Source organism: Streptomyces sp. NPDC030183 (assembly GCF_055573455.1).
Map to the genome: position 1 here is coordinate 1 of NZ_JBVIBK010000038.1, position 56707 is coordinate 56707.

The 56707-nt window shown below is 72.1% G+C and carries 51 protein-coding genes and 5 tRNA genes (1 of these 56 cut by a window edge); 24 read left to right on the top strand and 32 right to left on the bottom strand.

All coding sequences use genetic code 11. The features are described from left to right. Positions 1-332: 332 nt before the first annotated feature. On the bottom strand, positions 333-2210 hold the full coding sequence (locus ACZ4Z2_RS33665; protein ID WP_468081252.1) for a DAK2 domain-containing protein: 1878 nt from the start codon (positions 2208-2210) through the stop codon (positions 333-335). Positions 2211-2509: 299 nt separating this feature from the next. On the opposite strand from ACZ4Z2_RS33665, the gene rpmB reads away from it, so the two are divergent. From rpmB to ACZ4Z2_RS33680, 3 genes are all read left to right on the top strand, one after another. Next, positions 2510-2695 carry a 50S ribosomal protein L28 gene (gene rpmB / locus ACZ4Z2_RS33670; protein ID WP_003993230.1) on the top strand — a complete coding sequence of 62 codons (186 nt, stop codon included), beginning with the start codon at positions 2510-2512 and terminating at the stop codon, positions 2693-2695. A gap of 161 nt (positions 2696-2856) precedes the next feature. Next, on the top strand, positions 2857-6117 hold the full coding sequence (locus ACZ4Z2_RS33675; protein ID WP_468081254.1) for an AfsR/SARP family transcriptional regulator: 3261 nt from the start codon (positions 2857-2859) through the stop codon (positions 6115-6117). A 35-nt stretch (positions 6118-6152) separates the two neighbouring features. Beyond that, a complete protein-coding gene (locus ACZ4Z2_RS33680; protein ID WP_468081255.1) occupies positions 6153-7358 on the top strand; it encodes an FAD-dependent monooxygenase in 1206 nt (401 codons plus the stop codon). On the opposite strand, the gene thiD is transcribed toward ACZ4Z2_RS33680, so the two are convergent. Both thiD and ACZ4Z2_RS33690 read right to left on the bottom strand, forming a co-directional pair. Next, entirely contained in the window at positions 7333-8151 is an 819-nt protein-coding gene (gene thiD / locus ACZ4Z2_RS33685) for a bifunctional hydroxymethylpyrimidine kinase/phosphomethylpyrimidine kinase (protein WP_468081256.1), read from the bottom strand. The two genes, ACZ4Z2_RS33680 and thiD, sit on opposite strands and share 26 nt — an antisense overlap. Continuing rightward, positions 8148-9113, bottom strand: coding sequence for a thiamine-phosphate kinase (locus ACZ4Z2_RS33690; RefSeq protein ID WP_468081258.1), 966 nt, complete (start codon positions 9111-9113; stop codon positions 8148-8150). The genes thiD and ACZ4Z2_RS33690 overlap by 4 nt, the downstream gene beginning before the upstream one ends. A gap of 218 nt (positions 9114-9331) precedes the next feature. On the opposite strand from ACZ4Z2_RS33690, the gene ACZ4Z2_RS33695 reads away from it, so the two are divergent. Continuing rightward, complete coding sequence (locus ACZ4Z2_RS33695) at positions 9332-9565, top strand: Lrp/AsnC family transcriptional regulator (protein WP_055512560.1); 234 nt, start codon at positions 9332-9334, stop codon at positions 9563-9565. A gap of 365 nt (positions 9566-9930) precedes the next feature. Here the strand turns inward: ACZ4Z2_RS33695 and ACZ4Z2_RS33700 are convergent, their stop codons facing one another. The 3 genes from ACZ4Z2_RS33700 to ACZ4Z2_RS33710 are packed head-to-tail and all read right to left on the bottom strand — an operon-like array spanning position 9931 to position 12967. Beyond that, positions 9931-11088: a D-alanine--D-alanine ligase family protein gene (locus ACZ4Z2_RS33700; RefSeq protein ID WP_468081260.1), complete on the bottom strand. Its 1158-nt coding sequence runs from the start codon at positions 11086-11088 to the stop codon at positions 9931-9933. Between the two features lie 59 nt (positions 11089-11147). Beyond that, on the bottom strand, positions 11148-12158 hold the full coding sequence (locus ACZ4Z2_RS33705; RefSeq protein ID WP_468081261.1) for an NAD(P)H-dependent glycerol-3-phosphate dehydrogenase: 1011 nt from the start codon (positions 12156-12158) through the stop codon (positions 11148-11150). After that, on the bottom strand, positions 12155-12967 hold the full coding sequence (locus ACZ4Z2_RS33710) for a lysophospholipid acyltransferase family protein (RefSeq protein ID WP_468081262.1): 813 nt from the start codon (positions 12965-12967) through the stop codon (positions 12155-12157). Before ACZ4Z2_RS33710 ends, ACZ4Z2_RS33705 begins: the two co-directional genes overlap by 4 nt. A gap of 169 nt (positions 12968-13136) precedes the next feature. Here ACZ4Z2_RS33710 and cofC point away from each other — a divergent pair, with 169 nt between their 5' ends. Both cofC and ACZ4Z2_RS33720 read left to right on the top strand, forming a co-directional pair. Beyond that, on the top strand, positions 13137-13799 hold the full coding sequence (gene cofC, locus ACZ4Z2_RS33715; RefSeq protein WP_468081264.1) for a 2-phospho-L-lactate guanylyltransferase: 663 nt from the start codon (positions 13137-13139) through the stop codon (positions 13797-13799). A 9-nt stretch (positions 13800-13808) separates the two neighbouring features. Next, positions 13809-14012 carry a hypothetical protein gene (locus ACZ4Z2_RS33720; protein WP_468081265.1) on the top strand — a complete coding sequence of 68 codons (204 nt, stop codon included), beginning with the start codon at positions 13809-13811 and terminating at the stop codon, positions 14010-14012. Positions 14013-14113: 101 nt separating this feature from the next. Here ACZ4Z2_RS33720 and ACZ4Z2_RS33725 read toward each other — a convergent pair whose 3' ends face one another. The 4 genes from ACZ4Z2_RS33725 to leuC all read right to left on the bottom strand — a co-directional run bounded on the left by ACZ4Z2_RS33725 (position 14114) and on the right by leuC (position 17441). Further along, entirely contained in the window at positions 14114-14764 is a 651-nt protein-coding gene (locus ACZ4Z2_RS33725) for an HU family DNA-binding protein (protein WP_468081267.1), read from the bottom strand. A 124-nt stretch (positions 14765-14888) separates the two neighbouring features. After that, positions 14889-15131 carry an SCO5555 family protein gene (locus ACZ4Z2_RS33730; protein WP_468081269.1) on the bottom strand — a complete coding sequence of 81 codons (243 nt, stop codon included), beginning with the start codon at positions 15129-15131 and terminating at the stop codon, positions 14889-14891. Positions 15132-15417: 286 nt separating this feature from the next. Further along, positions 15418-16011 (bottom strand): 3-isopropylmalate dehydratase small subunit, encoded by a 594-nt coding sequence (gene leuD, locus ACZ4Z2_RS33735; RefSeq protein WP_468081271.1) that lies wholly within the window; start codon positions 16009-16011, stop codon positions 15418-15420. A gap of 5 nt (positions 16012-16016) precedes the next feature. Beyond that, positions 16017-17441 (bottom strand): 3-isopropylmalate dehydratase large subunit, encoded by a 1425-nt coding sequence (leuC, locus tag ACZ4Z2_RS33740; protein WP_468081272.1) that lies wholly within the window; start codon positions 17439-17441, stop codon positions 16017-16019. 197 nt (positions 17442-17638) lie between these two features. Here leuC and ndgR point away from each other — a divergent pair, with 197 nt between their 5' ends. Next, on the top strand, positions 17639-18355 hold the full coding sequence (gene ndgR / locus ACZ4Z2_RS33745) for an IclR family transcriptional regulator NdgR (RefSeq protein WP_009320373.1): 717 nt from the start codon (positions 17639-17641) through the stop codon (positions 18353-18355). A gap of 102 nt (positions 18356-18457) precedes the next feature. Here ndgR and ACZ4Z2_RS33750 read toward each other — a convergent pair whose 3' ends face one another. Further along, entirely contained in the window at positions 18458-18964 is a 507-nt protein-coding gene (locus ACZ4Z2_RS33750) for a DUF4188 domain-containing protein (protein WP_468081274.1), read from the bottom strand. 81 nt (positions 18965-19045) lie between these two features. On the opposite strand from ACZ4Z2_RS33750, the gene ACZ4Z2_RS33755 reads away from it, so the two are divergent. Then, positions 19046-19690 carry a MerR family transcriptional regulator gene (locus ACZ4Z2_RS33755; RefSeq protein ID WP_468081276.1) on the top strand — a complete coding sequence of 215 codons (645 nt, stop codon included), beginning with the start codon at positions 19046-19048 and terminating at the stop codon, positions 19688-19690. 52 nt (positions 19691-19742) lie between these two features. Here ACZ4Z2_RS33755 and ACZ4Z2_RS33760 read toward each other — a convergent pair. From ACZ4Z2_RS33760 to ACZ4Z2_RS33800, 9 genes are all read right to left on the bottom strand, one after another. Next, positions 19743-19815 (bottom strand) — tRNA-Glu (locus ACZ4Z2_RS33760). 44 nt (positions 19816-19859) lie between these two features. Then, positions 19860-19931 (bottom strand) — tRNA-Gln (locus ACZ4Z2_RS33765). Between the two features lie 20 nt (positions 19932-19951). Further along, positions 19952-20024, bottom strand: a tRNA-Glu gene (locus ACZ4Z2_RS33770). A gap of 62 nt (positions 20025-20086) precedes the next feature. Next, positions 20087-20159: transfer RNA gene (locus ACZ4Z2_RS33775), tRNA-Glu, on the bottom strand. A 39-nt stretch (positions 20160-20198) separates the two neighbouring features. Further along, positions 20199-20270, bottom strand: a tRNA-Gln gene (locus ACZ4Z2_RS33780). 90 nt (positions 20271-20360) lie between these two features. After that, positions 20361-21089: an HAD family hydrolase gene (locus tag ACZ4Z2_RS33785; protein WP_468081277.1), complete on the bottom strand. Its 729-nt coding sequence runs from the start codon at positions 21087-21089 to the stop codon at positions 20361-20363. A 93-nt stretch (positions 21090-21182) separates the two neighbouring features. Continuing rightward, on the bottom strand, positions 21183-22658 hold the full coding sequence (gene gltX, locus ACZ4Z2_RS33790) for a glutamate--tRNA ligase (RefSeq protein ID WP_468081278.1): 1476 nt from the start codon (positions 22656-22658) through the stop codon (positions 21183-21185). Continuing rightward, on the bottom strand, positions 22651-23445 hold the full coding sequence (locus ACZ4Z2_RS33795; RefSeq protein ID WP_468081280.1) for a fumarylacetoacetate hydrolase family protein: 795 nt from the start codon (positions 23443-23445) through the stop codon (positions 22651-22653). The genes gltX and ACZ4Z2_RS33795 overlap by 8 nt, the downstream gene beginning before the upstream one ends. A 254-nt stretch (positions 23446-23699) precedes the next feature. Next, positions 23700-23879, bottom strand: coding sequence for a hypothetical protein (locus ACZ4Z2_RS33800; protein ID WP_468081281.1), 180 nt, complete (start codon positions 23877-23879; stop codon positions 23700-23702). Positions 23880-24481: 602 nt separating this feature from the next. On the opposite strand from ACZ4Z2_RS33800, the gene ACZ4Z2_RS33805 reads away from it, so the two are divergent. The 10 genes from ACZ4Z2_RS33805 (at position 24482) to ACZ4Z2_RS33850 (ending at position 36809) form a co-directional block, all read left to right on the top strand. Beyond that, positions 24482-28390, top strand: a complete 3909-nt coding sequence (locus ACZ4Z2_RS33805; protein ID WP_468081282.1) for a sensor histidine kinase — start codon at positions 24482-24484, stop codon at positions 28388-28390. A gap of 9 nt (positions 28391-28399) precedes the next feature. After that, positions 28400-28813: a roadblock/LC7 domain-containing protein gene (locus ACZ4Z2_RS33810; protein ID WP_003973453.1), complete on the top strand. Its 414-nt coding sequence runs from the start codon at positions 28400-28402 to the stop codon at positions 28811-28813. Between the two features lie 111 nt (positions 28814-28924). Continuing rightward, on the top strand, positions 28925-29323 hold the full coding sequence (locus ACZ4Z2_RS33815) for a DUF742 domain-containing protein (RefSeq protein ID WP_009314205.1): 399 nt from the start codon (positions 28925-28927) through the stop codon (positions 29321-29323). Next, on the top strand, positions 29304-29879 hold the full coding sequence (locus ACZ4Z2_RS33820) for a GTP-binding protein (RefSeq protein ID WP_123541182.1): 576 nt from the start codon (positions 29304-29306) through the stop codon (positions 29877-29879). The genes ACZ4Z2_RS33815 and ACZ4Z2_RS33820 overlap by 20 nt, the downstream gene beginning before the upstream one ends. Positions 29880-30277: 398 nt before the next feature. Next, positions 30278-33493: a sensor histidine kinase gene (locus ACZ4Z2_RS33825; RefSeq protein WP_468081284.1), complete on the top strand. Its 3216-nt coding sequence runs from the start codon at positions 30278-30280 to the stop codon at positions 33491-33493. A gap of 10 nt (positions 33494-33503) precedes the next feature. Next, positions 33504-33917, top strand: coding sequence for a roadblock/LC7 domain-containing protein (locus ACZ4Z2_RS33830; protein ID WP_004983065.1), 414 nt, complete (start codon positions 33504-33506; stop codon positions 33915-33917). Between the two features lie 98 nt (positions 33918-34015). Beyond that, positions 34016-34585 carry a DUF742 domain-containing protein gene (locus tag ACZ4Z2_RS33835; RefSeq protein ID WP_055515379.1) on the top strand — a complete coding sequence of 190 codons (570 nt, stop codon included), beginning with the start codon at positions 34016-34018 and terminating at the stop codon, positions 34583-34585. Then, entirely contained in the window at positions 34566-35147 is a 582-nt protein-coding gene (locus ACZ4Z2_RS33840; RefSeq protein ID WP_009314218.1) for a GTP-binding protein, read from the top strand. The genes ACZ4Z2_RS33835 and ACZ4Z2_RS33840 overlap by 20 nt, the downstream gene beginning before the upstream one ends. A 182-nt stretch (positions 35148-35329) precedes the next feature. Further along, positions 35330-36343, top strand: a complete 1014-nt coding sequence (locus tag ACZ4Z2_RS33845; protein WP_468081285.1) for a serine/threonine-protein kinase — start codon at positions 35330-35332, stop codon at positions 36341-36343. Continuing rightward, complete coding sequence (locus ACZ4Z2_RS33850; RefSeq protein ID WP_468081287.1) at positions 36333-36809, top strand: YbjN domain-containing protein; 477 nt, start codon at positions 36333-36335, stop codon at positions 36807-36809. Before ACZ4Z2_RS33845 ends, ACZ4Z2_RS33850 begins: the two co-directional genes overlap by 11 nt. A 978-nt stretch (positions 36810-37787) precedes the next feature. On the opposite strand, the gene ACZ4Z2_RS33855 is transcribed toward ACZ4Z2_RS33850, so the two are convergent. Then, positions 37788-38009, bottom strand: coding sequence for a hypothetical protein (locus tag ACZ4Z2_RS33855; RefSeq protein WP_468081288.1), 222 nt, complete (start codon positions 38007-38009; stop codon positions 37788-37790). A gap of 280 nt (positions 38010-38289) precedes the next feature. On the opposite strand from ACZ4Z2_RS33855, the gene ACZ4Z2_RS33860 reads away from it, so the two are divergent. The 4 genes from ACZ4Z2_RS33860 to ACZ4Z2_RS33875 all read left to right on the top strand — a co-directional run bounded on the left by ACZ4Z2_RS33860 (position 38290) and on the right by ACZ4Z2_RS33875 (position 41869). Further along, a complete protein-coding gene (locus ACZ4Z2_RS33860) occupies positions 38290-38604 on the top strand; it encodes a hypothetical protein (RefSeq protein ID WP_468081289.1) in 315 nt (104 codons plus the stop codon). A gap of 87 nt (positions 38605-38691) precedes the next feature. Next, positions 38692-39480: a vWA domain-containing protein gene (locus ACZ4Z2_RS33865; protein ID WP_468081291.1), complete on the top strand. Its 789-nt coding sequence runs from the start codon at positions 38692-38694 to the stop codon at positions 39478-39480. Further along, positions 39477-40262, top strand: a complete 786-nt coding sequence (locus ACZ4Z2_RS33870) for a PP2C family serine/threonine-protein phosphatase (RefSeq protein ID WP_468081292.1) — start codon at positions 39477-39479, stop codon at positions 40260-40262. Before ACZ4Z2_RS33865 ends, ACZ4Z2_RS33870 begins: the two co-directional genes overlap by 4 nt. Beyond that, positions 40259-41869 (top strand): hypothetical protein, encoded by a 1611-nt coding sequence (locus ACZ4Z2_RS33875; RefSeq protein WP_468081293.1) that lies wholly within the window; start codon positions 40259-40261, stop codon positions 41867-41869. The genes ACZ4Z2_RS33870 and ACZ4Z2_RS33875 overlap by 4 nt, the downstream gene beginning before the upstream one ends. A gap of 93 nt (positions 41870-41962) precedes the next feature. On the opposite strand, the gene ACZ4Z2_RS33880 is transcribed toward ACZ4Z2_RS33875, so the two are convergent. The 3 genes from ACZ4Z2_RS33880 to ACZ4Z2_RS33890 all read right to left on the bottom strand — a co-directional run bounded on the left by ACZ4Z2_RS33880 (position 41963) and on the right by ACZ4Z2_RS33890 (position 46292). Continuing rightward, positions 41963-42154 (bottom strand): acyl-CoA carboxylase epsilon subunit, encoded by a 192-nt coding sequence (locus tag ACZ4Z2_RS33880; protein WP_468081295.1) that lies wholly within the window; start codon positions 42152-42154, stop codon positions 41963-41965. A 57-nt stretch (positions 42155-42211) separates the two neighbouring features. Beyond that, positions 42212-43795 (bottom strand): acyl-CoA carboxylase subunit beta, encoded by a 1584-nt coding sequence (locus ACZ4Z2_RS33885; RefSeq protein WP_468081296.1) that lies wholly within the window; start codon positions 43793-43795, stop codon positions 42212-42214. Between the two features lie 160 nt (positions 43796-43955). Next, positions 43956-46292 (bottom strand): polysaccharide lyase 8 family protein, encoded by a 2337-nt coding sequence (locus ACZ4Z2_RS33890; protein WP_468081298.1) that lies wholly within the window; start codon positions 46290-46292, stop codon positions 43956-43958. A 142-nt stretch (positions 46293-46434) separates the two neighbouring features. On the opposite strand from ACZ4Z2_RS33890, the gene ACZ4Z2_RS33895 reads away from it, so the two are divergent. Both ACZ4Z2_RS33895 and ACZ4Z2_RS33900 read left to right on the top strand, forming a co-directional pair. Further along, positions 46435-47055, top strand: a complete 621-nt coding sequence (locus ACZ4Z2_RS33895) for a YceI family protein (protein ID WP_468081300.1) — start codon at positions 46435-46437, stop codon at positions 47053-47055. Positions 47056-47312: 257 nt separating this feature from the next. Then, positions 47313-48098 (top strand): S1 family peptidase, encoded by a 786-nt coding sequence (locus ACZ4Z2_RS33900; RefSeq protein ID WP_468081302.1) that lies wholly within the window; start codon positions 47313-47315, stop codon positions 48096-48098. A 96-nt stretch (positions 48099-48194) separates the two neighbouring features. Here ACZ4Z2_RS33900 and ACZ4Z2_RS33905 read toward each other — a convergent pair whose 3' ends face one another. From ACZ4Z2_RS33905 to ACZ4Z2_RS33940, 8 genes are all read right to left on the bottom strand, one after another. After that, the gene (locus ACZ4Z2_RS33905) at positions 48195-49610 is read right to left on the bottom strand and encodes a hypothetical protein (protein ID WP_468081303.1); all 1416 of its coding nucleotides are present in this window, start codon (positions 49608-49610) and stop codon (positions 48195-48197) included. Positions 49611-49892: 282 nt separating this feature from the next. After that, entirely contained in the window at positions 49893-51497 is a 1605-nt protein-coding gene (gene cimA, locus ACZ4Z2_RS33910) for a citramalate synthase (RefSeq protein WP_468081305.1), read from the bottom strand. A 330-nt stretch (positions 51498-51827) separates the two neighbouring features. Beyond that, a complete protein-coding gene (locus ACZ4Z2_RS33915; RefSeq protein ID WP_468081321.1) occupies positions 51828-52364 on the bottom strand; it encodes a TetR/AcrR family transcriptional regulator in 537 nt (178 codons plus the stop codon). Positions 52365-52414: 50 nt separating this feature from the next. Then, the gene (locus ACZ4Z2_RS33920; RefSeq protein WP_468081306.1) at positions 52415-52933 is read right to left on the bottom strand and encodes a hypothetical protein; all 519 of its coding nucleotides are present in this window, start codon (positions 52931-52933) and stop codon (positions 52415-52417) included. 10 nt (positions 52934-52943) lie between these two features. Continuing rightward, a complete protein-coding gene (locus tag ACZ4Z2_RS33925) occupies positions 52944-53990 on the bottom strand; it encodes an agmatine deiminase family protein (RefSeq protein WP_468081307.1) in 1047 nt (348 codons plus the stop codon). Between the two features lie 12 nt (positions 53991-54002). Next, positions 54003-55721: an urease subunit alpha gene (locus ACZ4Z2_RS33930; RefSeq protein ID WP_468081308.1), complete on the bottom strand. Its 1719-nt coding sequence runs from the start codon at positions 55719-55721 to the stop codon at positions 54003-54005. Then, the gene (ureA, locus tag ACZ4Z2_RS33935) at positions 55718-56398 is read right to left on the bottom strand and encodes an urease subunit gamma (protein ID WP_468081309.1); all 681 of its coding nucleotides are present in this window, start codon (positions 56396-56398) and stop codon (positions 55718-55720) included. The genes ACZ4Z2_RS33930 and ureA overlap by 4 nt, the downstream gene beginning before the upstream one ends. A gap of 188 nt (positions 56399-56586) precedes the next feature. Continuing rightward, on the bottom strand, positions 56587-56707 hold the end of the coding sequence (locus tag ACZ4Z2_RS33940) for a branched-chain amino acid aminotransferase (RefSeq protein WP_468081311.1). 968 nt of this gene lie beyond the right edge of the window; only the last 121 of its 1089 coding nucleotides appear in the window; its start codon lies off the right edge, out of view; its stop codon occupies positions 56587-56589.

Genomic DNA, 56707 nt, shown 5'->3' on the forward strand with positions numbered 1-56707 from the left:
ACCAGTCCCCGCGTCATCAAACGCAAGATGTCCAACTGGCCCCTCAAACGAGCCGAACACCGCAACCTGCCGCCACCAGCCACGGCAGTCCTCACGATCTCCAGACCACACACCATCTAAGTCACCGGCATTGGGGCTAGGCGGGGTGGGCCGGGCCCACGGGTCTCGCCCCCGCCGCTCCTGCCCTCCCCGTCCCGAAGGGCTGCCGCCCCTTCGACCCCGCTTGGGCGCCCAGGAGGCGGGGGCATGTGTGGTCCGGGCTGGTGCGGGCGGTGGGTGGCTAGTCGCGCGATTCCCGCACCCCTCAAACCGCGCAGGGCCGGCCGGCCTGGCTACTCGACTCCGATCAGGAGGAGTGCTCCCTGGTGGCCGCCTCGGTAGACGACCGTGTCCACGCCCAGGTGGGACTCGCGCAGTTTGGTTTCCACGTGGTCGGCGATGCCCTCGGGGGCGTCGTCGCCCAGGACCAGGGTGACCATTTCGCCGCCGGCGGCGAGCATGCGGTCGACGACCGTGGCGGCGGCCGTGGTGACGTCGTCGCCGATCACCGCGACATCCCCGTCGATGAGGCCGAGGACGTCACCGGCCTGGCAGATCCCGGCCATCGTCCAGGACTGGCGCTCGGCGATGACGACCTCGGCGTAGCGGGTGGCGCCGGCCGCGGAGGTCATGGAGACGACGTCCTCGTCGAAGCGGCGGCCGGGCTCGTGCACGGCGAGCGCGGCGATGCCCTGGACCGCCGAGCGGGTCGGGATCAGGGCCACCCGTACCCCCTCGGCGCGGGCCTGTTCCGCCGCCGCGGCCGCCGTGTGTCGCAGATCCGCGTCGTTGGGCAGCAGCACCACCTCGCGCGCGTGGGCACGCCGTACGGCCTCCACGAGCTCCCCGCTGGCCGGCGGCTCCCCGGGGCGCGCCAGCACCGTGGTCGCGCCGGCCTCGCCGTACAGCCCGGCCAGGCCCTCCCCCGGTACGACGGCCACGACGGCGCGCTGGGCCCGCTCACGCGGCTGCCGCCCGGCCGCACCGGCCATGTGCGCGTCCTCCGCCCCGAAGTGCGTGATCCGGATCCGGTACGGCCGCCCCGCCTCGACTCCCGCCTCCACGGCCGCGCCGGCGTCGTCGACGTGCACATGGACGTTCCACAGGCCGTCCCCGCCGACCACGACGAGCGAGTCGCCCAGCCCGTCCAGACGGCGGCGCAGCCGGGCGACGGCCGCGTCGTCCGCCTCCAGGAGATAGATCACCTCGAACGCGGGACCGCCCAACCCGGGCCGGTCGTCCGCGCACCTCTCGGTCCCCGCGTCCTCCGCGTCGCCCCCGGCACCAGTACCGGCGCCCCGCACCGCACCGGTGTCAGGACCCGAACCGCGGTCAGGACCAGCTCCGGTGCCAGGGGCCGCTCCGGCACCCTCCGCCTCCCCGCGCGCGTGCGCCGCCGGAAGACCCGGCTGACCCGCGGGCGCCGCCGCGAAGGCATGTGTCCTCGGTGCCTCCCCCGTGAACGTCTCCACCAGCGCCGCCAGAACCGCCACCAGGCCGCGTCCCCCCGCGTCCACGACCCCCGCGCGGGCCAGCGCCGGCAGTTGCCCGGGGGTCGCCAGCAGGGCCGTGCCCGCGCCCTCGTAGGCGGCGCGGGCCACCACGCCGCAGTCGCCCTCGGCGGCCAGCACCGCGTCGGCGGCCGCGGAGGCGACGGTGAGGACGGTGCCCTCCACCGGGTGCGCGACCGCCTCGCGCGCGGAGTCGGCGGCGTGCCGGAGGGCGAGGCGCAGCCCCTGGCCGTCGGTGTGGGCGGCCCCGCTGTCGTCCGCGAGCACCTTGGCCATACCGCGCAGGAGCTGCGCGAGGATCGTCCCCGAGTTCCCCCGGGCGCCTATGAGGGCGCCGTGCGCCATGGCCCGCGCGGCCTCGGCGAGCGTGGGCTGACCGGCGGCGGGCGGACCGGGAGCCGAGCCGCCGGGCGGACCGGGGGTCGGGCCGCCGGTCGGGGCGGGCGCCGAGCCGGTCTCGTGGCCCGCGAACACCGCCTCCACGGCGGCCGCCGCCGACTCCATCGTGAGATAGAGGTTCGTCCCGGTGTCGCCGTCGGCCACCGGATAGACGTTGATCGCGTCGATCTCCTCACGGGCCCGCCCCAGGGCGGCCAGCGCGAGGCCGCACCAGGTGCGCACCGCGAGAGCATCGAAGCATGTCTGCGGCACCTGCGGCACCTGCGCCTCCTTGAGCTGCTTGGCTGCTGGACGTGTGGTGGGGGGAACGCCGCACGCCGCACGCAGCGTAGACCCGCAGCCGTGACCGCCGGTAAGAGGGCCGGGACGAGGCCCGGACCAGCCATGGTAGTTTCGTTGTACGGACGCAGTCGTTGTATGCTGCTCCGGTTGCCCGATCCAGATCACCGATCCAGACCGGGCCTTCCCCCTGGCAACGCCACTCGGATCCCGGTCTCGGGATCATGATCCCGGCATGCCGGGATCAACCGTAAGTGCATCTGAAGTCTTTGGAGTGACCCGTGGCTGCCAACTGCGACGTCTGCGGCAAGGGGCCGGGCTTCGGCAACAACATCTCGCACTCGCACCGCCGTACGTCCCGCCGCTGGAACCCGAACATCCAGCGTGTGCGTACCGTGGTGGGCGGGACGCCGAAGCGCGTGAACGCTTGCACCTCGTGCATCAAGGCCGGCAAGGTCTCGCGCTGACGCTCAGCTAGCGCGCGGCCACTGCTGGTTCGCTGCACAGAGCCGGTCCACCGATGGTGGACCGGCTTTTTGCCGTGCCCCGGCTTTTTGCCGTGCCCGCGTCCCGCGCGGGGCCGTCAAATACGGCTCCACGCGTGCGTGGGCCTGCGAGAATCCCGGGAATGCGGTTCGGCATCCTCGGTCCCCTCGACATACGCGGCGACGACGGCACCCCTGTGGACCCCGGCGGCCCCCGCCCCCGCGCCCTGCTGACGCTGCTGCTCCTCGACGCCGGCCGTACGGTCTCCGTCCGGCGGCTGACCGACGGTCTGTACGGGGCCGAGCCACCCGCCGGCACCGCCAACGCCCTCCAGTCGCAGATCTCCCGGCTGCGCAGACGCCTCGGCCCGCGCACGGAGATCGAGGCCACGGCCGCCGGCTACCGCATCACCGCCCCGCCCGAAGCCGTCGACGCCCACCGCTTCGAGCGGCTCTGCCGGGAGGGGCGCACGGCCCTGGCCGCCGGGGAGCATCCGCAGGCGGCGGCGCTCCTGCGCGAGGCGCTCGCCCTGTGGCGCGGGCCCGCCCTGCCCGACCTCCCGGACGCGCACGCCGAGGTGACGCGTCTCGACGAGCTGCGGCTGGCCGCCGTACAGGATCGCGTCGAGGCGGACCTCGCGCTCGGCGGCGGCCCCGAACTCGTCCCCGAGCTGCGGTCACTGCTCGCCGCACACCCGCTGAGCGAGCGGCTCTACGGTCAGCTGATGCGGGCCCTGCACACCGGCGGCCGGTCCGCCGAGGCGCTCGGCGTCTACGCGGAGGCCCGCAGCGCCCTCGCCGACGCGCTGGGCGCCGATCCGTCGCCGGAGCTGTCCGCGCTCCACCTCGAACTGCTGCGGGGCGGGGCCCCCGCGCCCCGGCGGCATCGCCTCCCGGCCCAGCTCACCCGCTTCATCGGCCGGGACCACGAACTCACCCGCCTCGCGGCGCTCCTGAGCGACCCGACCGGGTCCCGTCTCGTCACGCTCACCGGGCCCGGCGGCGCGGGCAAGACACGGCTCGCCATCGAGGCGGCCCGCGCCGGTGCGGCCGCGGACGTCTGCGTCACGGAACTGGCGCCGCTGACCGACGGCGCCCGGATCCCGTACGCCGTCCTGTCCGCCCTCGGCGTCCGCGAGGGTCTCCGCGGGCCAGGGAGCGTCGCGCCGGACGCGATGGAGCGGCTGCTGGCCGCCCTGGAGGAACGCGAGCTGCTGCTCGTGCTGGACAACTGCGAGCACCTGGTCGAGGACGCGGCCCGTGTCGTCGGGCTCCTCCTCGGCGGCTGCCCGGGCCTGCGGGTCCTCGCCACCAGCCGCGAGTCCCTCGGCATCACCGGCGAGATCCTCGTACCGGTGCCGCCCCTGCCCCCGGAAGCCGCGGGCCGTCTCTTCCTGGACCGGGCCCGGGCCGTACGCCCCGACCTCGCCGTCCCCGACGCGACCGACCCGGACCCCGCGGCCGAGCCCTCGCCTCCCGCGCACCCGACCGCCCCCTCTCCCCCGCCGCACACCCGCGCACCCTCCGCCCACAGCCACGCGCGCCTGGCCGACATCTGTGCCGCCCTGGACGGGCTTCCGCTGGCGATCGAGCTGGCCGCCGCCCGGCTGCGCACCCTGACCGTCGACGAACTCGCCGACCGCCTGGGCGCACGGCTGGGCGACACGCGAGGCCCCGGCCGGCCCGGCGCCGCACGCGGCACCGCCGGCCACCCCGCCGTTCCCGTCCGGGACGACTGTGCGGCACCCCAGTCCGCGGCCCACGCCGACCGCTTCCGGCTCCTGTCGCGGGGCGACCGCACCAAGGCGCCCCGGCACCGCACGCTGAGGGCCGTCGTCGAGTGGAGCTGGGAACTGCTGGACGCGGAGGAGCGGGAGCTGGCGCGACGGCTGGCCGTGTTCTCCGGGGGCGTGACGCGGGAGGCGGTCGAGGAGGTGTGCGGGGTGCCGTACCCGGAGGACCTGCTGGCCTCACTCGTGGAGAAGTCGCTGGTGGAGGTCGCCGACGGGCGGTACCGGATGCTGGAGACCATCCGCGCGTACGCGGCGGAGCGGCTGGCCGCGGAGGACGACCGGGAGGGGCTGCGGACCGCGCACGCGCACTGCTACCTGGCGCTCGCCGAACACGCGGAACCGTTCCTGCGCAGCGGTGGGCAGTTGCCCTGGCTGGAGCGGCTCACGGCCGAGCACGGCAACCTCGACGCAGCCCTGCGCCATCTGACACACACCGACACGGGGGCCGCCCTGCGGCTCATGGCCGCGCTGTCGTGGTTCTGGCGGCTGCGCGGCCCGCAGGGCGAGCAGGTGCCGCTCGCCCGCGCCCTGCTGGCGGCGGTCGGCGACGAGCCGCCGCCCGGGCTGGCCGAGGAGTACGCGCTGTGCGCGATGAACACGGTCACCGGCCGCGGCGACGACCCGGACGAGCCCGCCCTCCTCGCGCGCGTGGCGGCGGTCCTGCGCGGGCTGGAGGGGCCGCTGCGGCTGCCGTCCACCATGATCATCTGGTCACTCGTGGGCGGGCCGTTGCTCTCCGTGGAGCAGGAGATCCGGGCCGTGCAGGTGGGCGACGACCCATGGGGCCGGGCCCTGCTGGACATCGGCCTCGGCTATCAGGCGATGTTCACCGGCCGCCCCGCCGAGGCCGAGGCGGCCTTCACGCGCGCGTGGCACGGCTTCCGCACCACCGGAGACCGCTGGGGCATGGCCAACTGCCTGGATCCGCTGGCCTCCTTCGCCGGGTGGCGGGGCGCGTACGGGCGCGCCCTGGAACTCCTCGACGAGGGTCTGGCGCAGGTCCGCGAACTCCAGGCGCCGGAGGAGACCGCCGATCTGCTCCGCACCCGCGCGACGGTGCTGCTGCACGGGGGCGACCTCGAGGAGGCCGCCGCGCACTACGCCCGCTCGGCCGCGTGCGCCCGTACCGCCGGGGCCTGGGACAAGGTGGCGAGCGCGCGGCGGGGCCTCGGTGACGTGGCCCGGCTGTCCGGGGACACCGCCCACGCGCGCGTGCGCTACGAGAGTGCCCTGGAGGCATGCGCCGCGAACTGGTTCAGCGCCGGCGAGACGGTACGCGTCCTCATCGGGCTCGGCCGCACGGAGGCCGCCGAGGGGGACGTCGGGGCGGCCCGCGACTGGCTCGCCCAGGCCCGCTCGCACGCCCTGGCCTCGCCCGACGTCCTCGCGTCGGCCGACCTCGCCGACGCGCTCGCCGCCGTGGCACCGTCCGCCGAGCGCGCCGCGGAACTCCTGGGCGCCGCGACCGCCCTGCGGGGCGCCCGGGTCGAGGGCGACCCCGATGTCGTACGCGCCGAGCGGGAGGTACGCGCGCGGTTGTCCCCCGAGGCGTACGACGTGGCCTTCGAACGGGGCCGGCGGCTCGGGCCGGCGGCGGTCAGCGGACCGTAAGGGAACGGTCAGCGGGCTCGCCGAGGCTGCCGTGCATGACGAACAAGACGTACGACCTCAGCCACCTCAGCGTCCTGATCTCCGGTGCCAGTGTGGCCGGACCGGCCCTCGCCCTGAACCTCCTCGAGTACGGTGCCCGCGTCACCGTCGTCGAGAAGGCGCCCGCCCTGCGCGAGGGCGGCTTCGCCGTCGACTTCCGGGGACACGTGCACCGCGAAGTGCTCACCCGGATGGGCATCCGGGACGAGATCCACGCCCGCCAGACCCACATGGGACGGCAGATCGTCGTCGCCGCGGACGGCTCCCCCAAGGTGGATCTGCCCGCGGAGATGATGAGCGGCGACGTGGAGATCCTCCGCGGTGATCTCGCGCGCATCATGTACGAACGCACCCGGGACCGCGCCGAGTACGTGTTCGGCGACTCGATCGCCACGCTGACCGACACACCGCACGGCGTCGACGTCACCTTCGAGCGGGGGCCCGCCCGCCGCTTCGACCTGGTGGTCGGCGCGGACGGCCTGCACTCGCGCACCCGCTCCCTCGTCCTGGGCGACGAGTCCCGGTACCTGCGGTTCCTCGACCACTACGTGGCCGGCTTCGAGGTCCCGAACCATCTGGGCCTGGACCGCACCGGCCGCCTCTACAGCGAGCCCGGCCGCGCGATCGCCCTGGGCAACTACGACGGCGACCCGGCCCGCGCCACCGCGCTGCTGGTCTTCCGCTCCGAGCGGCTGACGTACGACCGCCGGGACCCCGCCGCGCCCAAGCGGATCCTGGCCGAGCGGTTCGCGGGCATGGGCTGGGAGGGACCGAACGTGCTGAAGGCGCTGGAGGCGGCCGACGACCTGTACTTCGACGCGATCGCCCAGATCCACGTCGACCGGCTCAGCGCGGGACGCGTGGCGCTGCTCGGCGACGCCGGGTACGGGGCGACGATGGGCGGCATGGGCACCGGGGTGGCGATGGTCGGCGCGTACGTCCTGGCCGGCGAACTCGCCCTGGCGGGCGGGGACCACCGTACGGCGTTCGCCGCGTACGAGAGCCGGATCCAGGGCTTCGCCAAGGGCTGCCAGAAGACCTCGGGCAACGCCGGGCCGTTCTTCGCCCCGCCCACCGAGCGGCGGATCCGCGGCCGGGACCAGATGTACCGGCTGCTCGCGTCCCGGCCGATGGCGGCCTTCTTCAAACGGCTCACCGAGAAGTCGGCGACGAACATCAAACTGCCGCGGTACCCCGGGTGAGCGCCCAGCCGTGGTCCACGGGCCCGATGCCGCCGCCGAGGGCGAACCCGGCGACGATCGCCCCGGTGACGTACTCCTTGGCCGCCGCGACGGCCTCCGGTACGGTCCGGCCCCGCGCGAGGTGCGAGGCGATCGCGGAGGCGAGGGTGCACCCGGTGCCGTGCGTGTGCCGGTTGTCGTACCTGGGCGCCCGCAGCCAGTGCTCCTCGGAGCCGTCGGTGAGCAGGTCGACGGCGTCTCCCGAGAGGTGCCCGCCCTTGATCACCGCCCACCGCGGACCGTACGCCAGCACGGCCTCGGCCGCCTCGCGCATACCGACCTCCGACTCGACGCGCACGCCGGTGAGTTGGGCGACCTCGTCGAGGTTGGGGGTGGCGACGGTCGCCGTGGGCAGCAGCCGCTCGCGGACGGCGTCCAGGGCGGACGCGGCGAGCAGCGGGTCGCCGTGCTTGGAGACACCGACCGGGTCGACGACCACGGGCGCGTCGGTGGCGGCGAGCAACTCGGCGACGGTCTCGACGAGTCCGGCGGAGGCGAGCATGCCGGTCTTGACGGCCTCGACGCCGATGTCGTCGACGACGCTGCGGTACTGGGCGCGGACCGCCTCCACCGGCAGCTCCCAAGCCCCCTGCACCCCGAGGGAGTTCTGCGCGGTGACGGCCGTGACGACGCTCATGCCGTGCACGCCGAGCGCCAGCATGGTCTTGAGGTCGGCCTGGATGCCGGCGCCGCCCCCGGAGTCGGAGCCGGCGACCGTGAGCACCCTGGGCGGCGCGCCCGGTGTCCCGGTCACGACTCCATGTCCGCGAAGTGGTCCCAGCCGCCCTTGCTGGTCCAGGGCGCCCCGTCCACGGTGACCTGCGGCAGCGCCGACGGGTTGAGGACCTCGCCGATCACCTTCCAGCGGGCCGGCAGCTTCACGTCCGGCGGGAAGGTCGCCACGATGGCGTGGTCCTCGCCGCCGGTGAGCACCCACTGGATGGGGTCGACGCCGACGGCCTGCCCGATGTCGTTCATCTGGGACGGGATGTCGATCGCGCCGGAGCGGATGTCGATCCGGCAGCTGCTGGCCTCGGCGATGTGCCCGAGGTCCGCGATCAGCCCGTCGCTCACGTCGCACATCGCGGTGGCGCCCAGGTCGGCGGCGGCGGGGCCCGCGTGGTACGGCGGCTCTGGGCGCCTGTGGGCCTCCACGAAGGCGCGCGGCGAGCGGAAACCGCGGGAGAGGACCGCGTGCCCGGCGGCGGACCAGCCGAGCCAGCCGGTGACGGCCACGACATCGCCGGGCTGGGCCCCGCTCCTGGTCACGGGCTCGTGGTTGCGCAGATCACCGAGCGCGGTGATGGAGATCATGATGGTGTCGCCGCGGACGACGTCACCGCCGACGACGGCAGCCCCGGCGACCTGGCACTCGTCGCGCAGGCCGTCCATCAGCTCGGTCGCCCAGGTCACCGGGAGGTCCACGGGCGCGACCAGACCGAGGAGCAGCGCGGTGGGCACGGCGCCCATGGCGGCGATGTCCGCGAGGTTCTGGGCGGCCGCCTTGCGCCCGACGTCGTACGCCGTGGACCAGTCGCGGCGGAAGTGCCGCCCCTCCAGCAGGAGGTCGGTGCTCGCCACGACCCGGCGGTCCGGCGCGGCCACCACAGCGGCGTCGTCGCCGGGGCCGACCCGGACCGCCGGGGTGGTGGTGAGCCGGGAGGTGAGCTCCCTGATGAGCCCGAACTCCCCCAGCTCGCCCACGGTGCCCTTCATCGTCGTATCGCCCCTTCTTGTGCCGCTTCCAGTGTCACTCGCGCCCGGTCGCGAGCCGTCCTCGCCCTCGGTACGGTCGAGTCGACCGTCGACTTCCGCACTCCCCGCGCCCCGGTGTGCGCGGCGCGGCCTGTGCGGGTCTCCCCGCGGCGCGCGACTACGCGATACCGTGGCGTTCCTTTTCCCCACATGATCCTCGTGGCCGCCCTGGAGGTTCCGTGGTACAGGCGTACATCCTGATCCAGACGGAGGTCGGCAAGGCGTCGACCGTCGCCGACACGATCAGCAAGATCCCTGGGGTCATCCAGGCCGAGGACGTGACGGGTCCCTATGACGTCATCGTCCGTGCCCAGGCCGACACCGTGGACGACCTCGGTCGGCTGGTGGTCGCCAAGGTCCAGCAAGTGGACGGCATCACCCGCACGCTGACCTGCCCGGTCGTGCACCTGTAGCCCCCGTCTGCCCTCGGCCGGTGCGCGTCTCGCGTCACCGGCGGCCCGTTCGTGCCGGGCTGCCCGTCCTGGTCGGTCCGTTGATCGCCGTCGCGGGCTGCTCCTCAGCAGACGACGGCGGGTCGGCGGCGGTTCCCGGCCCGGACGCGACCGTCACGAAGCCGTGCCGGAACCTGGACGGGGCTTGCCGCGGACGGTGGACGGTCTCGGCCGCCTGAACCCGGGCCGCCTCGCCGCTGACAGCGGGTCGGGGCAGCCCGGCGATCATACTGCGCCGCGGTGACCGACCGGCTGACGGACGGGCGCCCGCGCTCGAGGAGGCGGTCCCCCCGGGGGGGACCGCCTCCTCGAGGGTGCCGCATGCCTCAGCGAAGGCCCGTCGGCCGGCGCAGTGCCGCCTGGATCAGGCGGTCCACCAACTCCGGGTATGCGATGCCGCTCGCCTGCCACATCGCCGGGTACATCGAGATCGGCGTGAAGCCGGGGAGCGTGTTGATCTCGTTGATGACGAAGTGGCCGTCCTCCGTGAGGAAGAAGTCCGCGCGGACCAGGCCCTCGCAGGAGGCCGCCTCGAAGGCGTCGACGGCGAGGCGCTGGACCTCGGCGGTCTCCTCGGCGGTCAGCGGCGCCGGGACGATGCCCGGCGTCGAGTCGATGTACTTGGCCTCGAAGTCGTAGTAGGCGTGGGCGTCCGGCGGCGGGATCTCGGCGGGGACGGAGGCGCGCGGCCCGTCCTCGAACTCCAGGACGCCGCACTCGATCTCGCGGCCCCGCAGGGCGGCCTCGACGAGGATCTTCGGGTCGTGGCTCTGGGCCTCGGCGATCGCCTCGTCCAGCCCGGCCAGGTCGTCGACCTTGGTGATGCCGATGGAGGAGCCCGCGCGGGCCGGCTTCACGAAGAGCGGCCAGCCGTGCTCACCGGCGAAGTCGACGATCTTCTTGCGGGCGGCGGACTCGTCGAGCTGCCACTCGCGCGGCCGGATCACCACGTACGGGCCGACCTTCAGCCCGAAGGAGGTGAACACCCGCTTCATGTACTCCTTGTCCTGGCCGACGGCCGAGGCGAGGACGCCCGAGCCGACGTACGGGACGCCGGAGAGCTCCAGCAGACCCTGGAGGGTGCCGTCCTCACCGTACGGGCCGTGCAGGACGGGGAAGACGACGTCGACCTCGCCGAGCGCCTTGGGCACCGAACCGGGCTCGCTGTAGACGACCTCGCGGTTGGCCGGGTCGACGGGGAGCACCACGCCGCCCTCCTGCGACTCGGCGAGCTCCTCGACGCTGGGCGTACGGCGGTCGGTGATCGCCATGCGCTCCGGTTCGTCGGCGGTGAGCGCCCAACGGCCGTCCCGGGTGATGCCGATCGGCAGGACGTCGTACTTCGTCCGGTCGATGGCACGCAGGACGGCGCCGGCCGTGACCACGGAGATCCCGTGTTCCGAGCTGCGGCCGCCGAAGACGACGGCCACGCGCGGCTTGCGGGACGGCTGCTCAGGGCTCTGGGGGAGGTTCTCGGTGCTCATATCGCGATGAGAGTACCCGTTGGTACTGCGGCCGTCAGCGCCCGCAGGGCCGGTATCGCTCAGCGTCGCTCGGGCTTGGCGGAGCGCGACATCAGCTCCTTGAGGGCGACCACGGGCGGCTTGCCCTCGTGCACGATGCCGACGACCGTCTCCGTGATGGGCATGTCGACGCCGTGCCGACGCGCCAAGTCCGCCACCGATTCACAGGACTTGACGCCCTCGGCGGTCTGCCTGGTGACCGCGATGGTCTCCTGGAGGGTCATGCCCTTGCCCAGGTTGGTGCCGAAGGTGTGGTTGCGGGAGAGCGGCGAGGAGCAGGTCGCGACCAGGTCGCCGAGACCGGCGAGCCCGGAGAAGGTCAGCGGATCGGCGCCCATGGCCAGGCCCAGTCGGGTGGTCTCGGCGAGACCGCGGGTGATCAGCGACCCCTTGGCGTTGTCGCCGAGTCCCATGCCGTCCGCGATGCCGACGGCGAGGCCGATGACGTTCTTCACGGCACCGCCCAGTTCGCAGCCGACGACGTCGGTGTTGGTGTACGGGCGGAAGTAGGGGGTGTGGCAGGCGGCCTGGAGCCGCTGGGCGACGGCCTCGTCCGTGCAGGCGACCACGGAGGCGGCCGGCATGCGGGAGGCGATCTCCCGTGCCAGATTGGGGCCGGTGACGACGGCGATACGGTCCTGCCCGACCTTGGCGACGTCCTCGATGACCTCGCTCATCCGCATGGCGGAACCGAGTTCGACGCCCTTCATGAGCGAGACCAGGACGGTGTCGGGGGCCAGCAGCGGCGCCCATTCGGCGAGGTTGGCGCGCAGGGTCTGGGAGGGGACGGAGAGGACGGTGAAGTCGGCGCCGGCGGCGGCCTCGGCCGGGTCCGTGGTGGCGCGCACGTTCCGCGGGAGCTCCAGGCCCGGCAGGTAGTCCGCGTTGATGCGGGTGGAGTTGATGGCGTCCGCGACCTCCGCGCGGCGCGCCCACAGCGTGACCTCGCACCCCGCGTCGGCGAGCACCATGCCGAAGGCCGTGCCCCACGAACCGGCGCTGAACACGGCCGCCTTGACCGGCTTGCTCACTTGCCCTGCCCCTCTTCCTGGTGTTCCTGTTCCCGCAGGGCCCCATTGTGCTGACCGGGCCGCTGGTGCTCGACCGCCGCCGCGGTCCTGCGCCGCTGCTCGATCCGCTCCCGCTTCGGGTCGTAGGGCGTCTCGGGCGCCTTCTCGCCGCGGATCTCCTCCAGCTGGCGGGTGATGGCGGCCATGATGACCTCCGTGGCGTCCTTCAGCAGGTCGGGGGTCATCTCCTTGTCGTAGAAGCGGGAGAGGTCGACGGGCGGGCCCGCGAGCACGTGGTGCGTCTTGCGCGGCAGGATGTGGGGCTTCTTGGCGTACGGCGGGAGCAGCTCGTTGGCGCCCCACTGGGCCACCGGGATCACCGGGCACTTGGTCTGGAGGGCGACCCGCGCGGCCCCGGTCTTGCCGGTCATGGGCCACTGGTCGGGGTCGCGCGTGATGGTGCCCTCCGGGTAGAAGGCGACGCACTCGCCCCGCTCCACGGCGTCGATCGCGGCGCGGAAGGCGCTCAGCGCGTCCGTGGTCTCGCGGTAGACGGGGATCTGTCCGGTGCCGCGCATCGCGGCGCCCACGAATCCCTTCTTGAAAAGACCGCTCTTCGCGAGGAATCGCGGAACGCGGCCGCTGTTGTACTGAAAGTGCGCGTACGCCAAGGGGTCGAGGTGCGAATTGTGGTTCACCGCGGTGATAAATCCGCCGTCGGCCGGAATGTTCTCCATTCCGCGCCAGTCCCGCTTGATCAGAATCACCAGCGGCGGTTTGCACAGGACCGCGGCGAAGCGGTACCAGAAGCCGATTCTGCGGCGGGACACTCGGACACCTTCCTCTAGGGGGCCAGGGGGCCAGGGGGCTCCTCGCCCGGGGAGCCGCACAAGTGTCGCCCCGGACCGCCGGTCTGTCGAGAACACCGTACGCCCCACCCTGCGGGCTTCCGTTGCCCCCAGGTGACAATGGCGGCGACAAGAGAGGGACGGAACACCCGTGCAGTGGACCCTGGCCGTACCCCTGAAGCCCTTGGCACGGGCCAAGAGCAGGCTCTCGGACACCGCCGACGACGGCGTGCGCCCGGGTCTGGCCCTCGCCTTCGCCCAGGACACGGTGGCCGCGGCGCTGGCCTGCGCGGCGGTGCGCGATGTGGTGGTCGTCACGGACGACCCGCTGGCGGGGCGTGAGCTGGCGGCGCTCGGCGCCCGCATCGTCCCCGACGATCCCGCGGCCGATCCCGGCTCCGACCCGGCGGACGGTCTGAACGCCGCGCTGCGGCACGCGGCGGCCCTCGCCCGCGCGGCCCGGCCGAACGCCCCGGTGGCGACCCTGAACGCCGATCTGCCGGCGCTGCGCCCGGCGGAACTCGCCCGCGTCCTGGACGCCGCCGCCGCATTCGGGCGGGCGTTCCTCGCGGACGCCGCCGGCACCGGTACGACCCTGCTGGCGGCCGCCCCCGGCCGGGCGCTCCGCCCGGCGTTCGGCCCGGGCTCCCGGCTGCGCCACCGCCGCTCCGGCGCCGTGGAGCTCGCGCTCGACGGCGTCGACTCCGTGCGCCAGGACGTCGACACCGGCGAGGACCTGCGCGCCGCCCTCACCCTGGGCGTCGGTCCCCGTACGGCCGCCGCGGCCGCGCGCCTGCTGATACCCGGCCAGTAGGCTGCGTCCATGCAGGCCACCGCGTACACCTACGACCCCGCCACCCGCTCGGGCCAGGTCCTCCTCGACGACGGCACCCCGGTCCCCTTCGAGGCGCCGGCCTTCGACGCGGGCGGTCTGCGCCTCCTCCGCCCCGGTCAGCGGGTCCGCATCGAGACGGAGGGCACGGACGAAGCCCTCCGCATCACTTTGATCACTTTGCAGACGTTCTGAGAATCCGCGGACTCACAACCAACCCTTACCCGGAAACGCCGCGGGCCGGGCTCCGACAAGGAGCCCGGCCCGGCGCGTGTGAGTACCCAGCGCCCTTCTGCTTATCGGGCGGCAGTCTTCTTCGCCGTGGTCTTTCGAGCCGACGACTTCTTGGCCGGAGCCTTCTTCGCGGTGGCCTTCTTGGCGGGAGCCTTCGCCGCGGTGGTCTTCTTCGCCGCGGTCGACTTCGCGGGCGTGGTCTTCTTCGCGGCGGTCGACTTCGTCGCCGTGGTCTTCTTGGCGGTGGTCTTCTTCGCCGTCGTCTTCTTGGCGGTCGCCGTGGTCTTCTTGGCGGGCGTGGCCTTGCGGGCCGTGGTCGCCTTCTTCGCGGTCGTCGTCTTCTTCGCGGCCGCCTTCTTGACTGTCGCCGAGGCGCCACCGCTCAGGCTGCCCTTCGGGGCCTTCTTCACGGCGACCTCGCCGCCGCGGGGCAGCTTCTTGGAGCCGCTCACCAGGTCCTTGAAGCCCTGGCCTGCGCGGAAGCGGGGGACGGACGTCTTCTTCACCCGAACCCGCTCACCCGTCTGCGGGTTGCGGGCGTAACGGGCCGGACGCTCGACCTTCTCGAACGAACCGAAGCCGGTGACCGAGACCCTCTCACCCGCGACCGTCGCCCGGACGATGGCGTCCAGGACGGCGTCGACCGCGTCGGCGGCCTGCTGACGGCCACCGAGCTTGTCCGCAATCGCTTCTACGAGCTGCGCCTTGTTCACGTCTTCCCCTTCGGAGACATCGCCAGAACGAAAGTGTTCAAGCTTTTCGCACGTTAGGCAGATATATACCGCAAATCAAACACGAAACGGGCTTATCACCCTTGTGCCGCAACGGACTCGACTGTCACGGAGTTCCTTCGGCGTCCCCCGGGGGGATTCGCCCCTCGTCGAGGTCCGCCGCGAAGGTCTCCAGACGCCTTGCCGCGTCGGCGAGATCGTGCTTGGCCACGGCCGTAATGACCAGCAGCTTCCGGGTCAGCGCCATCCGTACGCCCTCCGGGACTTGCAGTGCGCGCACCCTTGCGTGCGCTTCCTTGAGTTGGCCCGCGACCGCCGCATAGAGCTCGAGTTGGCCGTCGTGTTCCATGCACAGATTGTGCCATCTGGGGCGAGTTGTCGCCTGCCCAGGGGGTAACTGCCGTCTCCCGGGGGCCTGTCGAGCACCCCCATCCAATGCCGCACGATGATGCGCGTACCCCAGTAATCACCTTTGTAACTAGGGGAGTTGAAACCTTTCTGCACCCCACTTCCAAGGTGCGTTACGCCAAACATGGCTGTACCCCCAACCGTGCACGATTGGGGGTACAGGGGGGTGTGGCGGTGGCTGGAATCCGTCGTGCGCGGGCTGCCCCGGGGGCGGCCGGCGAGGCGGATCAGACCGGCAGCGTCCGCGGCTTGTACGACGGCCGCTTGGCCTCGTACGCGGCGATGTCGTCCTCGTTCTGGAGGGTGATGGAGATGTCGTCCAGACCGTTCAGCAGCCGCCAGCGGGAGTTCTCGTCCAGCTCGAAGGAGGCGGTGATGCCCTCGGCACGCACTTCTCGGGTCTCCAGGTCGACCGTCACCTCGGCCCGGGGGTCCTTCTCGGTGAGCTCCCACAGCGAGTCCACGATCTTCTGCTCCAGCACGACCGTGAGCAGGCCGTTCTTGAGCGAGTTGCCGCGGAAGATGTCGGCGAACCGGGAGGAGATCACGGCCTTGAAGCCGTAGTTCTGCAGCGCCCACACCGCGTGCTCACGGGACGAGCCGGTGCCGAAGTCGGGGCCGGCGACCAGGACCGTGGCGCCCTCGCGCTCCGGCTGGTTGAGGATGAAGGTCTCGTCCTTGCGCCAGGCCTCGAACAGCCCGTCCTCGAAACCGTCCCTGGTCACCTTCTTGAGCCAGTGGGCGGGGATGATCTGGTCGGTGTCGACGTTGCTGCGGCGCAGCGGGACGGCCCGGCCGGTGTGGGTGGTGAATGCTTCCATGACTCTCAGACTCCAGCGGGCGCGGGGGCGTCGGACAGGTCGGCGGGCGAGGCCAGGTGGCCCAGCACGGCGGTCGCGGCGGCGACCTGCGGCGAGACCAGGTGCGTCCGGCCGCCCTTGCCCTGCCGGCCCTCGAAGTTGCGGTTGGAGGTGGACGCGGAGCGCTCACCGGGGGCCAGCTGGTCCGGGTTCATGCCCAGGCACATCGAGCAGCCCGCGTGCCGCCACTCGGCGCCGGCCTCCTTGAAGACGACGTCCAGACCCTCGGAGACGGCCTGGAGACCGACCCGAGCGGAGCCGGGGACGACCAGCATCCGTACGCCGTCGGCGACTTTGCGGCCCTTGAGCAGATCGGCGGCGGCGCGCAGGTCCTCGATGCGGCCGTTGGTGCAGGAACCTACGAAGACGGTGTCCACCTTGATGGAGCGCAGCGGCTGTCCGGCCTCCAACCCCATGTACTCCAGGGCCTTTTCGGCGGCCAGGCGCTCCGAAGCGTCTTCGTACGAAGCCGGATCGGGGACGTTCGCCGAAAGCGGCGCGCCCTGGCCGGGGTTGGTGCCCCAGGTGACGAACGGCGACAGCTCGGCGGCCTCGATCACGACCTCGGCGTCGAACTCGGCGTCATCGTCCGTCCTGAGGGTCTTCCAGTACGCGACGGCCGCGTCCCAGTCCTCGCCCTTGGGCGCGTGCGGACGGCCCTCCAGGTAGTCGAAGGTGGTCTGGTCGGGAGCGATCATGCCCGCGCGTGCGCCGGCCTCGATGGACATGTTGCAGATCGTCATGCGGGCTTCCATCGAGAGCTTCTCGATGGCGGAGCCGCGGTACTCCAGGACGTAGCCCTGGCCGCCGCCCGTGCCGATCCTGGCGATGATCGCCAGGATCAGGTCCTTGGCGGTGACGCCGTCGGGCAGCTCACCGTTGACCGTGATGGCCATGGTCTTCGGGCGGGCCATGGGCAGCGTCTGGGTGGCCAGCACATGCTCCACCTGGGAGGTGCCGATGCCGAACGCCAGACCGCCGAAGGCGCCGTGCGTGGAGGTGTGGGAGTCGCCGCAGACGACCGTCATACCGGGCTGGGTCAGACCCAGCTGCGGGCCCACGACGTGCACGACACCCTGCTCGACGTCGCCCAGCGGGTGCAGCCGCACACCGAACTCGGCGGCGTTCTTGCGCAGCGTCTCCAGCTGGACGCGGGAGACGGGGTCCGCGATGGGCTTGTCGATGTCGAGGGTGGGGGTGTTGTGGTCCTCGGTCGCGATGGTCAGGTCGAGCCGGCGGACCTTCCGCCCGCTCTTGCGGAGACCGTCGAAGGCCTGGGGGCTGGTCACCTCGTGCAGCAGGTGCAAGTCGATGAAGAGGAGGTCGGGCTCGCCCTCGGCGCGCCGGACGACATGGTCGTCCCAGACCTTCTCCGCGAGTGTCCTACCCATCGCTTTCCCTCCGGCCGACGCCTCAGCGCGTCGACCCAACTAGAGATTTCGGAGGTGGCGAGCGTGCGTACCCCTCGTAGCGCGCGCCGGCCGCCGGGCTCGTCGGTCCGCGAGCCGCTGTTGTTCTGCTTCCAGAGTGGCAAGGTGCACGTGAAATTGAACTTGCGTTTCACAGAGTGAGACGCGAGTATCGTTGCATGGACAACAGTAGCGGCGTCGGCGTTCTGGACAAGGCGGCCCTGGTCCTGAGCGCTCTGGAGTCCGGTCCGGCCACCCTCGCGGGTCTGGTCGGCGCCACCGGACTCGCACGGCCCACGGCCCACCGCCTGGCCGTGGCTCTGGAACACCACCGCATGGTGGCACGGGACATGCAGGGCCGGTTCATCCTCGGCCCGAGGCTGGCCGAGCTGGCCGCGGCCGCCGGTGAGGACCGCCTCCTCGCCACGGCCGGCCCGGTGCTCACGCACCTCAGGGATGTGACGGGCGAGAGCGCCCAGCTCTACCGCCGCCAGGGCGACATGCGCATCTGCGTCGCCGCGGCGGAGCGGCTGTCCGGCCTGCGGGACACCGTCCCGGTCGGTTCGACGCTCACGATGAAGGCGGGCTCCTCCGCCCAGATCCTCATGGCCTGGGAGGAGCCGGAGCGCCTCCACCGCGGCCTCCAGGGCGCCCGTTTCACCGCGACCGCCCTCTCCGGGGTGCGCCGCCGCGGCTGGGCCCAGTCGATCGGTGAGCGCGAGCCGGGCGTGGCCTCGGTCTCGGCCCCGGTCCGCGGCCCCTCCAACCGCGTGGTCGCGGCGGTCTCGGTCTCCGGGCCCATCGAGCGCCTGACCCGCCACCCCGGCCGTATGCACGCCCAAGCGGTGATCGACGCCGCGGCCCGCCTCTCCGAAGCCCTGCGCCGCTCGGGCTGACCCTCCCCCAGCCGTACGACCACGGGAAAGGGCCTGCCTCAACGCCGCGGCAGGCCCTTTCCCGTGCGGTCGACCGGCCCCCGGGTCGTCCGCGCCCTCCCGTCAGGCGTCCACCCGCCGGTGGGCCAACCGCTCCTTCGCGGACCGCCCCCGCTTATCGACCGGCAGCACCCCCGTGGCCGCCGCGAGACCGAAGGCCGGCATGTTCGCGTAGATCGACTCGTACGACCCCTCCGGCACGACGTACGTCTCGTGCCAGAGCCCCACGTGTCCGCGGCCCTTGCCCTTGCGCTCCCTGCGGTTCATCGCCGCCCACGCCACACGGTGGAACGCGTCGGGCGCGTGCGCGTACCCGTAGAGCTTCTCCTTGGACTCCCAGTACTGGACGACGTAGTACGTGCGCGGCGAGGCCGTGAGCAGGACGGCGTTCAGCAGCCCCCGGCCCGGGTCCGCGCGCAGCTCGCGCAGCATCCGGGGCATCGCGGCCAGCACCGGCAGCCAGTGGTGGACGGCCCAGAAGTGGTTGATGCGCACGCCGATGAGCAGGACCACGACGTCCCCCTCGGCGGCAGCGGTGGTGCGTCCGGCGACGACCGTCTTTCCCTTCATGACTCCCCCTTGTTGGTGAGCGGCACTATCCGACCTCTCATGCTTGGATAGTGGCACTTTCCAAGAAGGGGCGCAAGAGAGATGCGGTTGGCGGAGTTGAGCGCACGCAGCGGGGTGTCCACCGCGACGATCAAGTACTACCTGCGCGAAGGGCTGTTGGCGCCGGGCCGGCAGATCAACGCGACGACGGCGGAGTACGACGAGGGGCATCTGCGCCGGCTGCGACTGGTACGGGCGTTGATCCAGGTGGGGCGGGTGCCGGTGGCGAGCGCCCGGGAGGTGCTCAAGCACGTCGACGACGAGTCGCTGGGCCGTACGATCCGTCTCGGCGCGGCCCTGTGGGCGCTCCCGCAGGCCCCGGACCCGGACGAGGAGGACCCGGCCACGGTGGCCGCGGCAGCGGAGGTGGACCGGCTGCTGCGGAGGCTGGGCTGGGACGCGGCGCGGGAGATCGGCGCGCTCTCCCCCGTGCACCGCTCCCTGGTGGCCCTGGTGGCCACGCAGATCCGGCTGGGGTATCCGTGCGACGCCGAAACCATGGGCCCCTACGCCGAGTTGATGCACCAGGCGGCGGCGCGGGATCTGGACCGGATGGAGACGTACGAGTCCGACACGGAGATGGTCGAGTCGGCGGTCTCGTCGGCGGTGCTGTTCGAGCCCGTGCTGCGGGCCCTGCACCGGCTGGCCCAGGAGGAGGAGTCGGCCCGGCGGTACGGCTTCGAGTGAGCGGGGGCACACGACGAAGGCCCTCCGCCGAAGCGAAGGGCCTTCTGTGAGGTACCCCCGACCGGATTCGAACCGGCGCTACCGCCTTGAGAGGGCGGCGTGCTAGGCCGCTACACAACGGGGGCGTGGAGCCTGCAGGCGTTCAGTACTACATCGCCGCAGGTCCGAGCTGGTCTACCTGGACTCGAACCAAGACTAACTGAACCAGAATCAGTCGTGCTGCCAATTACACCATAGACCAATGTGGTTTAGACCAGTCAGTACCCCCGACCGGATTCGAACCGGCGCTACCGCCTTGAGAGGGCGGCGTGCTAGGCCGCTACACAACGGGGGCCCTAGCGATCCTGCATCGAAGGGAGAGGGTGCGACCCGAACTCTCCTCGCGGGAAGGATCTGTACCCCCGACCGGATTCGAACCGGCGCTACTGCCTTGAGAGGGCAGCGTGCTAGGCCGCTACACAACGGGGGCTTGCGGATGAGATCCGCTGGCGCAGATAAGCTCTGCGAGCTGGCCTACCTGGACTCGAACCAAGACTAACTGAACCAGAATCAGTCGTGCTGCCAATTACACCATAGGCCACTGGAACGCAAGCCCCTGAGGGGATCTTGTTCTAGCTTGCGCTTCCGGTTCCGGCCTTTCGGCCCGCTCCCCGGCGGCGCAGAAAGAACATTACCCGAAGGTGGACGGCGCTCCAAAACGAGTATCCGAGCCGAGGATCGCGGGGAGTTCGGCGAGGGTGGCGATGCGGTGCGGTCCGACCGGCGGGTCCACCGTCGCGTAGAGGCCGCCGCGGTCGATCCAGACCGACAGCAGACCCGCCTCGGCGGCGCCCTGTCCGTCGATCTCCGGGTGATCGCCGACGTACGCGACCTCGCCCGGGGGCAGGTCCAGGGACTCGCAGGCGGCGTGGAACGCCTCGGCCGCCGGTTTGTGGACGCCCAGCTGCTCGGCGCACAGGACCGTCTCGAAGCGGTCCCACACACCGAGGGCCCGCAGCTTGCGCTCCTGCACGGGGAGGCTGGAGTTGGACAGGACCGCGTGCCGGTGGGTCGCGGCGAGCGCGTCCAGGACGGGCAGGACGTCCGGGAAGAGCGACCAGGCCCGCTCGTAGTGGACGATGTAGCGCTCGAACCAGGCGTCGGCCTCGGCGTCGGTCAGCGGTTCGCCGTGGAAGTCCCGCACCCGGTCGCGCCGGGTGGCCTCCCAGTCGCCCTGCCCCGCCGCGTACCGCCGCCAGTGCAGGCTCGTGAGTTCCCGCCAGCGGTCGAGGGCCTCCTCGACGGTGCCGAACCGGCGCAGCCCCTCGGCCGCCAGGTGCGCCCGCATTCCGGTGCGGTCGGCCGTGGTGTAGTCGAAGAGGGTGTCGTCGACGTCCCAGACCACGGCCTTGATGCTCATGGTCCGACGGTAGCCCGAGGCCGGCCGTCCTGTCCGGCGGATGACGAAGGGGCGGCACCCGGGGTCCCGGGTGCCGCCCCTCGCACATCGGCGTTACGCGGCCAGCTTGGCCAGGGCCGCGTCGATGCGGGCCAGGGTCTTCTCCTTGCCCAGGATCTCCAGGGACTCGAAGAGGGGCAGGCCGACCGTGCGGCCGGTGACGGCCACGCGGACCGGGGCCTGGGCCTTGCCGAGCTTGAGCCCGTGGGCCTCGCCGGCGGCCAGGACGGCCTCCTTGAGGGACTCGGCCGAGGCCCAGTCGGCGGACTCCAGCTTCTCCCTCGCGGTGCGCAGCAGGGCGTCGGAGCCCTCCTTCATCGCCTTCGTCCAGGACGCCTCGTCCTCGACCGGCTCCGGAAGGAACAGGAAGTCGACGTTCTCGGTGATCTCCGAGAGGACCTTGAGGCGGGTCTGCGCGTGCGGGGCGATGGCCTGCCACTTGGCCTCGTCGAAGTCCTCCGGGGCCCAGGGGGCGAAGGGGGCCTTCAGCCAGGGGGCGCAGCGCTCGGTGAAGTCCGTCACGCTCAGCATGCGGATGTGGTCCGCGTTGATCGCCTCGGCCTTCTTCAGGTCGAAGCGGGCCGGGTTGGGGTTCACGTCCGCGACGTCGAAGGCGGCGACCATCTCCTCGATCGTGAAGATGTCCTTGTCCGCGGAGAGGGACCAGCCGAGGAGCGAGAGGTAGTTCAGCAGGCCCTCGGGGAGGAAGCCGCGCTCCCGGTAGAGGTTCAGGCTGGACTGCGGGTCGCGCTTGGAGAGCTTCTTGTTGCCCTCGCCCATCACGTACGGCAGGTGGCCGAAGGAGGGGATCTCCTTGGCGACGCCCAGGTCGATCAGCGCCTTGTAGAGCGCGATCTGACGCGGCGTGGAGGAGAGGAGGTCCTCGCCGCGCAGGACGTGGGTGATCTCCATGAGGGCGTCGTCGACCGGGTTGACCAGCGTGTACAGCGGGGCGCCGTTGGCACGGACGATGCCGTAGTCCGGCACGTTCTCCGGGGTGAAGGTCAGCTCGCCGCGGACCAGGTCGGTGAAGGTGATCGTCTCGTCGGGCATCCGGAAGCGGACGATCGGCTCGCGGCCCTCGGCCTCGTACTGGGCCTTCTGCTCGGGCGTGACCTCGCGGCACTTGCCGTCGTAGCCGGAGGGGCGGCCCGCGGCGCGGGCGGCGTCACGGCGCTCCTCCAGCTCGGAGGCGGTGCAGTAGCAGTAGTACGCGTGACCGGCGTCCAGGAGCTTCCCGGCGATCTCCGTGTAGGTCTCCATGCGCTGCGACTGGCGGTACGGCGCGTGCGGGCCGCCGACCTCGGGGCCCTCGTCCCAGGTGAAGCCCAGCCAGCGCAGCGAGTCCAGGAGCTGCTCGTAGGACTCCTCGGAGTCGCGGGCCGCGTCGGTGTCCTCGATGCGGAAGACGAACGTGCCGCCGGTGTGGCGGGCGAACGCCCAGTTGAACAGGGCCGTGCGGACCAGACCCACATGGGGGTTGCCGGTCGGGGACGGACAGAAACGTACGCGGACGGAGCCGTTAGCCACGCTTGATCACCTTGTTGGTGAGAGTGCCGATGCCTTCGATGGTGACGGCGACCTCGTCGCCGACGTTGAGGGGGCCGACCCCTGCGGGGGTGCCCGTGAGGATGACGTCGCCCGGGAGCAGTGTCATGGCCTCGGTGATGTTGACGATCAGGTCCTCGATGGAGTGGATCATCTCGCTCGTACGGCCGAGCTGGCGTTGGGCGCCGTTGACCGTGAGCTGGATGGTCAGGTCCGAGGGGTCCAGTTCGGTCTCGACCCAGGGGCCGAGCGGGCAGGACGTGTCGAAGCCCTTGGCCCTGGCCCACTGCTTCTCGCGCCGCTGGACGTCACGGGCGGTGATGTCGTTGGCGCAGGTGTAACCGAAGATCACGTCCTTGACGCGTTCACGGGGGACCTCGCGGCACATCCGGCCGATGACCACGGCGAGCTCGGCCTCGTGGTGGAGTTCCTCGGAGAAGGCCGGGTACTGGATCTCGTCGCCGTGACCGATCACCGAGGTGGCCGGCTTGAAGAAGGCGAACGGGGCGTCGGGGACCTCGTTGCCGAGTTCGCGGGCGTGCTCGGCGTAGTTGCGGCCGAAGGCCACGACCTTGTTGGGGAGCACCGGCGGCAGCAGCCTGACCCGTGTCCTCGAATCAAGCGGGGCCAGTGGGACCTTCGTCCCGGAGAGCTCGAAGTCCGCGAACGGGATGCCCTTGATGATGTCGAGGACGAGCTCGTCCGGCTTGTCGCCCTCGACCGCTCCGAAGGCTACGTTCCCGTCGATGGAGAACCTGGCGATGCGCACGGGATCCTCGCGCCCCTTAACTGAGCTGGCTGGAGTCTGACGCTCCAGGCTAACGCGGCAAGGGGGGCCCGCCTCGCGCATTGGTCGGGGACGCGGCCGCCGCGCCCATGCGAAAGGGCGCCCTGGTCGCGCTGCCGGGCGCCCTCTGTGCGCGTACCGCCGGGGCGGTGTTCCTCGTTCCCGTCTCACAGAATCCGTTCGGAGCGCGTCCCTGGTGAGCGCGGGACGGATTCCGTGCGTACTTGAGCGTGCGACTACTCGGTGGCCTGGGCGGGGACCTTCATCAGGACCGTCCGGCGGGGGTTGGCGGTCTGGGAAGGGAGGTCGACGGAGTGCTCCTGCTCCGGCGTGCGCAGCTCCTCGGCGTCGGCGAGGTGGGCCAGCGTGGTGCGCCGGGGGTTGGCTATCGTGCGGAACATCGTCGTCGTCTTCACTGTTGTCCTGGACCTCGTCGTGAAAGGCGCCGGGACGGGCCGCAAGGGCCGCCCCACAAGCGCGGGTTGTCGGATTCGCCATCCCTGTAAAGCGTCAGGCTAAACATCCGATTCCCGGGCCGGGGCGGGAAGAAGGCATGATCACCGTGTGAGTTTGCTCACCTAGTCATGGGCAAAACGGGCAATTCGGATTCTCCCCCCACCCTGACAAAACGGACATCAGCCAACTGAATCAGGCATTCCGCTCCTGATCATGGCGACTGGGACACCCCCCTCGTGCCCCTGTATCGCGGGAGTTTGCCCGCTTTGCTGCCCATTGGCCTCCACATCCGGTGACTCACTCCTCACGCGCTGTCACTGTGAACAGACCGTTATCCGTTGGCCTTGTTGCAGATCCGGCACTGTGCTGGAATTCCACGGACCGCCGCAGGATCGTGCCGGCGCGCAGGGGCGCAAAGCAGCGCCGGGCGGCGGCGGAAGGGGGAGCCAGCGCCGGTCACTCACGACCACAAACAGGGGACGTAATTCAGGGCGCCCCCAAGACGCCGACACCGTCCCGCCGTTCATTCGGTGGGGCGCCTGGTCCAGAGGTTGCGACGCTAGTGCAGGGACGTTTCAAGAGGGATGGCAGCGCTTCGGCGGAGCCGGAGCCACACAACGGAGCCGGTAACGGTTCCTCCCCCCAGCACGCCCAGAACCCGGGTCCGGCGGAGATCGGCGACGGCGGTGAGCGCTCCGGGCGCACCGGCGCGTCTGCTCCCCCCGCGCAGCCCGGCAAGCCCAAGGGCGGCGACAAGGCCGGGACGACCGGTCCCGGTTCACGAATAGCCCTGCGCAACTGGCGCATCTCCACCCGTCTCGTCTCGCTGCTCGCGCTCCCCGTGGTGGCGGCGACCTCGCTCGGCGCGCTGCGCATCGGCGACAACGTGGACGACATCCAGCAGCTCGACAACATGCGGCTGCTGACCGACATGACCAAGCAGGCGACGGAGCTCGCCAACGCCCTGCAGAACGAGCGCGACCTCTCCGCCGGTCCGCTCGCGCACGGTCTGAGCGCCTCCGACTTCACGGTCAAGGGCGCCCGCGAGAAGACCGACCAGGCCCGCGTGCAGTTCGCCGACGCGACCCAGGAGGCGGACAGCTCCAGCACCGCCGAGAACCTCCCCGGCGTCCGCGACAGCCTCGTCCGCGTGGTGCGTGAGCTGAACAACCTCAACAGCATCCGCAACAAGGCCTACGCCGACCCGAAGAACTCCACGCAGACGGTCGAGGCGTACCACCGTCTGATCACCCAGCTGCTGGAACTCTCCCAGGACATGGCGGAGGCCACCAGCAACCCGGACATGATCAAGCGCACCCGCGCCCTGGCCGCGTTCTCGTCGGCCAAGGAGTACGCGTCGGTGCAGCGCGCGGTCATCGCGGCGGCCCTGCCGGAGAACAAGGACAAGTTCGGCACCCTCTCCGAGAACGACCGGCTCTACGCGAGCTCGGCGCTGGCGAACGAGGAGTCCGACCGCACGGCCTTCTCCGACATCTACGGCGACGGCGCCGAGGTGCTGACCAAGCCGATCGACGACGCGAGCCCCACCATCGAGGCGTCCGACATCTACGCGGACCGGGTGCTCGCGAGCGCCGGCGGTCTGCGCGGTCAGGACAAGCGCTCGTACAAGGACTGGATCGACGGCTCGACGGCCGAGCTCGAGCAGATGAAGAAGATCGAGGGCACGCTCCTCGAGGAGATGGAGCAGACCGCCCGTACGCTCCGCGCGGACGCCGAGCAAGAGGCGATCATCTCCGGTGCGCTCATCCTGCTCGTCCTCGGTGTCTCGCTGGTCGGCGCGTTCGTCGTGGCCCGCTCCATGATCCGCTCGCTGCGCCGGCTGCAGGACACGGCGACCAAGGTCGCCCAGGACCGGCTGCCCGAGCTGGTCAAGCAGCTGTCGGAGTCGGACCCGCAGGACGTCGACACCTCCGTCGAGTCCGTCGGTGTGCACTCCCGGGACGAGATCGGCCAGGTGGCCGCGGCCTTCGACGACGTGCACCGCGAGGCGGTCCGCCTCGCCGCCGAGCAGGCCCTCCTGCGGGGCAACGTCAACGCGATGTTCACCAACCTCTCGCGTCGCTCCCAGGGCCTCATCCAGCGTCAGCTGTCGCTCATCTCCGAACTGGAGTCCCGCGAGGCCGACCCGGACCAGCTGTCCTCCCTGTTCAAGCTCGACCACCTCGCCACCCGCATGCGCCGTAACGGCGAGAACCTCCTCGTTCTCGCCGGTGAGGAGCCCGGCCGCCGCTGGACCCGTCCGGTCCCGCTGGTCGACGTGCTCCGCGCCGCCGCCTCCGAGGTGGAGCAGTACGAGCGCATCGAACTGGCCGCCGTGCCGACCACCGAAGTGGCCGGCCGCGTCGTCAACGACCTCGTGCACCTGCTCGCCGAGCTGCTCGAGAACGCGACCTCGTTCTCCTCGCCGCAGACCAAGGTCAAGGTCACCGGTCACGCGCTGCCCGACGGGCGGGTGCTGATCGAGATCCACGACACCGGTATCGGCCTCTCCCCCGAGGACCTCGCGGCGATCAACGAGCGGCTCGCCTCGCCGCCCACCGTGGACGTCTCGGTCTCCCGCCGCATGGGTCTGTTCGTGGTCGGTCGTCTGTCGCAGCGCCACGGCATCCGCATCCAGCTGCGTCCGTCCGACTCGGGCGGTACGACCGCGCTGGTCATGCTCCCCGTGGACGTGGCGCAGGGCAACAAGAAGCCGGCCCCCGGCAAGCCCGGCCAGGGCGGCCCCGCCGCCGGTGGCCCCGCCGCCGCGCAGGCCGCGGCCGGTGTCGCCGCCGCGCGCCGCCAGGCCGGCCAGTCGGGTCCGCCGCTCGGCGGTGGCCCCTCCGGTGGCGGTCTGCTCGGTGGTGCCCCGCAGCGCGGGCAGGTGGGTGCCGGTCAGGGTCCGCGTGCCGCGCTTCCCGGCAACCCCAGCGGCCCGGGCAACCCCGGTGGCCAGCGTGGGCCGCAGAGTGGTCCGCCGATGCCCGCGCAGGGCGGTCGGCCGGCTCCGGCGGGTGCCGGTGCCGGTGCGTTCGGCGGCGGTCAGGCCCCCGGTGCTCCCCAGGGCCTCCAGGCCGCCGGGACCGGTGGTCCCGACACCAGGAACTTCGAGAACTTCGACGACTCCGGGCGCCAGGGCGGCTTCGCCGGCGGCGGCTCGGGGCTGCGTCCTGGCGGCAGCTTCGGTGACGGCGGCGCGCCGCGTCAGGGCGGCTCCGGTGACAGCGGTCCCGGTGCCGTGCCCCCGAAGCAGGGCAAGGAGCGTTCCGGCAGGCGCCGGCCGCAGCTGCCCGGCCGTGGTGGCCCGCGCGCCGAGCTGCCCGGCGGCAACGCCCCGCGCACGCCGAGCTGGAGCGACGAGAACGCCCAGCCGCCGGTGCCGCGCGCCTCGCTGGACGCCCCGCGCGGCCACGACGAGCAGCCCGACGTCACGGCGCCGATGCCGCGGGTCGACCCGAACCAGGGTCCGGCCTCGACCTCGCAGTTCCCGCGCCCCGACTACGACGCCCAGGGCGCCGGACAGAACGGCGGCGGATCCTTCGTGCGCCCCGACGTGTTCGGCGGGGCCGGCGCCCCGCCGGCGCCGGGCGGTCCGTCCCACGGCGGCTCCGCGGACTCCTCGTCCACCGGTCGGTTCGCCACGGCGGGCTACGACGGCTCCGGCACGGGCCAGTTCCCCGTCCCGAACCGGCAGAACCCGCAGAACCCGCAGAACAGCGGCCAGTACAACGCCCCGGAGCGGGCGAACGGCCAGGACACCGGTCAGTTCGGCGTCCTCGGACGGCAGAACGGACAGGGCGCCGGGCAGTACGACCCCTCCGGTCGGCAGAACCCGCAGGACACCGGTCAGTTCGAGCGTCCGCAGGTCAACGGCGAGAACTTCGGCGGGCCGCGCCAGCAGCAGCGTCCCCCGATGCCCCCGCAGCGCCCCGGGCGCCCGCAGGAGCCGGAGGCGCTGCCGCCGGCCCCGGGCCCGGGTGACGGCCGTACCCCGCTGTACGACACGCTGGAGACCAACTGGTTCCACGGTCAGGGCGGCCAGAACGGGCAGCACGGCCAGGGTGGCCAGCAGCCGCAGCGGCAGCCGGGCAACGGCATGGCCCCGCAGCGGTCCGTCCCGGCCCCCGAGACCCCGGCCGCTCCCCAGCGGTCGGCGGCACCCGCCGCGCCGGCGTCCACCGCCTGGCGCAGCACCCCCAATGACGACCTGGTCCGCCAGGCCGAACGCGTCCGTCAGCCGTCGGCGGGCGGGGTCACCACCTCCGGCCTGCCTCGTCGGGTCCCGCGCGCCAACCTCGTGCCGGGCACGGCTCAGCAGCAACAGCACCAAAGCGGTCCGCAGGTCTCGCGTGCGCCTGACGACGTACGCGGCCGGCTGACCAATCTCCGTCGGGGTATCGCGCAGGGTCGTCAGGTCGGCAACGGCCAGACCGGCAGCTTCCCGAACCCCACTCACCAGCAGGAGCGTTAGTTGAGCCAGATGAGCCAGGCGGCACAGAACCTCAACTGGTTGATCACCAACTTCGTGGACAACACCCCCGGGGTGTCCCACACCGTCGTCGTGTCCGCCGACGGTCTCCTCCTGGCGATGTCGGAAGGGTTCCCGCGCGATCGTGCCGACCAGCTCGCGGCCGTCGCCTCCGGGCTGACCTCGCTCACGGCCGGGGCGTCCCGGATCTTCGAGGGCGGGAACGTGGCCCAGACGGTGGTCGAGATGGAGCGCGGCTTCCTCTTCCTCATGTCCGTCTCGGACGGCTCGTCCCTGGCCGTCCTGGCCCACCCCGAGTGCGACATCGGCCTCGTCGGCTACGAGATGGCGCTGCTCGTCGACCGGGCGGGCGCGGTGCTCACACCCGACCTGCGCGCCGAACTCCAAGGCAGTCTGCTCCACTGACGCCTGCGGATCCAGAGAACTCACCACATCACCGTCCGGCCGACACAGTCCCCCCACCGGCCCCCGTCAGACGGCACGACTGACCGACTTGCTGTCCCGCTCGGAGGATCAATGACCCCGCCCACCGCTCCTCACGATCCGTACGCAGAGCCGTACGGAGACGAGGGCGACCAGCCGCTGGTTCGGCCGTACGCCATGACCGGTGGCCGGACGCGGCCGCGTTACCAGCTCGCCCTCGAGGCGCTGATCAGCACGACGGCAGACCCCGCCCACCTGATGGGGCTGCTCCCCGAGCACCAGCGGATCTGCCACCTCTGCCACGAGGTCAAGTCGGTGGCCGAGGTGTCGGCCCTGCTGTCCATGCCGCTCGGTGTGGCACGGATCCTCGTCGCGGACCTCGCGGAGGCCGGACTCGTCGCGATCCACCAGCCCGGTGGCGACGAGAACGCCGGTGGCGCGCCGGACGTGACTCTGCTGGAAAGGGTGCTCAGTGGACTTCGCAAGCTCTGACCAGGGTCGGGCCACCACCTCCGCGAAGATCGTGGTGGCCGGTGGCTTCGGCGTCGGCAAGACCACGTTCGTGGGTGCCGTCTCCGAGATCAACCCGCTGCGCACCGAGGCCGTCATGACCTCCGCGTCCGCGGGGATCGACGATCTGACCCACACCGGGGACAAGACCACCACCACGGTGGCCATGGACTTCGGCCGTATCACGCTCGACCAGGACCTGATCCTCTACCTGTTCGGCACCCCCGGCCAGGACCGGTTCTGGTTCATGTGGGACGACCTGGTCCGCGGTGCCATCGGCGCCGTCGTGCTGGTCGACACCCGTCGTCTCGCCGACTGCTTCCCCGCGGTCGACTACTTCGAGAACAGCGGGCTGCCGTTCGTCATCGCGCTCAACGGCTTCGACGGGCAGCAGCCGTACACGCCGGACGAGGTGCGTGAGGCGCTGCAGATCGGGCCCGACACCCCGATCATCACGACCGACGCCCGTCACCGCGCGGATGCGAAGAGTGCGCTGATCACGCTGGTCGAGCACGCGCTCATGGCCCGACTGCGCTAGGGACACGGCGCGGAAACACCGCGCTCGGCCCCAAAATACGACTCAAGTCCACAACTTCATACGGCAGTTGTCGTAGATACACCGATGCCGACTGTGTCGTTTGACACGGTCGGCTTCGGTGTTCATAACGTTTCGACAGAGAAATAGGGTGGTACGACCACGCGTCGCGGTCGATCGGTGCCGCTGCGCTCACAATGCCCCCGCTTTTTGCCGGGGCTCGCTCTGTATGACCGTTTTATCTGGGACTTACATCACGCGGAATCGTTGCCTCCCGGTGTTTGGAAGTGCGCAACGTGACGTGCTGGAATGCCTGAACTGCCCAATAGTCAAAGACGTACTAGGGCGTGGAGTCACCCGCGGCACGACGTAGGTGCCGGCGCCGAGAGGTTGTTGGTCGAGTGAGGCGAAGCAAGAAAGGTCCCGAGCCGTCGGCGCGGGGCAACTTCACCCCGCCGCCGCGCGGAGCGGCACCCGCACAAGTGACCGGACCGGAGCCGACGGCAGCTCCCGCGCCCAGCGGAAGTCGTCTCTCCCCTCGCAACTGGCGGGTGCCCACCCGTCTGAACGCGATCCTGCTCATCCCCGTGCTGGTCGGCCTCGTCATGGGCGGCTTCCAGGTGAAGAGCTCGATCAACACCTGGCAGGAGGCCCGCGACGCCGAGAAGGTGGCCAAGATCGTGGCCGCCGCCGGCGTGTACGCCGAGGCCCTGCTCAATGAGCGGGACCTCTCCGCCGAGCCGCTCCTCCAGGGCAAGCGGGACAGCGACATCGTCAAGGACGCCCGCGCCTTCACCGACGAGAAGGCCGACGCCTTCCACACCGAGGTCCAGGGGATGCCCTCCGGCCAGGGCCTGGAGCGCCGTCTCCGCCTGGTCGAGGAGGCCGAGCCGCAGCTCGACAAGATCCGGCAGACCGCGTTCACCCGCGCCGCCGACCCCGTGCAGACCGAGGAGGGCTACGTCGCCGTCGAGCACCTCCTGATGGAGTTCTCGAACGAGCTCGGCCTCGGCACCGGCAACGTCACCGCCTACGGCCGTTCGGTCTACGCGATCGCCCTCGCCAAGGGCGCCGCCTCCCTCCAGCGCGCGATCGGCATGCACCTGCTGGTCCGCCCGAGCGAGGACCAGGCGACCTTCCGCCGTCAGCTCACCGCCTTCACCTCGTACGCCTACCTCGAGAACGTCGCCATCCAGGAGTACGTCTCGGGTGGTACCGAGGCGGATGCCGCCCGGCTCCAGCAGGTCCTCGAGCAGAAGGAGGAGGAGGGCAAGAAGCAGGTCACCGACGCCGCGGCCGCGGCCAAGGCCAAGGGGCAGGACTTCACCCCGCCGCCCTCCTCCATGCTCAAGATGATCGAGGCGATAGGCAGCGGCCGGTCGCCCGACGAGCTGAAGGCCCAGGGCATCACCCCGGCCACCTGGATGGCCGCCTCCACCCTCAAGTTCGAGGGGTACAGCGAGGTCGAGACCGAGCTGATCAACCGCGCGGTGGAAGAGGCCGGCACGATCGCCTCCGACGCCCAGCGCGACGCCTACATCAACGGCGCGATCGTCGTGGTCGCCCTGCTCGCCGCGTTCATCATCGCCGGGATCATGGCCCGCCAGATGAGCCGCTCGATGCGCCAGCTGCGCAACGCCGCCTTCGGCATCGCCGAGCAGCGGCTGCCGATGCTGGTCGACCAGCTCTCGCGCACCGACCCCGGCCGGGTCGACACCCGGGTCGCGCCGATCCCGATCACCACCACGGACGAGATCGGCGAGGTCGCCCGCGCGTTCGACCAGGTCCACCGTGAGGCCGTCCGGCTCGCCGCCGAGCAGGCCCTGCTGCGGGGCAACATCAACGCGATCTTCACCAACCTCTCGCGCCGCAACCAGTCGCTGATCGAGGGCCAGCTGACGCTGATCACCGACCTGGAGAACAACGAGGCCGACCCGGACCAGCTGGAGAACCTCTTCAAGCTGGACCACCTCGCCACCCGTATGCGCCGCAACGGCGAGAACCTCCTCGTCCTCGCCGGCGAGGAGCCCGGCCGCCGCTGGGACCAGCCGGTCCCGCTGATCGACGTGCTGCGCGCCGCCTCCTCCGAGGTGGAGCAGTACGAGCGCATCGAGCTGTCCGGTGTCCCGGAGGCCGAGATCCACGGCCGCGCCGTCACCGACCTCGTGCACCTGCTGGCCGAGCTGCTGGAGAACGCCACCACGTTCTCCTCCCCGCAGACGAAGGTCCGTGTCACCGCGACCCGTCTCCCCGACGGCCGCGTGATGATCGAGATCCACGACAAGGGCATCGGCCTCACCGCCGAGGACTTCGCGGACATCAACCACAAGCTGGCCAACCCGCCGACCGTGGACGCCGCGATCTCCCAGCGCATGGGCCTGTTCGTGGTCGGCCGGCTCTCGGACCGGCACGGCATCCGCGTCCAGCTCCGCCCCTCGGGCGAGCAGGCCGGCACGACCTCGCTGGTCATGCTCCCGGACGTCATCACTCACGGTGGCGGCGGCGAGCAGCAGCCGCAGGCGGACCAGTTCACGGTCTCCCAGATCATCCCGGAGCAGCACGCGTTCCAGCAGCAGGGCGCCCCGATGCGCACCGCCGCGGAGCTGGGCTTCGACGACAGCCGCTACGAGATACCCGACGACATCCGAGAGCTGGACCCGGTGGGCCGCTCCCTGATGCGCGAGGAGCGTCGTGCGGCCCTGGAGGCCCAGGCGCACGGTCAGAACCCGCAGGCGGCCATCGAGGCCCCCCGCTACGGCGACGACTTCCAGGCGCCCGAGCCGTCCTACGACAACGGCGCGACGGCCTATGTGGACCAGCAGCGGGCCTACGACCAGCAGACGGCGTACGAGCAGCCGCAGCAGCCGTCGTACGACGAGGCGTACTTCGGCCAGGGCGGCCCCGCGCAGAACGGCAACGGCGTTCCGCAGGGCGGGAACGACATGTTCTCCGCTAACGGCGGTTACCCGGAGCCCGCCTATGCGGAGCCCGCGCAGGAGGAGCAGGCCCCGGCGGGCCAGGAGACCTACTCGGGCTTCGAGGAGCCGTCCTATCAGGACGACTGGCCGCAGCAGCAGGACTACCAGAGCCCCTACCGCTCCGAGTACGCTCCGGAACCGGAATCTTCGCAGGCCGCTGACGTGAAGGAGCCGGACCGCGTAGGCTTCGACCGTCCGGGATCCATCCCCTCCGCCGGCCACGCGCTGACCGACGCCGGCCTCCCCCGCCGCGGGTCCACCGCGAGCGCGGGCGGCACGAGCGCGGGCGCCGTGAACGGACGACAGGATGTGTCCCAGGAGCAGCCGACGACCGGGGGGCCGAACGGCGACTGGCGCTCGGCCAACGACGAGCGCTGGCAGCAGGCGTCCCAGTTGAAGAAGCCGAAGGCGGGCGGGGTCACCTCCTCCGGCCTGCCGCGGCGGGTACCCAAGGCCAATCTGGTCGAGGGGGCCGCCACGGCGACCCCGCAGGGAGGTCCACAGATCTCCCGCGCTCCCGAGGACGTCCGGGGCAGGCTGAGCAACCTGCGCCGGGGTGTCCAGCGAGGGCGCAACGCAGGCAGTGAAACGAACGGCCAGGGCTTCGGTCCTGACAGCACCTACAACCAGGAGCGTTAGTGTGAGCCCGATGAGCCAGGCGGCACAGAACCTGAACTGGTTGATCACCAACTTCGTGGACAACACCCCCGGGGTGTCCCACACGGTGGTGGTCTCCGCCGACGGACTCCTTCTGGCGATGTCCGAAGGGTTTCCGCGCGACCGAGCCGACCAGCTGGCGGCCGTCGCGTCGGGTCTGACCTCTCTGACCGCGGGTGCCTCCCGCATTTTCGAAGGTGGCAGCGTCAATCAGACGGTTGTGGAGATGGAGCGGGGATTCCTGTTCATCATGTCCATTTCCGACGGTTCCTCGCTCGCCGTTCTCGCACATCCGGAGGCCGACATCGGCCTCATCGGGTACGAGATGGCCCTGCTGGTGGACCGTGCCGGCACGGTCCTGACGCCCGATCTTCGTGCGGAGCTCCAGGGCAGCCTGCTCAACTAACAGTCAGACGGTGCGTTTTGGCGTCCCGGGGCCGTAAGGTTTCGGGACGCGGCTTCCAATGAGCCATGGATGCCAGCACAGTCGGAGGAGGAGAGAACGTGGCAACACCCCCAGGCGGTTCATCGTCGGGCAACTGGTCCTACCCTGGCCAGGGGCCGGGCCAGGGTGACCAGAATCGGTACAACTTCCCCTCCGCACCGAGCCGCCAGCAGCCGTACGCACCGCAGGGCCCCGGCCCTTCGCCGTACGACCAGCCGCCGGCGCCGCGCATCCAGCCGGTACAGCCGCAGCGCCGCAGCCCCGAGCCGTCTCCCGCGGGAGGGGCGAGCAACCCCCTGGTGCGCCCGTACGCCATGACGGGCGGCCGCACCAGGCCGCGCTACCAGCTCGCCATCGAGGCGCTGGTGCACACCACCGCGCAGCCGCACCAGATGCAGGGCCAACTGCCCGAGCATCAGCGGATCTGCAACCTCTGCCGGGAGATCAAGTCGGTGGCCGAGATCTCGGCCCTGCTGACGATCCCTCTCGGCGTGGCCAGGATCCTCGTCGCCGACTTGGCGGAGGCGGGCCTGGTCGCCATTCATCAGCCCGGCGGCGACGAGAACGCCGGCGGCCAGCCAGACGTGACACTGCTCGAAAGGGTGCTCAGTGGACTTCGCAAGCTCTAGCGGCGGTCCTTCCCGCTCCACCACCTCAGCGAAGATCGTGGTGGCGGGTGGCTTCGGCGTGGGCAAGACCACGTTCGTCGGGGCCGTCTCGGAGATCAACCCGCTGCGTACCGAGGCCGTGATGACGTCCGCTTCCGCGGGCATCGACGACCTCACCCACACCGGAGACAAGACGACGACCACCGTCGCCATGGACTTCGGCCGTATCACCCTGGACCAGGACCTGATCCTGTACCTGTTCGGCACCCCCGGCCAGGACCGGTTCTGGTTCATGTGGGACGACCTGGTGCGTGGCGCCATCGGCGCGATCGTCCTCGTCGACACCCGCCGTCTCGCCGACTGCTTCCCCGCGGTCGACTACTTCGAGAACAGCGGGCTGCCCTTCGTCATCGCCCTGAACGGCTTCGACGGACAGCAGCCGTACAACCCGGACGAGGTCCGGGAGGCCCTGCAGATCGGGCCCGACACCCCGATCATCACGACGGACGCGCGGCACCGGGCCGACGCGAAGTCGGCGCTGATCACTCTGGTCGAGCACGCGCTGATGGCGCGCCTGCGGTAGGAGCCGCTCCCCCGCCGAGGCCCCGAAAGCCGCGTTCTCCCGTATGTCCGGGAGAGCGCGGCTTTTGTCGTACTAACAGCAAATCCATCCACTCGGTGTGTGCTGTCGGGTACGTTGAGCGACCTGCGGCGCGACGACAGGTCAGGGTGACGGCTGTCGGCGCCGGGAACATCGGGGGACGCATGGACTTGCCCGGCGGTATGACACGGGTGGGGCGGTACACGGTCGTCGGTCTGCTCGGCGGCGGGGGCATGGGCACGGTCTATCTGTGCCGCACGCCCGGTGGGCAGCGCCTGGCGGTCAAGGTCATCCGCCCGGACCTCGCCGGGCAGAGCGAGTTACGGCTGCGCTTCGAGCGCGAGGTGGCCGCGCTCCGCGAGGTGAACTGCCCCTACACCGTGCCGGTGTACGACGCGGAGACCCGGACGGCCCCGTTGTGGCTCGCCACCCGCTATGTGGACGGGCCCACCCTGGCCCTACGGGTCCGCGAGCAGGGACCGCTTCCCGCCGGGCTCGTCCGACGGTTCGGTCTGATGCTGGCCGAGGCGCTCGCCACGGTGCACGAACGCGGAGTGATCCACCGCGACCTCAAGCCCAGCAACATCGTCCTGGAGGGCGACGAGCCCCGGCTCATCGACTTCGGCATCGCCAGGTCGGCGGCCGAGGCGAGCGGACTCACCGCTCCGGGCGCCGTCCTGGGCACCGCCGGGTTCATGGCCCCCGAGCAGCTCGGGGGGCACCGGCCCACGCCCGCGGTCGACGTCTTCGCCCTCGGCGCGGTCCTCACCCAGGCGGCGACCGGCCGTGCGCCGTTCGGCACCGGCCGGGAGGCCAACCGCAGGATCCTCAGCGCCGCCCCGCCCGACCTCGACGGGGTGCCCGCGGACCTCGCGCGGCTGATCACCGCGTGCCTCTCCTACGCTCCCCGCGCCCGGCCCACGCCCCTTGAGCTGATGACCGCCCTGACCGCTCTGGCCGGTCTCGCGGACGTCCCGACCCGGCCGCGGCACGCGCCCCCGCCGAGCGGCCACCGACCGCACGCGGCTCCGGCGCCGAAGCCGCCGCACCGGTGCCACGCGCCGGGGCCGCCGGAGCCGGGCGGCGGCTGTGCGCTGCGGACCGCGGCCGTCCGGCTGCTGGAGGCGGGACTGACCCAGGAACTCATCCGGAAGGCACTCGCGCACCATGACCGCTGACCCCCTTGTCCCCCTGAGCGACGGCTGGGAGGCGCTGGCCCGCACCTGGGCACGGCGGCGCGGCGCCCGGGTCACCGCCGAACACGGCGCGCTCAGCGTCGACATCGCGGCCGGCCAGGGCCCCGGACCGGCGCTCGTCGTGGACTTCAACCAGGCCGGCGGGACGATCGTGGTCATCGTCACGGACGGCACCCTCGTGCCACCCGACCGGGTCGCTCCGACCGCCGCGGCGGCCACCGCCTGGAACGCCCGTGAGGTGACCCCCACCGCCGTGCTCGGCTACGACCGCACCGAACTCCCGCTGCTCTCGGCCGTGTCGACGCTGCCGCTTCCGGCGCACATGACCCCGGCCGGCTTCGACGCGACGCTGGACGCGGTGCTGGAGCGAGCGGCCCGGCTGCTCGCGGAGTGCCGGGACCTGGGACACACCCTGCGGTCGGCCGACGACCTGGCCGCACGGGGGTGAGCCGGTGCATCTCGTGTTCCAGACACTCATGGCGACGCTGCTGGCGCTGATCACGGTGGTGATGGCACTGATCTGGGTCACCCGCGGCCGCCCCGCCCGCCCCGCCCGCCGCCCGGCGAGGGGGCGCAGGGAGGGGAACGGGGAGCGGCGCAGGCAAGGGAACAGGAAGGGGCAGGGCGCGGGGAGCGGTCAGGGGCCCGAGGGTCGCGGCGAGGCGAGCGGTCAAGGGTCCGAGGGCCGCGGCGAGGGAGGTCGTCGGACCCGGCGGCGGGACAGGCGGGCGGACCGACGGGCGGACCGTGGGGGTCACGGCGGCGGTCGCACCCCGTCCGCCGGGCCCGACCGCCCTCGTCGGGGCAACCGCCCGGGGCGGGGGACGACCGACCGTCGGCTGCGCACCGATATGCGCCGGCTGCTCGGCCTCCCCGGGCGGCTACTGGAGTGGTCGGGCGTGGCACTGGCTCAATGGGCCCAGGCTGATCCGGAGCGAGGGAAGCGCGGCGGCTCGGGTGACCAGGACGGTTCGGGTGCCCCGGGTGGTTCGGGTGACCCGGGTGGTTCGGGTGGCCAGGGTGGTTCGGGTGAGTGCGGCGGCTCGGGTGAGACGGAAGGTGCTGAGGAGGTCGCCGCCATCGCGGGACGCGGCCCGGCCGAGGAGGGCGCGGGCATCGAGAGGCAGGGCCCGTTCGAGGCGGGCGGTACGTTCGAGGGGCGCGGCCCGCTGGAGGCGCACAGCCAGGGTGAGGGGAACGGCACGCCCGGTGGGCCGGGGCGGCGTCACGCATCCGGGCGGCTCGGGGAACCGGCCGGAGAGGGGCGAGCGCAGAGCCCTGCGGATCTCCCCGGGCTCCCGGTGCTTCCGCGGCTCCCGGGACACGGCAGGGAGCGGGCGGCCTCGAACCGGCCGGCCCTGTCGGCGCGCGAGCACCCGTACAGGTCGTCGGCCGCGCCGTACGGGCCGTCGTCGGTCCGGCCCGATCACACGGAACCCTCCGCCGCCTCCGACACCCGGCCCCCCTCCCCCGCGCCGCTCACGCCCCGCTCCACGTCCACCCCTCGGTCGTCGACCGCACCCGGCTCACCGCCCGACTCCGCCTCACCTGCCGGCCCCGGCTCACCGACCAGCCCCGCCGCACCGACCGGCCCCGGCTCACCGACCAGCCCCGCCGCACCGACCGGCGCCACCTCGGCGGCGCCCATGCCTCCGGCGCCATCCGACACCACCGTGTCGCCCAAGTCGCCCGCCGCTCCGGGGGCTTGCGCACCGCCGGGTGTGTCGCGCCTGCCCGGCTCCACCGAACCCCCCGGCCTCACCGGCCTCTCCGATCCCTCCGCTCCACCGGGCGACTCCCTCCCACCAGGTGGCGCCGTCCCACCCGGTGACTCCCTCCCACCACGTGACTGCCGCCCGCCCGGTGACTCCGTCCCGCCCGGATCCGGCGGGCGCCCGTCGGGGCGGACATCCGGGCGGGAGCCGGCGGTGGCCGAGGACGCGTCCCCGGCGCGGCCGGGTGTGGGGGTGGAGGGCTCCGGACCGGCGTGGGACGAGGCGTCCGGCGGTGAAACGCCCACCCTCTACCTCGGCTCGGGCAGCAGGATCGCGACCGCGGTCACCTGGTTGCGTCCGCAGGGATACGTGGAGTGGGAGGGCGTCCTGCGCCGTGCCCACTGGCACGGGCCCGCGGACGCGTTCCCGCAGCCCGGCAGCCCCGTCCGGATCAAGGTCACGGAGGCGGACGCGGACGCGGACCCGCTGTCCGATCCGCCGGTGCTGGTCGCCCGCCCGCTCCGCTGACCCCTTCCGTCCCGCCACCGAGCCCCTCGGTCCTCCTCCCCCCTTGTCCCCCACCGTCCTGTCCTTCCACAGCACCACGGAGAAGCCGTGACTCACAATCCTGGTTCCGACGAGGCCCAACTGCCCGTTCCCTACACGGGTTTCGAGTTCGACAGCGCCCAACGGCTGCCGCTGCTGCTCTGCCTGGACGCCTCCAGTTCACTCGCCAACAAGGGCGCCATCAACGCTCTCAACACGGCACTGACCTCCTGGGCCGAGAGCCTGGTGGACGACATGGCGCTCAGCGCCGCCGTGGACGTGGCCATGATCACCTTCGGGGGCCCGGAGCACATCACGGTGTGGCAGGGCGACGTACCGCTCGGCAGGACCGCGCCGGTGTGGCCGCACAGCCCGTTCGTCCCGGCCCACGAGTTCCGTCCGCCCCACCTGCGCGCGCACGGGGTGACCCTGCTGGACCGGGCCCTGCGCCTGGCGATGGACGTGGTCGCCGACTACAAGGCGGGACTGCGCACCTCGGGACTGACGTACTACCGGCCGCAGATCTGCGTCGTCACGGACGGGTACCCCAGCAATGAGCGCGGTCAGTTCTCGCACGCCTACCGTGATCTGCTGCCCGAGCTGCGCAAGGCCGAGGAGGAGCGCCGGTTCCGCCTGTTCGCGGTGGGGGTCGGGGAACGGCACAGCGGCGCGGAGGCGGTGCTGGAGGAACTCGCGCCGAACTACCACGCCTGGCTGGACGGGTTCCCGTTCAAGGAACTGCTCGCCGCGATGTCGCACAGCGCCCGCGCCGCTCAGGGCGGCGCCGCCGAGGCGGAGTTCCAGGAGATCTTCGCCCGGCTCAAGAGCAGGCGCGGCGGCGGGCAGGTGCCGGCGTGAGCGCCGCCGCCGGCTGGCGGGTGCACGGCACGAGCGTGATCGGTTACCGGCATCTCCAGGACCGGCTGCCGTGCCAGGACGCGCTGGACCACCGGCACACCGCGACGGGCCTGGTGCTGGCGGTGGCGGACGGGGCGGGCAGCGCCTCGCGTTCCGAGGAGGGCTCCCGGCGGGTGGTGGCGCTCGCGGTGGACGCGTTCACGGCGGTGGCGACGCCCTGGGCGGACCGCCCGGACGTCTACGCCCGCAAGAAGGAGCTGATCGATGCCTTCCAGCGGGTCCGGAAGACGTTCCTGGGGTGGTGCGGCGGCGCCCCCGCCCCGTACGCGACGACGCTGACGGTGGCGGTCCTGGCCGAGGGCTGGCTCGGGCAACTGTCCATCGGTGACGGGCTGGTGCTGCTGCGGACCGACGGGGGCGGGGCCCGGGGCTCGTACCATCTGCTGCCCCGCCCCCACGTCCGCAGCGAGTACGCGAACGAGACGGTGTTCGTGGGCTCACCGGGCGCGGTGGACCACGTCCGGGTGGACTGCGTGCGGGACGCAGGCATCGACGGGGTGCTGCTGTCCACGGACGGGCTGACCAACGCGCTGCTGAAGCGCACCCCGGCCGGCCCGCCGCTGCCGCACGACGCGTTCGTGGGCCATCTCTTCGAGCGGCTCGGCCACCCCTCGTACGACCGCGACGAGGAGGAACGGTGGCTGGCCGCCTTCCTGTCCTCGGACCAGATCACCAGGGTGACCGGTGACGACAAGACTCTTCTGTGGGCGATCCGCACATGACGACGACAGACGACGGCAGCCATGACATCACCGCTCTGGTGCTCGGCGACGGCACACCGGTCGTACGCGACGGGCAGCCGCTCGGGGAAGGCGGGTACGGCGACGTGTGGGCGTTGCGCGAACGTCCCGACCTCGCCGCGAAGATCTACAAACGCTCGCCGGACGAAGCCCAGTTGCGCCGGCTCACGGCCATGCTGCGGGCCCGGCCCCTGGCGGAGGAGGAGCTCCAACCGGGCCAGCCGCCGCTGCTGGCGTGGCCGACGGACCTCATCGAGTCGGGGGGACGGCCGGTCGGCTACGGCATGCCGCGGCTGGAGCCGTCGGCGCACACCCCGCTCAAGGGCCTGCTCCAGAAGCATGTGCGGCTGCACCGCCTGGACGGCGCCACCGACTGGAGGTTCCTGCTCGGGGTGGCCGCGAACCTGGCGTACATGACGGCCCGGCTGCATGTCGAGGGCTTCGTGGTGGGTGACCTGTCCAGCGCGAACGCGGTGGCGGACCGCAGCGGTTACATCACCCTGCTCGACTGCGACTCGTTCGCGTTCAAGGACGCGCTGACGGGCGAGGACTTCGGCTCCGACGCCTTCACGGACGACTACGCCTGTCCCGAGCGCCACAACGGGACGCAGCCGACCCGGCACTCGGACGACTTCGCCCTCGCGGTCCTCGTCTACCAGTTGCTCACCGCGGGGAACCATCCCTTCGACGGCGCCCCGAAGTACGGCGCGGAGGAGTCCACGCGGAAGGACAACATCCTCACCGGCACGTCCTTCCTGGTGCATCCCGATCGCGTGGTGCTGCCCGCCCAACTGCTGTCGTCCGAGGTGGTGCCGCCGGCGGTGCTCCGGTTGGCGAGGGCCACGTTCGGGCCGGGGCTGCGGGAGCCGGCGCGCCGGCCGTCCTCGGCGGCGTGGCTGGCCGCGCTCGACGACGTCCGCGAGGACGTGGCCCAGTGCTCCCGGGTCCCGGCGCACTCCTACGGTGGTCATCTCGACGCGTGTCCGTGGTGCCGCCGGCTCGCGGAGGGGCAGTCCGATCCGTTCACCCGTTCGCCCGGCCGGGCCGGTGCGGCGGGGGCGTCGTCCGCGTCGGCCTCCGCGAACGGGTCCGCCTCCCGGTCGCGGCCCGTCTCGTCACCCGCCGGGCGATCCCGTACGGGGCCTTCCGGCGCGGCGGCGTCCACGTCCGCCCGGTCCCGGCACACGGCGGCCGGTAGCCCCTCGTCCACGAGTCAGGCAGCGGCCGCGGGCAAGGCATCGGCCGGACCGCGTTCCGCCGGACCGCGTTCCGCCGGACCGGGTTCCCCTGCGCAGGGTTCCGCCGGGCCGTCGGGCCACTCCTCCACGGGCCGCTCCTCCACGGGACCCTCCCCCGCAGGCGCGACGCGCAACGGGACGGGACCGTCCGGCTCGGCCCAGGCCGCCGCGCCCCCGCCCTCTCCGCCCCCGCCGCCCACCAGGTCCAAGTCCGGCACGGCCCCGAACCCCGGCCCCGGCGTCGGCGCCGGGAAGGGCGACTCCCTCGCCTTGGCCGTCGCCTGCGGCACGCTGCTGGTGGCGCTCGCCGTTCTGGGGCTGATCGTCTGGGGCGTCGTCGCGGTGTTCTGACCGGGCACGGAACCGCGGGCCGGGGACGCCGAAGAGGACCGGAACACCCATCAGGGCGTTCCGGTCCTCTTCGGTGACGGCGGTCGGAGCCGCTCAGCGCCAGCTGTGCGGGGCCCGGAAGCCGGGTTCGCGCTCCAGGCGGCGCCAACCGGCGCGGGCGCGGCCGCGGTGGACGGGGGTCTCGGCGGGCCGGGCGGCCGCGCGGGCGAGGAGCAGCGCGGTGATCGCGGCCACTTCCTCGGGTTCGGCGTGGCCCTTCTCGACGCGAATGTCAGGCAGCTTCATGGATGTCAGTCTCCGTGGAAGAGGTTTCCGCAGGGGTACCGCGACGGAACCGGCGGGTTACTGCGGCGGGTTGCCGTGCTTGCGGGAGGGCAGGTCGGCGTGCTTCGTGTGGAGCATCGCCAGGGAGCGGATCAGCACCGAACGGGTGTCCGCGGGGTCGATGACGTCGTCCACGAGACCGCGCTCGGCCGCGTAGTAGGGGTGCATCAGCTCGGCCTTGTACTCCTTGACCATCCGGACGCGCATCGCCTCGGGGTCCTCTGCCTCGGCGATCTGCCGGCGGAAGATGACGTTGGCGGCTCCCTCGGCGCCCATCACCGCGATCTCGTTGGTGGGCCAGGCGTAGGTGAGGTCGGCACCGATGGACTGGCTGTCCATGACGATGTACGCACCTCCGTAGGCCTTCCGAAGGATCAGGGAGATCCTCGGCACGGTCGCGTTGCAGTAGGCGTACAGGAGCTTCGCGCCGTGGCGGATGATTCCACCGTGCTCCTGGTCTACACCAGGGAGGAAGCCGGGGACGTCCAGAAGAGTGACGATCGGGATGTTGAAGGCGTCGCACATCTGCACGAAGCGCGCGGCCTTCTCGCTGGCCTCGATGTCGAGGACGCCCGCGAGCGTCTGCGGCTGGTTGGCCACGATGCCGACCACCTGGCCGTCGAGCCGGCCGAGGGCGCAGATGATGTTGCGGGCCCAGCGCTCGTGGACCTCCAGGTAGTCGCCGTCGTCGACGATCTCCTCGATGACCTTGGCCATGTCGTACGGCCGGTTGCCGTCGGCGGGGACCAGGTCGAGGAGGACGTCGCTGCGGCGGTCGACCGGGTCGGACGCCTCCACGCGCGGGGGGTTCTCGCGGTTGTTCTGCGGGAGCATCGACAGGAGGTAGCGCACCTCGGCGATGCACGTCTCCTCGTCGTCGTACGCGAAGTGCGCGACACCGCTGGTCTCGGCGTGCACGTCCGCGCCGCCGAGTCCGTTCTGGGTGATCTCCTCGCCGGTGACGGCCTTGACGACGTCCGGGCCGGTGATGAACATCTGCGAGGTATCGCGGACCATGAACACGAAGTCGGTCAGGGCGGGGCTGTAGGCCGCGCCGCCCGCGCAGGGGCCGAGCATCACGCTGATCTGCGGGATGACCCCGGAGGCCCTGGTGTTGCGCTGGAAGATGCCGCCGTAGCCGGCGAGGGCGGAGACGCCCTCCTGGATACGGGCGCCGGCGCCGTCGTTGAGGGAGACCAGCGGGGCACCGGCCGCGATGGCCATGTCCATGATCTTGTGGATCTTGGTGGCGTGAGCCTCACCGAGGGCGCCGCCGAAGATACGGAAGTCATGGGCGTAGACGAAGACCGTGCGGCCCTCCACCGTGCCCCAGCCGGTGACGACACCGTCGGTGTACGGCTTCTTGGCCTCCAGACCGAAGCCGGTGGCCCGGTGCCGGCGCAGCTGCTCGACCTCGTTGAAGGAGCCCGGGTCCAGCAGCAGCTCGATCCGCTCCCGCGAGGTCAGCTTGCCCTTGGCGTGCTGCGCCTCGGTCGCCTTCTCGCTCGGGCCGGCGATCGCCTGCGCACGGATCTCGTGCAGTTCGGCCACTCGCCCGCGCGCGTCCGTCGGCTCACCCAGCGCCTCATCCAAAACGGTCATGTAGTGACCTTACGAAGTCGAACAAGAAAACCGGGCCGTTGACTCCGTACAGTCTCCGGCGCGTTTTCCTGGTACCCCTGAACAGAACTGTTCCGGCATGCAGCCGACCCGACTGCTCAGGGGTGTGCGGCTTGTCAGGGTTCCACAAACGCGGGGGGCCTCAGGCGAGAGTCACGTCACAGGTGTGGGTGGCGCAGGCGGTGCCGGGGGTCACGCGGAGCCGTACGCGGCGTCCTGTCGCCTCCAGCACCTCGACGGAGTCGTCGGCCCGGGACACCGAGCGGACCGGGCCGTTCCAGGTGATCTCGACCGGCTCGCCGGTGCGCGGCGGTTCGCTCACGCAGAGGGTGGCGGTGCGGCCCCGGCGCCGGACCAGGACGCTCGTGGCGGCCGAGACGGTGAGCGGTCCGGCCCTGCCCGCCGTCCAGAAGTTCGCCGCCGTCAGGCCGAGTGCGGCGACGTGGACCGCCTGGCGCGCGCGGTCGTTGGCGAGGACGGACAACCAGCGCCGGTCGGCGGCGCGGGCGGCGACGGCGCGGCGGGACGCCCCGGGCATGAGGACGTAGACGTAGGCGGCGTCGGTGGGGTCGGTGCCGTGGTCCAGCCAGAGGGTCTGCCAGCGCCGGGTGCGGCGTTCGGTGGTGCCGCCGGTGTTGATGTCGGACCAGGCGCCGGTGCGGTCCTCGCGGAGGGTGCGCAGGTCCGCCCGTGTGCGGTCGGGCAGGACCCAGCCGCCGTGGCCCGCCAGGTGGGCCCAGCCGGGGCCCCGGACGAGGGCGGGGGACGGGCCGGCGTCGGGGTGCCCCAGGTTGCGGTTGTCGACGACGGTCTCGACGGGGACGCCGTCCGCGCAGCTGATGCCCGCGCCGAGGCAGATGACGGAGTCGTCGACGCAGAACCACGACTTGTGTGCCCGGAGGGTGGAGCCGAGCCCCTTGAGGTGCTGGCCGATCGCCGCGTACTCGCCGTCGGTGGTCCCGCCGACCCATCGCACGGCCGGCTTCGGCGCGCCCCATTCGCCGCCCTCCTGGTCGGCGAGGCGCTTGGTGGAGACGGTCGTGCCGGGGAGCCGGTACCAGTCGACGGTCGGCCAGAACCAGTCGGTGTACTGATCGGACCGGGCGCTGTGTCCTGTGGGCCACCACAGGGTCATACCGGCCCCGGTGTGCCAGCCGCGCGGGTTCTCGCCGTTGCCGCACTCGTAGTGGGCGATGCGGTCGGAGGCCATGGCGAGGGCGGCCACGAAGCCGGGGCGGCGGTGGACGGCCCGGTCCATGGCGGCGAAGAGGCGGTGGCCGACGGGGTCGGGCGCGGGCGGTGCCGGGGACGCCGCGACGGCGTGGAGCCGGGCGAGGTCCGCGACCCCGAACTGTCCGGCGGTGAGGATCGGCGTCACCGTGTCGCGCTCGATCCACCCCTTGAGACGGGCGTGCCAGCGTTCGCGCTCGGCCGGGCCCGCGCCCAGCGCCAGGAGGGCGATCGCCGCGATCAGCGCCTGCCCGTGGAAGTGGTCGCCGCGCAGCAGGTGCCGGTCGTCGCTCTTCAGGAGGCCGCGGCTGATGGCCCGGCCGTTGACGGTGTCCATGACGAGGCCGTCGTGGACGAGGGGGGCGTACGCCCGCTCGACGCTGTCGAGGACGATCCGCCGGCCGGGGTCGGTGACCTGCCAGGAGGACCCGGCCAGCAGGGCGAACAGCCGCCCCAGCCCGTCGAGCATCACCTGCCCGTACGTCCCCGAGTAGGCGACCCAGGTGTGCTGTACGAAGGAGCCGTCGGCGTAGAGCCCGTCCCCCTGGGTGACGTACGGGAAGACGGGCGAGAGGGCGTCGCGGGCGAGGGCGATCTTCTCGGGGGCCCGGCCGAGGATGCCGCGCAGGGCGACGGAGCGGCAGAGGTCGACCCGGTTGGCGCCGGTGGAGGTGCCGGTGTACTCGCGCAGCATCGCGTCCGGGATGAAGTGGTCGATCGCCGCGCAGGCGGCGGCCGTCCGGGCGGGCGTCAGCTCGTCATGGAGGGCCGCGACGATGTCCGTCAGCAGGCGGGGGCTGCCGATCTGCCACTCCCACCAGTTGCCGTAGCGGGTGGTCGAGGGGTGGTAGACGGTCGCGGAGAGATGGTCGAGGCCGCGCACCGTGTCCGCGAGGAGGGCGGTGTCGCCCGTGGAGCCGGTGCCCGGCTGGGCGTACGCCTGGGTCATCGTCCACAGCCGCGCGTAGCTCTGGGTGATGCCGGCGGGCGGGTCGAAGGGGCGGTCGGGCCAGAGGGAGCGGGAGGCGGGCGCCATGGTCGCACGGAAGCCCCGGGCCAGGTCGCCGGTCTCGCGGAGGCGGGAGGCGTAGGGCTCGGCGGCGGGGTCGTAGCCGGTGCCGAGGGAGAGGGAGAGCCAGCGGTGACGGAGGGCCGCGAACTCGTCGGCCGCGTGCGCCGGAGTGGGGGTGGGGGTCGCCGCCAGGGTCGCGGCGAGGAGGAACGCACGGCGTGTGGGGGTCATGCCCATGCCGTATCACCACCGCGACGACAGATCAACGTTGCGTGACGTGATGATCACCCACTCGACACGGTTGAAAGTTGAACGGAATAGGACTACGGTGGAGCGTGTTCAGTTGAACATTGAACAACCTCACCTCAAGGAGCACGTCATGAGCATCTTCGGCCGCAAGAACGACACCACCGCCACCGAGACCGCCGTGGCGACCGCCTCTCCGGTGAACCCCGAGCTGGCCGCGCTGACCGGCGACTACACGATCGACCCGTCCCACACCACCATCGGCTTCGTGGCCCGGCACGCCATGGTCACCAACGTCAAGGGCGGGTTCCTCGACTTCTCCGGCTCGCTGCACCTCGACGGCACGGACCCGTCCCGCTCCACCGCCTCCATCGACGTCAAGATGGACAGCATCGACACCGGCAACGCCGACCGGGACGGCCACCTGAAGAGCGCGGACTTCTTCAAGACGGACGAGTTCCCGACGATGACCTTCCGCTCCACCTCCGCGGAGGCCCTCGGCGGCGACGACTACCGCATCACGGGCGACCTCTCCATCCTCGGCACCACCAAGCCGCTCACCATCGACCTGGAGTTCAACGGCGCCGCCAAGGACCCCTTCGGCAACGAGCGCGTCGGCTTCGAGGGCAAGGCGGAGATCCTGCGCTCCGAGTGGGGCCTCACGTGGAACGCCGCGCTCGAGACGCGTGGCGTGCTGGTCTCCGACAAGATCAAGCTGCGCTTCGACATCTCGGCGATCCGCAACGCCGAGTGACCCGGGCGCGGGAGAGCGACGAGGGCCGGCCGGCCACAACGGCCGGCCCTCCTCCATGTCGGCGACAGGAAGAACCTGGCTGGTTCGTACCTCTTGTGCGAGGGGTTGCGGCGTTCTCATAATCCAGCAACCGAAATTGATTTGAGCATGCCAGCTTGCAGCACCCCCAGGTGCTGTCCGATTTGGCATGCTCTCGTCAAGTCTGGGTTCGGTTGCACGAGTCCCCGCATGTCTGACCCCCCACGGAAGGCATCACCTTGAAGCGACTCATCACCGCCCTGAAGAGATGCGCCGCCGTCGGCGCCGCCGCGCTCGCGATCGCCAGCCTCCAGCCGGTCTCGGCGGCCCAGGCCGCCCCGTCACCGGTCATAGGCGGCACACGGGCGGCACAGGGCGAGTTCCCGTTCATGGTCCGGTTGTCGATGGGCTGTGGCGGCGCGCTCTACACACAGCAGATCGTCCTCACCGCCGCGCACTGTGTCGGCGCGACCGGGAACAACACGAGCATCACCGCCACCGCCGGTGTCGTGGACCTCCAGAGCACCAGCGGGCGGGTCCAGGTCCGCTCGACCAAGGTGTACCGGGCCCCCGGCTACAACGGCACGGGCAAGGACTGGGCGCTCATCAAGCTCGCCCAGCCGATCAACCTGCCGACCCTGAAGATCGCCACCAACACCCAGTACAACAGCGGTGACTTCACCGTCGCCGGCTGGGGAGCGGCTCGCGAGGGCGGGCCCCAGCAGCGCTATCTGCTCAAGGCGACGGTCCCGTTCATCAGTGACGCGACCTGCCGCGCCTACGGCGGCCTCTACAGCGGCCTCGTCGCCGGCGAGGAGATCTGCGCCGGCTTCGCCGCGGGTGGCGTCGACACCTGCCAGGGCGACTCCGGCGGTCCGATGTTCCGCCGCGACAACGCCGGCGCCTGGATCCAGGTCGGCATCGTCAGCTGGGGCGAGGGCTGTGCCCGGCCCAACGCGCCCGGTGTCTACACCGAGGTCTCGACCTTCGCCTCCCAGATAGCGTCGGCCGCCGCCACGCTCTGACCGGCGCTCCGGCACCGCTCGGTACGACGTCCACGGGCCCGGCGCGGGGAGCGCCGGGCCCGTGCCCGTGGCAGGGCGTGGTGCCGGGCGCGGCGTTCAGAAGCCGCCGCCGAAGTCCCCGCCGCCTCCGAAGTCCCCGCCGCCTCCGAAGTCACCGCCACCTCCGAAGTCACCGCCACCTCCGAAGTCACCGCCGCCGAAGCCGCCGGAGAAGTCGTCGGTGTTGAAGTCGCCACCGGAGATGTCACCGCCCTCGTAGCCGCCGGACGCGGCGAAGTCGCCGTATCCGGCGCCGTAGACGGCCGCGTAGGAAGGGGTGGCCATCATGCTGCCGAGCATCGTGCCGACGAGCAGGCCCGGGAGGATGCCGCCGCCGAAGTAGCCGCCCGCCCAGGGGCCGTAGGCGGGGCCCGCGTCCCAGTAGGGGCGGCGGGCGCCGGAGACCGTCTCCACCTCGCGGACCAGGGGCTCCTGGCCGTCCGCCAGTCGGGCCTGGTCCGCCGCGCACACCGGGACCTCGCGGGAGGCGCCGCCCAGCGGCGGGGTCCACAGGACGTCGGCGACCGACGGGCCGTGGCGGGGGTCGAAGAAGCAGGGGGCACGGCGTTCGGGGAGCGGACGGCCCTCCCGTCGGGCGGCCAGCAGGGCGAGGGAGAAGCGGCCGTCCTCCAGCGCCTGGGTGACCGCGCGGACGTCCTCCGGGCGGGTGGCCGCCGCCATCAGCGACTTCGCCTGCTCGTAGGCGTCGAGGGCGCGCTCGTAGTCGGCGCGCATCGCGTCGTCCGCGCCCGCCTCGGCGGGGTGGAAGTCCAGCCGGTCGAGTTCCTCGCCGAAGGCGGTGATGTCCTCGTCGACCACCACGCGCAGCTTCTCCAGGGCCGCCCGGCGTTCCGCCTCCTCCCGGCGGCGCCGACGGCGGACCAGGGCGTACGCGCCGGCGCCGCCCGCGGCCACCACCGCGCCGGCGGCGGCCAGGGCACCGACGTCCACGCCCACGTCGCCACCGCCGCCGCTCCAGCCGGCCGGGGCCGTGCCGCCGGGGTTGCTGCGCAGGGCGGCGTCGACGAAGTCGTTGAGCTGGGCCTTGGTGTCGCCCGCGCCCTGTGCCGACGTGACCAGGTTGGAGACGGTACGGGCGCTCAGGACGCTGGTGTCGGCCCGCGCGTCGAAGCGGTCGCCGAGGCGGATGGCGTAGACGCCGGCGATCCCGGTCTCGGTGCGCAGGTTGTGGAAGAGGTCCTCGGTGGGGTAGCCCGCCGGGAGGACCGCCACGAGGATCGGCTCGTCCGCGTCCACGATCTTGTCGGCGAGCGCCTCGGCGTCCGACGCGGACAGCAGGCCGGAGGCGGCCGGGTCGACGTAGACGGGGCTCTCGCGCAGGGACGCGGCCACCGTCGAGAGGTCCGCGGCCGCGCGGGCGCCCGGCGCGCCGACCGTCAGCACCGCCAGGGCGGCGGCGACGAGCGGCACGATCAGGAGACGGGTCAGAAGCCGGACCGGTGCGCCCTTCATACCTTCGAAGCTACCTCGGTCACCGGCGAAACGGACGCCTGGACCACCCCGAAACGGAACCGGAGGGTTCGGCTCCCGCAGCTCCCGTCGGCGGCGGGACGCGGCATCCCGGATGGACACGGCCCCGAGGGCCCGGCTCTCATCGACGGCCCGCGCGCGACACCCCGGATGGAGACGCCCCCGAAAACCCGATGCCCGCCGACGACCGGGCGCTGCCTCCCGGGTGGACGGAGACCGCACCCCGGTCCCCCGAGGGACGCGGGGCGCGGCCTCGCGTCGTCGTTACTCCGCCGGGTCGACCCCGGCCCGGAGCAGGCCGTACGTGTAGGCGTCCTCCAGGGCCTGCCAGGAGGCGGCGATGACGTTCTCGGCGACGCCCACCGTGGACCACTCGCCGGCGCCGTCGCTGGTGGAGATCAGCACGCGGGTCGTGGAGTTGGTGCCGTGCTTGCCCTCCAGGATGCGGACCTTGTAGTCGACCAGCTCCAGCTTGGCGAGCTGGGGGTAGATCCGCTCCAGGGCGACGCGCAGGGCGCGGTCGAGGGCGTTGACCGGGCCGTTGCCCTCGGCGGTGGCGACGATGCGCTCGCTCTTGGCCCACAGCTTGACGGTGGCCTCGTTGGCGTGGCTGCCGTCGGGGCGGTCCTCCACGATCGCGCGCCAGGACTCGGTGGTGAAGTAGCGCAGCGGCTTGCCGGCCACCTCCTCGCGGAGCAGCAGCTCGAACGACGCGTCCGCCGCCTCGTACGTGTATCCCTTGAGTTCGCGCTCCTTGACCCGCTCGACGACCCGGCCGATCAGCTCACGGTCACCGCCGAGGTCGACGCCCAGCTCCTTGCCCTTGAGCTCGATGGAGGCGCGGCCCGCCATGTCGGAGACCAGCATCCGCATGGTGTTGCCGACCTGCTCGGGGTCGATGTGCTGGTACAGGTCGGGGTCGACCTTGATGGCGGAGGCGTGCAGGCCCGCCTTGTGCGCGAAGGCGGAGACACCCACGTACGGCTGATGCGTGGAGGGCGTCAGGTTGACGACCTCGGCGATCGCGTGGGAGATGCGGGTCATCTCGCGCAGGGCCCCGTCGGGGAGGACCTTCTTGCCGTACTTCAGCTCCAGGGCCGCGACGACCGGGAACAGGTTGGAGTTGCCGACGCGCTCGCCGTAGCCGTTGGCGGTGCACTGGACGTGGGTCGCGCCCGCGTCGACGGCGGCGAGGGTGTTGGCGACCGCGCAGCCGGTGTCGTCCTGGGCGTGGATGCCGAGCCGGGCACCGGTGTCGGCGAGGACGGTGGAGACGACGGCCTGGACCTGGGCGGGGAGCATGCCGCCGTTGGTGTCGCAGAGGATCACGACGTCGGCGCCGGCCTCGGCGGCGGTGCGGACGACGGACTTGGCGTACTCGGGGTTGGCGCGGTAGCCGTCGAAGAAGTGCTCGCAGTCGACGAAGACCCGGCGGCCCTGCTCCCGCAGGTGGGAGACGGTGTCGCGGACCATCTCCAGGTTCTCCTCCAGGGTGGTGCGCAGCGCCAGCTCCACATGGCGGTCGTGGGACTTGGCGACGAGGGTGATGACCGGCGCGCCGGAGTCGAGGAGCGCCTTGACCTGGGGGTCCTCGCTGGCTCTGCCGCCGGCGCGGCGGGTGGCGCCGAACGCGACGAGCTGGGCGTGCTTGAAGTCGATCTCCTTCAGGGCGCGGGCGAAGAACTCGGTGTCCCTCGGGTTGGCGCCCGGCCAGCCGCCCTCGATGAAGCCCACTCCGAAGTCGTCCAGGTGCCGAGCGATGGCCAGCTTGTCGGCGACGGTGAGGTTGATGCCCTCACGCTGGGCGCCGTCGCGCAGGGTGGTGTCGAAGACGTGGAACGAGTCGTCGAGCTCGCTGGTTTCCGTCATGGTGTTCGGCTCCTGATGTCGGATCTCGGTCTGTACCGGAATGACCGGCTCCACCGTCCTCCCATCATCCCGCGCGCTGCGTTCCCGGCTGGGGGTGGGCCAGAAAAGCGAAAAACCTCTCGCGGGTGCGAGAGGTCTGCGCGCGGGTCGAGGACGACGGTGTCCGCCCGTACGTGGTCGTACGTGGCGGTCACTGCGGACCGGCGCGCCTGCTGCCAATAATCATGGCGAACGAGAGCACGGCGGCAGTCTGGCACAGACCGTGCCCGTGCTCACCCTCCGTCTCAGGATGCGAACAGCGCGGAGGGGGCACGTGGTCGTGCGCCGGGTTCATCCCAGTGCCTCGTCCAGGAACTCCCGTGCGTGGGACAGGATCCGGTCGCGGTCGGCCCCGCGCAGCCCGATGGCCACGTTGATGGAGAAGCCGTCGAGCAGGGCGCGCAGCCGGGTGGCGAACCGGTCGGGGTCGACGGTGCGGAACTCGCCGCGCGACATGCCCTCCGCGAGCAGCGCCACCAGGTCCCGGTGCCAGGCGCCCTCGATGGCGGCCTGGCGGTCGCGGGCCTCGTCGTCGGCGTTCTGCGAGCGGTTCCAGACCTCCAGCCAGAGCGTCCAGTGGGGGTCGCGGTGGCCGTCGGGGACGTACAGGTCGACGTACGCGTCGAGCCGTTCGCGGGCCGGGGCGGTCCGGGTGAGGAGCCGGGCGCGCTCGGCGCCGAGCCGGCCCTCGCTCCACTCCAGGGTCCGCAGCAGGAGCTCGTCCTTGGAGTGGAAGTAGTAGAGGAGGTGGCCGCTGCTCATGCCGACCTCGCGGCCGAGGGCCGCCATGGTGAGCTTCTCCAGACCCCGCTCGGCGATCATGGCCATGGCGGCGCCGAGGACCTCCTCGCGGGGCGGGGCGGTGTTGCGGCGGCGGGTCACGGGGCGGCCACGCGGACGGCGTCGGGCAGGAAGTGGGTCTCGTAGGGGCCGGTGCAGCCGGCGAACAGCGTCGCGACCACCGCGCCGCACCCTCCGCACAGCTCGTTGGGCCCCGAGCGTCCCACCTCGCAGCATCCGGACTCCCGCACGGCCGGGTCGGGGGACAGGTACCGCCGGGTGTCCTCGGGGTGCACCACCAGGGTGCCGCGCGGCCCGGCGGACATCAGGCAGCCCGGCCCGTCGGGGTCCAGGGTCACCGCGTTGCCGGGGTGGGCGACGTCCATCCACTCGGGATCGGGGTGCGGAACGTACGGTGCCCCGCACGGCAGCGGATCCACCGCGTACGTCCCCAGCGGCACCGTCGACGGGGCGCCCCGCGAGCCGTCGGCGTTCTTCCGCCCGTCGTACTGCGGACATGCGGGCACCTCGGGCAGCAGGCGCAGCGGCCCGGTGAGGGGCCGGTCGCAGGCGGCGCAGCGCAGGACGTGGGCGGGTGCGCTCGGTGGTGTGGTCATCCGTACGTTTCTACCGGACGCCGGCCCTGGGCTGCTGCTGGGTGACGCAATGGATGCCGCCCCCGCCGGCGAAGATCGTGCGGGCGTCGACCAGGGTGACCGTGCGGTCGGGGAACAGCCGGCGGAAGATCGCGGCGGCTTCCTCGTCGCGGGGGTCGTCGAAGGCGCAGAGGACGACCCCTCCGTTGCACAGGTAGTGGTTGATGTAGGAGTGGTCGGCCCAGCGGCCGTCCGCCTCCAGTTCGGTCGGCGCGGGGATCTCGACGACCTCCAGGGGCCGCCCGTGCGCGTCGGTCCGGGCCCGCAGCAGTCCGATGATCTCCTTGGTGATCTCGTGGTCGGGGTGGGCGGGGTCCGGCTGGGAGTGGGCGACGACCACGCCGGGGCGCGCGAACGCGGCGACGATGTCGACGTGGCCGAGGGTGCCGTAGCCGCCGGGCGGATAGTCGCCGGTGAGGCCGCGCGGCAGCCAGATCGCCTTGCGGGTGCCGAGCTGGGCGTGGATCTCCGCCTCGACCTCCTGGCGGGTCCAGCCGGGGTTGCGTTCGGGCCCGAGCTGCACGGTCTCCGTGAGCAGGACGGTGCCCTCGCCGTCGACGTGGATCGCGCCGCCCTCGTTGACGAGCGTCGAGGCGTACGTCCGCGCCCCGGCGAGGTCGGCCACGTGCGCGGCGATCCTCGCGTCGTGCTCCCAACGGGCCCAGGGCTGGGCGCCCCAGCCGTTGAACCGCCAGTCCACGGCGGCCAGTCGGCCCCGGCCGTCGGTCAGGAACGTGGGCCCGATGTCCCGCATCCAGGCGTCGTCGAGGTCGCGTTCGACGGTGTCGACGCCGGGTCCGAGCAGGGCCGCGGCCTCGGCGGCCTGCCCCGGTCCGCACACCACGGTCACCGGTTCGAAGCGGCGGACGGCGCGGGCGACCGAGGCCCAGGCGGTGCGGGCGGCGGCGAGGTCGTCGGGGTCGTCGAAGGTGGGGTTGGGGCCGGGCCACGCCATCCAGGTGCGCTCGTGCGGGGCCCATTCGGGGGGCATGCGGAAACCGTCGGCGGCAGCGGACATCGACAGGGCCTCTCAGAGGAAGTACAGCCGGTTGAGGGAGACGGAGTCGGCCGGCTGCGAGCGCAGCGGCTCGCCGTCCAGGGTGACCAGGCCGGTGCGCTGGTCCACGTCGACCGATCCCGTACGGGAGTTGCGGATCAGGTCGGCGGGGCCGATGCCCCGGGTGCCGCGCACGGCGACCCTGCGGCGGCGGGTCGGCAGCAGGTCGGCGCCCGCGTCGAGCGCGGCGCGCGCCACGAACGCGACGGAGAGGTCGGCGGCCGTGGCCCCGTGCGCCCCGAACTGCGGTCCCAGCACGAGGGGTTCGCAGGCGTCGGTGGCCGCGTTCGGGTCGCCGACGACGCCGTACGCCGGGAAGCCCGACTTCAGCACCAGCTGGGGTTTGGCGCCGAAGTACTCGGGGCGCCAGAGCACGATGTCGGCGAGCTTGCCGACCTCCAGGGAGCCGATCTCGTGGGCGAGGCCGTGCGCGATGGCCGGGTTGACGGTGAGCTTGGCGATGTAGCGCAGGACGCGCTCGTTGTCGTGGTCGTCGGGGGCGCCCGACTCGGCCTTCATCTTCCCGGCCATGGCGAAGGTCCGGCGCACGGTCTCCCCCGCGCGCCCCATGCCCTGCGCGTCGGAGGAGGTGATGCCGATGGCGCCCAGGTCGTGCAGCACGTCCTCGGCACCCATGGTCCCGGCGCGGATGCGGTCGCGGGCCAGGGCGGCGTCGCCGGGCAGGTCCGTCTTGAGGCCGTGGGCGGAGACGATCATCCGGTAGTGCTCGGCGACGGCGTCCCGCCCGAAGGGCAGCGTGGGGTTGGTGGAGGAGCCGATGACGTTCGGCACCCCGGCCATCTTCAGGACGTTGGGCACATGGCCGCCGCCGCAGCCCTCGATGTGGAAGGCGTGGATCGTCCGGCCCTCCAGCACGCGCAGGGTGTCCTCGACCGACAGGCACTCGTTCAACCCGTCGCTGTGCAGGGCCACCTGGACGTCGTGCTCCTCGGCGACGCGCAACGCCGTGTCCAGCGCCCGGGAGTGGGCGCCCATGTCCTCGTGCACCTTGAAGCCGGAGGCGCCGCCCTCGGCGAGGGCCCCGACCAGCGGGGCCTCGTGGGACGACGAACCCCGGCCGAGGAAACCGATGTTGACCGGCCAGGCGTCGAACGCGCCGAAGGCGTGCCGCAGCGCCCATGGCGAGTTGACCCCGACGCCCCACACCGGCCCGAACTCCTGCCCGATGATCGTGGTCACCCCGGACGCCAGCGATGCCTCCATGATCCGCGGCGACAGCAGATGGACATGCGTGTCCACGGCCCCGGCGGTGGCGATGAGGCCCTCGCCGGAGACGATGGACGTGCCCGTGCCGACCACGACGTCGACCCCGTCGAGGGTGTCCGGGTTCCCTGCGCGCCCGACGGCGTGGATGCGCCCCTCCCGGATGCCGATCGACACCTTTCGTACGCCCAGCACCGCGTCGATCACCACGACGTTGCTGATGACCACGTCGCAGGTCTCGCGGACCGCCGCCGCCTTGAGGTGCAGCCCGTCCCGCGCGGTCTTGCCGAAGCCGGCGAGGAACTCGTCGCCGTACCGCTGGGCGTCGGACTCCACGCGGATCACCAGGCCCGAGTCGCCGAGCCGCAGCCGGTCTCCCGCGCGGGGGCCGTGGGTGGCGGCGTACGCGTACGGATCGACCGGGGTGGCCGCCGGGGTGCCGGCCGGGTCGCCGGTGGTCGGGGTCATCGCGCGGCTCCCAGGTATCCGCAGGCGGCGGCCCTGCGCAGGGCCTCTTCCTTCGCTCCGGGCGCGTCGAGGGGGCCGTCGACGAGTCCCGCGAAGCCGATGGCGATCCGCTCGCCCCCGATGGGGAGCAGTCCCACCTCGACGCTCTCCCCCGGCCCGAACCGCACCGACGACCCGGCGGGCACGGCCAGCCGCATCCCGTATGTCTCGGCCCGCGCGAAGTCCAGGCGCGGGTTGGCCTCGAAGAAGTGGAAGTGGGAGGTGACGGAGACGGGCACGGTGGCCGTGTTGGTCACCGTCAGCCGCACGACCGCCCCGGGTTCCGTGTGCGCGGGCCCCGGCAGCAGCGCGCCCGGCGCCCGCTCGCCGAGACCGCCGCCGAACGGGTCCACGACCACCGCGAGCCGTGAGCCGTCGTCGAAGACCGCCTCGACCTGCACCTCGGTGACGACGTCCGCGACCCCGGGCAGGACGTCGTCCGGCCCGAGCACCGCCCGCGCCCGTGCGATCGCCTCGTCGAGCCTCGCCCCGTCCCGCGCGGCCTCGCAGACGGTGTCCGCGACGAGCGCGGTCGCCTCGGGCACGTTCAGCCGCAGGCCGCGCGCCCGCCGGGCCCGCGCCAGCTCCGCGGCGCCGAAGAGCAGCAGGCGGTCGCGCTCGGTGGGGGTGAGTCGCATGGGCGGCGCCTCCTGGGACCGGAAGAATTAGAGCGTCACTCTAAACTCAGGACACAGGATGAGGGAAGGTCGCGGTAGGGGCTTTCGACGACTGTTTGAGTGATATTCAAAAACCGGGGCCGGAATGCGAAAGGGGCCGCCGCGGACGCGTGGTCCGTGGCGGCCCCTCAGCCGAGCCGGTGTGGGTGTCAGGCGAGGATGTGCATCCAGCCGTGCTTGTCCTCGACCGTGCCGCGCTGGATGTCCAGCAGCGCCTCACGGAGCTTGAGGGTGACGGGGCCGGGCTCGCCGCCGGACTGCTGCCAGGCG

Coding starts and splice junctions, on each gene's coding strand:
- ACZ4Z2_RS33675 (WP_468081254.1), top strand. CDS start 2,857: ATGCGGTTCGGCATCCTCGGTCCCCTCGACATACGCGGCGACGACGGC.
- ACZ4Z2_RS33680 (WP_468081255.1), top strand. CDS start 6,153: ATGACGAACAAGACGTACGACCTCAGCCACCTCAGCGTCCTGATCTCC.
- ACZ4Z2_RS33690 (WP_468081258.1), bottom strand. CDS start 9,113: ATGAAGGGCACCGTGGGCGAGCTGGGGGAGTTCGGGCTCATCAGGGAG.
- ACZ4Z2_RS33700 (WP_468081260.1), bottom strand. CDS start 11,088: ATGAGCACCGAGAACCTCCCCCAGAGCCCTGAGCAGCCGTCCCGCAAG.
- ACZ4Z2_RS33720 (WP_468081265.1), top strand. CDS start 13,809: ATGCAGGCCACCGCGTACACCTACGACCCCGCCACCCGCTCGGGCCAG.
- ACZ4Z2_RS33730 (WP_468081269.1), bottom strand. CDS start 15,131: ATGGAACACGACGGCCAACTCGAGCTCTATGCGGCGGTCGCGGGCCAA.
- leuD (WP_468081271.1), bottom strand. CDS start 16,011: ATGGAAGCATTCACCACCCACACCGGCCGGGCCGTCCCGCTGCGCCGC.
- leuC (WP_468081272.1), bottom strand. CDS start 17,441: ATGGGTAGGACACTCGCGGAGAAGGTCTGGGACGACCATGTCGTCCGG.
- ndgR (WP_009320373.1), top strand. CDS start 17,639: ATGGACAACAGTAGCGGCGTCGGCGTTCTGGACAAGGCGGCCCTGGTC.
- ACZ4Z2_RS33750 (WP_468081274.1), bottom strand. CDS start 18,964: ATGAAGGGAAAGACGGTCGTCGCCGGACGCACCACCGCTGCCGCCGAG.
- ACZ4Z2_RS33755 (WP_468081276.1), top strand. CDS start 19,046: ATGCGGTTGGCGGAGTTGAGCGCACGCAGCGGGGTGTCCACCGCGACG.
- ACZ4Z2_RS33785 (WP_468081277.1), bottom strand. CDS start 21,089: ATGAGCATCAAGGCCGTGGTCTGGGACGTCGACGACACCCTCTTCGAC.
- ACZ4Z2_RS33810 (WP_003973453.1), top strand. CDS start 28,400: ATGAGCCAGGCGGCACAGAACCTCAACTGGTTGATCACCAACTTCGTG.
- ACZ4Z2_RS33815 (WP_009314205.1), top strand. CDS start 28,925: ATGACCCCGCCCACCGCTCCTCACGATCCGTACGCAGAGCCGTACGGA.
- ACZ4Z2_RS33830 (WP_004983065.1), top strand. CDS start 33,504: ATGAGCCAGGCGGCACAGAACCTGAACTGGTTGATCACCAACTTCGTG.
- ACZ4Z2_RS33845 (WP_468081285.1), top strand. CDS start 35,330: ATGGACTTGCCCGGCGGTATGACACGGGTGGGGCGGTACACGGTCGTC.
- ACZ4Z2_RS33850 (WP_468081287.1), top strand. CDS start 36,333: ATGACCGCTGACCCCCTTGTCCCCCTGAGCGACGGCTGGGAGGCGCTG.
- ACZ4Z2_RS33855 (WP_468081288.1), bottom strand. CDS start 38,009: ATGGGCGCCGCCGAGGTGGCGCCGGTCGGTGCGGCGGGGCTGGTCGGT.
- ACZ4Z2_RS33875 (WP_468081293.1), top strand. CDS start 40,259: ATGACGACGACAGACGACGGCAGCCATGACATCACCGCTCTGGTGCTC.
- ACZ4Z2_RS33880 (WP_468081295.1), bottom strand. CDS start 42,154: ATGAAGCTGCCTGACATTCGCGTCGAGAAGGGCCACGCCGAACCCGAG.
- ACZ4Z2_RS33885 (WP_468081296.1), bottom strand. CDS start 43,795: ATGACCGTTTTGGATGAGGCGCTGGGTGAGCCGACGGACGCGCGCGGG.
- ACZ4Z2_RS33890 (WP_468081298.1), bottom strand. CDS start 46,292: ATGGGCATGACCCCCACACGCCGTGCGTTCCTCCTCGCCGCGACCCTG.
- ACZ4Z2_RS33895 (WP_468081300.1), top strand. CDS start 46,435: ATGAGCATCTTCGGCCGCAAGAACGACACCACCGCCACCGAGACCGCC.
- ACZ4Z2_RS33905 (WP_468081303.1), bottom strand. CDS start 49,610: ATGAAGGGCGCACCGGTCCGGCTTCTGACCCGTCTCCTGATCGTGCCG.
- cimA (WP_468081305.1), bottom strand. CDS start 51,497: ATGACGGAAACCAGCGAGCTCGACGACTCGTTCCACGTCTTCGACACC.
- ACZ4Z2_RS33915 (WP_468081321.1), bottom strand. CDS start 52,364: ATGGCCATGATCGCCGAGCGGGGTCTGGAGAAGCTCACCATGGCGGCC.
- ACZ4Z2_RS33920 (WP_468081306.1), bottom strand. CDS start 52,933: ATGACCACACCACCGAGCGCACCCGCCCACGTCCTGCGCTGCGCCGCC.
- ACZ4Z2_RS33925 (WP_468081307.1), bottom strand. CDS start 53,990: ATGTCCGCTGCCGCCGACGGTTTCCGCATGCCCCCCGAATGGGCCCCG.
- ACZ4Z2_RS33930 (WP_468081308.1), bottom strand. CDS start 55,721: ATGACCCCGACCACCGGCGACCCGGCCGGCACCCCGGCGGCCACCCCG.
- ureA (WP_468081309.1), bottom strand. CDS start 56,398: ATGCGACTCACCCCCACCGAGCGCGACCGCCTGCTGCTCTTCGGCGCC.